We start from the raw sequence: 49056 nt of genomic DNA on the forward strand, positions 1-49056 counted from the left end.
GCTCGTGCAGGCACTCGAAGTACGCGATCTCCGGCTGGTAACCGGCCTCGGTCAGCGTCTCGAAGCCGGCCTTGACCAGCGCGGCCGTACCACCGCAGAGGACGGCCTGCTCACCGAACAGGTCGGTCTCGGTCTCCTCGGTGAAGGTCGTCTTGATGACACCCGCGCGGGTGCCGCCGATGCCCTTGGCGTACGACAGGGCCAGCTCGAAGCCGTTGCCCGTGGCGTCCTGCTCGACGGCGGCGATACACGGAACGCCGCGGCCCTCCTCGTACTGACGGCGCACCAGGTGGCCCGGGCCCTTGGGGGCGACCATGCAGACGTCCACGCCGACCGGGGGCTTGATGAAGCCGTAGCGGATGTTCAGCCCGTGGCCGAAGAACAGCGCGTCGCCGTCCTTCAGGTTGTCCTTGATGTCCTTCTCGTAGACCTCGGCCTGGATCGGGTCCGGGACCAGGATCATGATGACGTCGGCCTCGGCGGCGGCCTCCGACGGGCTCACCACGCGCAGACCCTGCTCCTCGGCCTTGGCCTTGGACTTGGAGCCCTCGTGCAGACCGACACGGACGTCGACACCCGAGTCACGCAGCGACAGCGCGTGGGCGTGGCCCTGGCTGCCGTAACCGATGACCGCGACCTTGCGGCCCTGGATGATGGACAGGTCGGCGTCGGCGTCGTAGAACAGCTCGGCCACTGGGTTCACTCCTTGTGTGCGGGTGTTGCGTCCCACCGTATGACGGTGAGGGAGGGGGAAGGTGGGGGGTCTCGCCATACGGGCGGCCGGTCGTCTCCCGGCCGCCCGTTTTCGGCCTTACGCCGACCGGTCCAGGGCGCGCAGCGACCGGTCGGTGATCGAACGGGCACCGCGTCCGATCGCGATCGTGCCGGACTGGACGAGCTCCTTGATGCCGAACGGCTCCAGCATCTTGAGCATGGCGGACAGCTTGTCGCTGCTGCCGGTGGCCTCGATGGTCACCGCCTCCGGGGAGACGTCCACCGTCTTGGCGCGGAACAGCTGGACGATCTCGACGATCTGGGAGCGCGTCTCGTTGTCGGCGCGCACCTTCACCAGAACGAGTTCGCGCTGGACGGCCTGCCCGGGTTCGAGCTCGACGATCTTCAGCACGTTGACGAGCTTGTTGAGCTGCTTGGTGACCTGCTCCAGCGGGAACTCCTCGACGCTCACCACGATGGTGATGCGGGAGATGTCGGGGTGCTCGGTGACCCCGACGGCGAGGGAGTCGATGTTGAAGCCGCGGCGGGAGAACAGGGCGGCGATCCGGGCGAGGATGCCGGGGGTGTTCTCCACCAGGACGGAGAGCGTGTGCTTGGACATGATCTGCTTCCTCTGCTTGAAAGTCCTGACGGCTCTCAGTCGTCGCTGTCGCCGAAGTCGGGGCGGACGTCCCGGGCGGCCATGATCTCGTCGTTGGAGGTGCCGGCGGCGACCATCGGCCACACCATCGCGTCCTCGTGGACGACGAAGTCCACCACGACCGGGCGGTCGTTGACGGAGTTCGCCTCCTCGATGACCTTGTCGAGGTCGGCCGGGTCCTCGCAGCGGATCGCGTAGCAGCCCATGGCCTCCGACAGCTTCACGAAGTCGGGGACGCGGGTGCCCCTCGCCTCCGGGTTGACGTCGTCGGGGCCGGAGTGCAGCACCGTGTTGGAGTACCGCTGGTTGTAGAAGAGGGTCTGCCACTGGCGGACCATCCCGAGGGCGCCGTTGTTGATGATGGCGACCTTGATCGGGATGTTGTTCAGGGCGCAGGTGGTGAGTTCCTGGTTGGTCATCTGGAAGCAGCCGTCGCCGTCGATCGCCCAGACGGTGCGATCGGGGACGCCGGCCTTGGCGCCCATGGCGGCCGGGACGGCGTAGCCCATGGTTCCGGCACCGCCGGAGTTCAGCCAGGTGGCGGGCTTGTCGTACTCGATGAAGTGCGCGGCCCACATCTGGTGCTGGCCGACGCCGGCCGCGAAGACCGTGCCCTCGGGCGCCAGCTGTCCGATGCGCTCGATGACCTGCTGCGGGGAGAGCGAGCCGTCGCCCGGCTGGTCGTAGCCGAGCGGGTAGGTCTCGCGCCAGCGGTTCAGATCGTTCCACCACGCGGTGTAGTCGCCGCGGTGGCCCTCCGCGTGCTCCTTCTGGACGGCCAGGACGAGGTCGGCGAGGACCTCGCGGGCGTCACCGACGATCGGCACGTCGGCGGCGCGGTTCTTGCCGATCTCGGCCGGGTCGATGTCGGCGTGGACGATCTTGGCGTACGGGGCGAAGCTGTCCAGCTTGCCGGTGACGCGGTCGTCGAAGCGGGCGCCGAGGGCGACGATCAGGTCGGCCTTCTGCAGCGCGGTGACGGCGGTGACCGAACCGTGCATGCCCGGCATTCCCACGTGCAGCTCGTGGCTGTCGGGGAACGCGCCGAGTCCCATCAGGGTGGTGGTGACGGGAGCCCCGGTGAGTTCCGCGAGGACCTTCAGCTCGGCGGTGGCCCGCGCCTTGAGGACGCCGCCGCCGACGTAGAGGACCGGCCGCTTCGCGGCGGTGATCAGCTTGGCGGCCTCGCGGATCTGCTTGGCGTGCGGCTTGGTGACGGGCCGGTAGCCGGGCAGATCCGTGGCGGGCGGCCAGGAGAAGGTCGTCCGCGCCTGCAGCACGTCCTTCGGGATGTCGACGAGGACCGGGCCGGGGCGGCCGGTCGAGGCGATGTGGAACGCCTGCGCGATCGTCTTCGGGATGTCCTCGGCCTTGGTGACGAGGAAGCTGTGCTTGGTGATCGGCATCGTGATGCCGACGATGTCCGCCTCCTGGAAGGCGTCCGTGCCGATCGCCTTGGTGACGACCTGGCCGGTGATCGCGACCAGCGGCACCGAGTCCATGTTGGCGTCGGCGATCGGGGTCACCAGGTTGGTGGCGCCGGGGCCCGAGGTGGCCATGCAGACGCCGACCTTCCCGGTCGCCTGGGCATAGCCGGTGGCCGCGTGGCCCGCGCCCTGCTCATGGCGGACGAGCACATGGCGCACCCGGCTCGAGTCCATCATCGGGTCGTACGCGGGAAGGATCGTGCCCCCGGGAATGCCGAATACGGTGTCGACCCCGACCTCCTCGAGCGAGCGGATGAGGGACTTCGCACCCGTGACGTGCTCGACGGGGGCGGACTGTCCTCCGGATCGGGGCCGGGGCTGCGGGTGATGGGCCCCGGTGGCCTGCTCGGTCATCGGCATTCTCTTCTCGATGCTGAGGGTTTTTGCGAGGTTCGTGCGGGTTACGCGTGCTGCTCGGCAGGTGCCTGTGCAACAAAAAACCCCTCGTGCCGTAAGGCAAGCGAGGGGAGCGCGCCGGGAGGTGGTCGCTGAGCGGTCGAGGCTCAGCGTCAGCCGACGCGCTTTCCAAGTACGAGAATTCGGGTGCGCATGGCACTGACCCTCCCCCCGGCGCACACCCACTGTCAAGTGGGTGGGACGGGAGTCTCATTATGTGAGCGCAGTACCGTACCGCCCTGGAGTACGGCGGTCACCCCGGCGGAGTACACCCCCGTGCTCCCGCCCCCGCCCCCGCCCGCGAACACGGGCTCGGCCGGTGCGTGCGGTACCGGATAGTGCCCGGTGGCCAGCGCCCTGCGCAGCCGGTACTCGTCCAGCGCCAGGGAGAACGCTCCGCCCTGCCCGTGCGTACAGCCCATCGCGCGCAGGGCGGCCACCTGCTCGGGCAGGTCCACGCCGTCGGCCACGGACTGCAATCCGAGGTCTGAGGCGATCCGCAGCAGCCCGCTGGTGATCTTGTGCAGCCGGGCGGACTCCAGCACACCGTCGACCAGGCCCCGGTCGAGCTTCAGCACGTCGACGGGGAGCCGTCTGAGGGCCGTGATCGCGGCGAAACCGCTGCCGAAGCCGTCGAGCGCGATCCGGACACCGAGCCGCTTGAGCACGGTCAGCCGGCGCTCCAGCTCGTCGAGCGACGCCCTGGGGTCGGTGTCGGCCAGTTCGACGACCAGGGAGCCGGACGGCAGTCCGTGCCGGGTCAGCAGAGCCTCGATCGAGCCCAGGGGCAGTGACCGGTCGAGCAGCCGGTGGGCGCTCAGCCGGACGGCCACGGGCACGGGCAGACCGGTCGCGTGCCGTTCGGCGGCCTGTTCCACGGCCTCCTCCAGCACCCAGCGGCCCAGCTCGGCGGTCTTCTCGCTGTCCTCCGCCACGCGCAGGAACTCCGCCGGGGTGAACAGCACACCCTGGGAGGAGCGCCAGCGCGCCTGGGCGCAGACCGATGTGATCCGGCCGTCCGCCAGGGACACCACCGGCTGGTGCAGCAGTGCGAACTCGCCGTGGTGCAGTGCCGCGCGCAGCCGGGTGGCCAGCTCCGCCCTGCGTACCACGTCCTGCTGCATCTGCGGCCGGTACAGCTCCACGCGGCCCTTGCCGGCGGCCTTCGCGCGGTACATCGCGAGGTCGGCGTTGCGCAGCAGTTCGCCCGCGCCGAGGCCGGGTTCGGCGAAGGCGACGCCGATGGAGGCGTTGACCCGGACATCGTTGCCGTCGATGGCGTAGGGCTGCGAGAGGGTCGCTCTGAGGCGGTCGGCGAGCTCCACGATGTGCCGCTCGCGCGCGTCCCGGTCGCGGACGCCGTCCCCGGCGATCAGGGCCGCGAACTCGTCGCCGCCCAGCCGGGAGGCGGTGTCGCCCTTGCGGACCGCGTCCTGGAGTCTGCGAGCGGCCTGGACGAGCAGCTCGTCACCGGCCTGGTGCCCGATGGTGTCGTTGACGCCTTTGAAGCCGTCGAGGTCGATGAAGAGCACGGCCGTGCCCCTGAGGGCGGCTCCGCGGTCCGAGGAGCGGCGGCCGGACAGGGCCTGCTGGACGCGCCGGGTGAACAGGGCGCGGTTGGGCAGGTCGGTGAGCGGGTCGTGCTCCGCGTTGTGCTGGAGCTGGGCCTGGAGCCGCACCCTCTCGGTGACGTCGCGGCTGTTGAAGATGAGGCCGCCGTGGTGCCGGTTGACGGTCGACTCGACGTTGAGCCAGCCTGCGCCGCCGCCGGAACGGAAGCGGCACTCGATACGGGTCGTGGGCTCCTCGACGGGGTCGGCGGCGAGGAAACGGCGCACCTCGTGCACGACACAGCCGAGGTCCTCCGGGTGGATGAGACCGGCCAGTTCGGTCCCCTCCAGCTCCTCCGCGGGACGGCCGTAGACACCGGCGGCGGCCGGGGAGACGTAGCGGAGGATGCCGCTGGGGGCGGCGATCATGATGACGTCGCTGGAGCCCTGCACCAGGGAGCGGAAGTGGTTCTCCTTCTGCGCCAGTTCCTGGGTGAGGGTGATGTTGTCGAGCAGCATGATGCCCTGCCGCACCACGAGCGCGAGGACGACGGTGCCCCCGGTGATCAGCACGACGCGGTCGACGCTGCGCCCGTTGAGGACGTTGTAGAGGATTCCGAGGGTGCATACGGCGGCGGCGAGGTACGGGGTGAGCGCGGCGAGGGAGCCGGTGATGGGCCGGGACAGCGGATGCCGGGCGGGCTCGCCGGGCGGCGGTCCGTGGTGGTGGTCCGGGGCCCCGTGCCGCCCGGGCAGGTGCTCGCGGACCACGCGGGTGTGTCCCTCCCGCTCGGGCCGTCCACCGCGCGGCGCGGCCCAGGGGGCGTACGCCAGGAGGAGCGAGCCGGCGAACCAGCCCGCGTCGAGCAGTTGTCCGGAGCTGTAGTCGGCGTGCAGCAGCGGGGAGGTGAACAGGGCGTCGCACATGACGGTCAGCGCGAGCGCGCCGATCGCGGTGTTGACCGCGGACCGGTTGACCGACGAGCGCCGGAAGTGCAGCGCGAGCACCATGCTGACCAGGGCGATGTCGAGCAGCGGGTACGCCAGTGACAGCGCGGTGTGCGCGACGCCGGGCCCCTCGGCCTGGGCGGCCTGGGCGAGTGCGAGGCTCCACGCGAGGGTGAGCAGGGAGCCGCCGATCAGCCAGGCGTCCAGGGCGAGGCAGACCCAGCCGGCCTTGCTCACGGGCCGTTTGGCGAGGACCAGGAGACCCACGATGGCGGGCGGCGCGAAGCACAGGAAGAACAGGTCCGCGTAGCTGGGGGTGGGTACGGGAAGCCCGAGGACGACCTCGTACCACCCCCAGACCAGGTTGCCCAGGGAGGCCATGGCGGAGGAGAGGCCGAACATCAGCCAGGCCGGTCGAAACCGGGTGCGGGGGCTGCGGCCGTAGAGGAAGCAGGACACCGCGGCCGTAGCGGCGGCGGCACTCAGTCCGAAGTCGCCCATGATCAGCGCGAGCCGCTCGGAGCCCCAGCCGGACGCGGCGCCGACGGCGTAGGCACCGCAGACGAGGGCGAGGACGAGCTGGGCGACCGGGCCGGGCCGGCGCACGACGGCCGGCGTGCCGGACAGCAACGCGGTCGGCGCGGGCTGCTGCCGCAGTGTTCCCTCGAGCGGGGAGGTCTGGGTGGGTGCGCTCACCGGTACCTCCCGGTGCGCTCCGCTCCCGGGTCCTTCGGCCGCCGGTGCACCGGGCGGGCGTGCCTTCGGCAGCCGCCGTACCCGCGGGGGCGGCGGCCGGGACCGGGGTCGGGGCCGCCACGCCTGGTGTGGTGGCCGCCGTGGTGACCGCGGCTGCGCGCGGTCGTGCGACATGGTCGTCGCCGACGGCTCCGCCGCGTCGGATCGCTCGTCCACAGGCCGTGCATCGTCCGTCGCCCCCCTCACTGTCCGCAGTGTTCCTGCCCCTGCGCCGTTGGTCGGCGGCGCAGCCCCTGTCGGGACGATACACCAGGATCGTCACTCAGGGACATAGGTTCTCTACGCTCCGTAACGATCACTGGATATATGAGTACCCACCGCGCCCGAAGAAACGCGGACGGTACCCGAAGCGGATTACCGGGCTTCCGCTCCCGTCACCAGGACCACGTTCCCCGGCTCCTCCTGGTTCAGGTAACGGCGCAACTGATTGACCAGCAACCGCTCGGCGCGCGGGCGGAAGGCGGAGGTCGGGCCGCCGACGTGCGGGGTGACGAGGACGCCCGGCGCCCGCCACAGCGGATGCTCCGAGGGCAGGGGTTCGGGATCGGTGACGTCGAGGGCCGCGGTGATGCGGCCGCTCTCCACCTCGGTGAGCAGCGCCTTGGTGTCGACGACCCCGCCGCGGGCCACGTTGACCAGCAGGGCGCCGTCCTTCATACGGGCGAGGAAACCGGCGTCCACGAGGTGCCGGGTGGTCTCGGTCAGCGGGGTGGACAGGACGACGACGTCCGCCTCCGGGAGCAGGGCGGGCAGTTCGGTGAGCGGGTGCACCGGCCCGCGCTCCGTGGTGCGTGCGGAGCGCGCGACGCGCGCCACCCGCGCGAGCTCGAACGGAACGAGCCGGTCCTCGATGGCGGCGCCGATCGAGCCGTACCCCACGATGAGCACGTTCCTGTCGGCGAGCGCGGGCCGGAACCCACCGTGCCACTCGCCCTTGTCCTGTGCCCGCACGAAGTCGGGGATGCCGCGCAGGGAGGCGAGGATCAGCGCGAGGGTGAGTTCGGCGGTGCTGGCCTCGTGCACTCCGCGCGCGTTGCACAGCCGGACGCCCGCGGGCAGGTCCTTCAGGCCGGGCTCCACATGGTCGGTGCCGGCCGACAGGGTCTGTACGACGCGGACGGAGCGCATCAGCGGCAGCGGGCGGATGCCGACGCCCGGGGGCTTCATGTAGGGCACGACGTAGAAGCCGCAGTCGGCCGGGTCGGCGGGGAACTCGTCGGCCCCGTCCCAGTGGCGGTAGCGCGGCCCCTCGGGAAGACCCTCGATCTCGTCCGGCGGGATGGGAAGCCATACGTCAGCAGTGGTCATGGTCTGGAGGCTAGTTCAGATGTGCGGAACGGCAGAGGTTAGGTTGGGGGGCCGGAGAGGGAGGGTCACGAGCAGGTGGAGCGCAGGACGATCGGCGCGGGGGCGCTCGCGGTCGGGGCCGTCGGACTCGGGTGCATGCCGATGAGCTGGGCGTACAGCACGTCACGGCAGCGTGGCGAGGAGTCGCTCAGGGCCGTGCACCGGGCGCTGGACCTGGGCGCGACACTTCTCGACACCGCCGACATGTACGGCCCGTTCACCAACGAGCTGCTGCTCGGACGGGTGTTGAAGGAGCGGCGCTCCGACGCGTTCGTGTCCACGAAGGTCGGTCTGCTGGTGGGTGACCAGCACATCGTGGCCAACGGCCGCCCCGGGTACGTGAGAAGGGCCTGCGACGCGTCGCTGCGCCGGCTGGGGACCGATGTCATCGACCTGTACCAGCTGCACCGCGCCGACCCCGAGGTTCCGGTGGAGGAGACCTGGGGCGCGATGGCGGAGCTCGTACGGGCGGGGAAGGTACGGGCGTTGGGGCTGTGCGCGGTGGGGGCGCGCGCGTCCCGGCGGCCGGGGGCGCGGCTGCACGACGCGACGGTGCGGCAGCTGGAGCGGGTGCAGCAGGTCTTCCCGGTGAGCGCGGTGGAGGCGGAGCTGTCGGTGTGGTCGCCGGAGGCGCTGGAGACGCTGCTGCCGTGGTGCGAGTCGCGGGGGGTCGGGTTCCTCGCGGCGATGCCGCTGGGCAACGGCTTCCTGACCGGGACGCTGACGCCGGGTGTGGGGTTCGAGGCGGACGATCCACGCGCCCGGCACCCGCGCTTCACGGCGGAGATGATGGCCGCGAACCAGCCCCTCGTGGTCGGCCTGCGCCGCGTCGCCCGCCGCCACGGCGACCACGTCACCCCGGCCCAGGTGGCGTTGGCCTGGGTCCTGGGCCGGGGCCGCCAGGTGATCCCGGTCCCCGGCGCCAAGCAGGAGCGATGGGTCACGGAGAACGCGGCGGCGGCGGGTCTGCGGCTGACCGGACGCGACGTCGCGGAGATCGCGGAACTGCCCGCGGCACAGGGGTCGTGGGACTGAGCGCGGCACAGGTGTCGTGGGACTGAGCGCGGACTCGCGGACGGTGGCCCCGTGGTTCGAGGTTGTGGGATCGGGAACCTGGGAGGCGCGAGCGGTGTATGACAGGTAGAACCGCCGCGTCGAAGGGACGAGATCGTGCAACGACGAGCCGTGTCGGCCGTACTGGCCGCCGCCGCGCTCCTGCTGACCGCCGGCTGCTCCTCCGGCGACGGGGGACCGCCGGGCGAGGACGGCAGCGCCACTGCCACACCCACCGAGACGGCGGCCGGCTCGTCGTCCCCGGAGGGTTCCCAGGAGGAGACACCACCCGCGAAGGGCTCGGTGAAGGTGGCGCGTACGGTCGCCACGGGCCTGAGCACCCCCTGGGGCCTGGCCCCGCTGGCCGACGGCGACCTGCTGGTGTCCTCGCGGGACGAGGCGACGATCACCCGGGTCGACGGGAAGACCGGCGAGAAGACCGAGCTGGGCGAGGTGCCCGGGGTCTCGCCGTCGGGCGAGGGCGGCCTGCTCGGTATCGCCCTCTCTCCCGAGTACGCGTCGGACCACATGGTCTACGCCTACTTCACCTCGGCCTCCGACAACCGCATCGTCCGCATGATCTACGACGAGGAGAAGCCGGCCGGCGAGCAGCTGGGAGCGCCGGACACGGTGTTCCGCGGCATCCCCAAGGGGGTGATCCACAACGGCGGCCGGATCGCGTTCGGCCCGGACAGGATGCTGTACGCGGGCACGGGCGAGAGCGGTGACACGGGCCTGTCCCAGGACAAGGAGTCCCTGGGCGGCAAGATCCTGCGGCTGACCCCGGAGGGCGAGCCGGCCCCGGGCAACCCGTTCCCGGACTCCCCGGTGTACTCGTACGGCCACCGCAATGTGCAGGGGCTGGCCTGGGACGGCAAACAGCGGCTGTTCGCCTCGGAGTTCGGCCAGGACACCTGGGACGAGCTGAACGCGATCAAGCCGGGCGACAACTACGGCTGGCCGGAGGCGGAGGGCGAGTCGGACGACGGCAACTTCCACAACCCGGTCGACCAGTGGACCACGGACGAGGCGTCCCCCAGCGGTATCGCCTACGCCGAGGGCTCCATCTGGATGGCGGGCCTGGGCGGCGAGCGGCTGTGGCGCATACCTCTCAAGGGCACCGAGGCGTCGGCGGACCCGCAGGCCTTCCTGGAGGAGGAGTACGGCCGGCTGCGCACGGTGGCCCCGGCGGGCAAGAACAAGCTCTGGCTGGTCACCAGCAACACGGACGGGCGCGGCGACCCGAAGGAGGACGACGACCGCATCCTCGAGCTGGAGGTGAGCTAGTCGGCGCTCAGGTCTCTTCGCCGGGTTCCTCCTCGGGGGTGGCCGGCGGGCGCACGGTGACCTTTCCGGACGCGAGGTCTATCGGCCCGCGTCCGGGGTCGGTGTCGCCGACGTCCTCCCGGGTCAGCTCCAAACGTTTCTGCTCGTCCCGGGTGTGTTTACGGCCGGGTGCGAACAGTTCCTCGAAGGCGTTGAACATCGCTTCCCTTCCCCGGGACGAATGGGTCGTACGGCTAGTGTCCCGCGCCGTGCCGTTCACGCGTCCGCGTCGTCGGGAACAGGCCGAGCCGGTGCGCGACGGCCGCCGCCTCCCCCCGGCCGGAGACGCCCAGTTTGGCGAGGATGTTGGAGACGTGGACGCTGGCCGTCTTCGGGGAGATGAACAGTTCCTCGGCGATACGGCGGTTGGTGTGGCCGGCGGCCACCAGGCGCAGGACGTCGCGCTCCCGGCTGGTGAGGCCGAGCGACTCGGCCGGGTCGGCGGAGGCCGGATCGCGGCGGGCGGGCGCCAGTGCGAGGCGGGCGCGCTGCGCCAGCAGCGTGGCGGAGCGGGCCAGCGGTGCGGCGCCGAGATGGCCGGCGACGGCGGTCACCAGCCGCAGCAGTTCGGTGGCGCGGGCACGTTCGTCGTCGCCGGTGCCGGAGGCGAGCAGTGCCCCGGCGAGCCGGAACCGGACACGTGCGAGGTCGAAGGGCCGCTCCAGTGGCTCGAAGGCCGCGACGGCGGCGGACCAGGCGTCCGGGTCGGTCCTGCCCTCGGCCCGCAGCAGTTCGGCGCGCAGCCATGCGTCGTACGCCTGCCATACGGGCACGCCGGTCGCCAGCGTCTTGGCGGCCTTGCGGATGCGTTCCAGGATCTCCGGACGGCCGGGTTCGGTCGCGGGGGCGCCGTGCGCGTCGGCCTCGGCGGTCGTGGCGGCGAGCAGGAGGGGCCAGCCGTAGCGCTGGGTTCCGGGCGGGAGTCCGTTGTCGAGGGTGGTGAGCAGTTCGGCACGGGCGTCGGGAAGCCGGTCCTCGGCCGCGGCTATGCCGAGGGCGACCCATGTCATGGGGAGGGCGTACTGCGGCATCGGGTCGTGGGTGCCGAAGAAGGTGCGGGCGTCGGCGAGCCGGCGGGCCGCCTCGTCCATGTCCCCCCGGTCGTACGCGAGGTGCGCCAGCCGCACGGAACCGCCGGCGCGCGGTTTGGCGCTCTGTCCCAGCCGGTGCGCGCTGGCCGCGGCCCGCGCCGCCTCGTCCCAGCGGCCGAGGGAGTGGAGGGACTCGGCGAGGTTGCCCCACACCCAGCCCTCGGAGTCCAGCAGACCGAGCCTGCGGGTGACGTGGACGCCTTCCTGGAGGAGCCCCGCGGCCTCCTCGGAGCGGCCGACGCCTTCGAGGACGGACGGGAGGTTCACATAGGCGCGGGCCAGCACCATGTCCACGCCCAGTTCGGTCGCCCCGTCCTTGACCTCGTACATCCCGGTGAGCCCGGTGTCGATGTCGCCGGCGTCGACGACGAGGCTGCCGAGGGTGAGCCGGGCGTTGAGTTCGATGTCGTGGGCGCCGACCATGCGGGCGTACTCGACGGCGCGTTCGGCGGCGGCCATGGCGTCCGGGCCGGGTTCGTGCAGCATGGACCAGCTGGCGGCGGAGGCGAGGACCTCGGCGTGCACCTCGGACGGGGGCAGTCCGCGGACCAGGTCCTGTGCGGTGCCGAGTTCGGCCCAGCCGTCACCGCGGGCGAGGGACTGGGTGATCCGGGAGCGCTGTACCCAGAACCAGGCGGCGCGCAGGGGGTCCGGGTCCTCCTCGAGGAGGCGCAGCGCCCGTTTGGTGATCTTCAGGGAGCGTTCGCGTTCCCCGCAGAGGCGGCCGGCGACGGCGGCTTCGGCCATCAGGTCGAGATAGCGCAGCGGGGTCGTCTCGGGGTCGCAGCCGCAGGGAGGGTAGGCCTCGGCGTAGTCGAGGGGGCGCAGGGTGGCCCGTACGGCGTCGGGGACGGCGTCCCAGAGTTCCATGGCCCGTTCCAGCAGGCCGAGTTGCTCGGAGTAGGCGTGGCGCCGGCGGGCCTCGACGGAGGCGTCGAGGACGGTGGGGAGGGCCTTGGCCGCGTCGTGGGCGTGGTACCAGTAGCTGGCCAGGCGGGTGACGTGCTCGTCGGCGGGGACGAGGGCGGGGTCGGCCTCCAGGGCCTCGGCGTAGCGGCGGTTGAGGCGGGAGCGTTCGCCGGGCAGCAGGTCGTCGCTGACGGCTTCGCGGACCAGGGAGTGGCGGAAGCGGTAGCCGTCCCGGTCGGGGGCGGGGGCGAGGATGCTGGCGTTGACGGCGGCGCGCAGGGCCTCGATGAGGTCGTCCTCGCCGAGCCCGGAGACGGCGGCGAGCAGCCGGTCCTCGACGGTGGAGCCGCCCTCGGCGACGATCCTGGCGACCCGCTGGGCGCTCTCCGGCAGGCCTTCGACCCTGACGAGGAGGAGGTCGCGCAGGGAGTCGGTGAGTCCGGTGCGGCAGCCCTCGTCGGCGGCGACGGCGAGTTCCTCGACGAAGAAGGCGTTGCCGTCGGAGCGTTCGAAGATGTCGTCGACGCGGCCGGGTTCGGGTTCGCGGGCGATGATGCCGGCGACCTGCCGGGCGACCTCCTCGCGGTTGAGGCGGCCGAGTTCGATGCGCTGGACCGTGCGGAGGCGGTCGAGTTCGGCGAGGAGGGGGCGCAGGGGGTGGCGGCGGTGGATGTCGTCGGAGCGGTAGGTGGCGAGGACGACGAGGCGGCCGGTGCGCAGGGTGCGGAAGAGATAGGAGAGGAGGTGGCGGGTGGAGGCGTCGGCCCAGTGGAGGTCCTCCAGGGCGAGGACGACGGTGTGTTCGGCGGTGACGCGTTCGAGGAGGCGGGCGGTGAGTTCGAAGAGGCGGGCCATGCCCTGTTCGTCCCGGCGGGCCTCTCGGGCGGCGGCGGTGGTGCCGAGTTCGGGGAGGAGGCGGGCGAGTTCCTCCTCCTGTCCGTCGGCGGCGGCGGCGAGTTGCCCGGGCAGTTCGCGGCGGAGTTGGCGCAGGGCGGTGGAGAAGGGGGCGAAGGGGAGTCCGTCGGCGCCGATCTCCACGCAGCCGCCGAGGGCGACGATCGCGCCTCGGCGGCGGGCGGTGGTGGCGAACTCCTCGACGAGGCGGGTTTTGCCGATGCCGGCCTCGCCGCCGATGAGGAGGGCCTGGGGGTCGGTGGTGGCCCGGGTGAGGGCGGTGTCGAGGGTGTCGAGTTCGGGGCGGCGGCCTACGAAGACGGGGCTGAGGGACTTGGACTCCACGTGGTTGAGCATGGCATGCCGCTCCGATATCGGGTCACCGGTTTTCTTTCGGGGAGTGGTCCTGCGGACCGGTGCGTGCGGGGTGCCCGGTGGGGGCTGGGCCCGGGGTGTTGCGCGGCCCGGTGCTTATGGGTGGCCGGTGTGGGGGCGGGGTACGCAGCCCGGCGTCTGCGGGGTGCCGTCGCGCCCACCCGTGCCGCCCTGCGGCACGATTGCCCGCGGGGACGCGGGACCCGGGACCCGGAACCCGGGAGGGGTTATGCGGCTCGGGTGAACCAGTGGTGGCGGGGATGGCTTTCCGGCTCGGGGGTTCGGACGGCGGCTCGGCGGCGGTGGCGCAGGGCCTCCCGGGCCTGGCGTTCGTCGGCCGCCCGGCGGAGGAGGTCTTCGTGGTGGAGGCGGTGGAGGGCGTACTCGAACATCGTGGGGTTCCTTGGAGGAGGCGGTGGTCGGTGTCTTCACCTTCGTCTCCAAGGTGGGGTCGGCACATCGGGAGGGTGCCGTATCTTGTGGGCGCGGCGGGGCCTTAGACGGTGCTTAGTTGCTGGGCGACCAGGCCCGCCGCGCCGGCGACCGCGAGTGCCATGGCCGCCGTACGCGTGTGGCGGGCGTCGAGCCGGCGGGTCAGCGGGCCGGCGAGGAGCACGCCCGCGACGGCCGCCGGTGCGAGCAGCGCCGTGCGGTGCAGGGTGTGCGCCCCGACCGCGCCGGCCGCCGACAGCGCGACCAGGCTCATCAGTGAGCCCGCCAGGAAGAACGCGCTCATCGTGGCCCGCAGCCGGGGACCGCTGAGCCGCTGCCACACCATCGCCATCGGCGGGCCCCCGATGGAGGTGGCGGTGCCCATCACCCCGGACGCCATCCCGGCGAGGAACACCGAGGAGCGCCGCACGCGGGGCACGTATCCGGCCGCGCTCACCGCGACGCCGGTGAGCACCACGGCGGCGATGAGCAGTGCGAGGTACTTCGCCGGCAGCGTCACCACGAGCAGGGCTCCCGCGGCCGCGCCCGGGACCCGTCCGACGAGGGCCCAGCCGCAGCCGCGCAGATCCGCCGAGCCGCGTTCACGCACCAGGACCGCCGCCGTGACGCCGGCGGCGAGCAGCAGGACGACGGGCGGGGCCAGGGTGGGGTCGACCAGGGAGAACACCGGCGCGGCGATCATGCCGAGGCCGAAGCCGACGGACACCTGGAGCACCGCGCCGACGCCCACCGTGAGGGAGAGCAGGGCGAACTCCGTGCCGGTCATGCCCACGCAGACCGGGCCTCCAGGGGGAAGTGGCACAGGGCGGTGTGGTCGTCGCCCGCTCCCTCGGACGGGCGGACGACGAGCGGGGGTGCCTCGGTGGCGCACTTGTCCTCCGCGCGCCAGCAGCGGGTGCGGAAACGGCAGCCGGAGGGGATGTCGAAGGGTGAGGGGATCTCGCCCTTGAGCTGGATCTCCTGGTCGTGGGCGGCGCGGGAGGCGTCAAGGACCGGCGCGGCCGACATCAGCGCGGCGGTGTAGGGGTGCTGCGGCCGGTCGAAGACGTCCTCGGTCTCGCCGTGTTCGATGACCTTGCCGAGGTACATCACGGTCACGCGGTCGGCGATGTACCGCACCACGGACAGGTCGTGGGAGATGAAGACGTAGGCGACGCCGAGCCGGGACTGGAGTTCGGAGAGCACGTTGAGGACCTGGGCCTGCACGGACAGGTCGAGGGCGGAGACGGGTTCGTCGCAGACGATGAGGTCGGGGTCGAGGGCGAGCGCGCGGGCGATGCCGATGCGCTGGCGCTGTCCGCCGGAGAACTCGTTGGGGTAGCGGTGGGCGTCGCCGTCCCGCAGTCCGACCAGGGACAGCAGTTCGCGGATCCGCTTCTCGCGGGCCTTGGCGTCGGGGACGACGTCCGGGTGGGTGCGCCAGGGCTCGCTGATCAGATCGGCGGCCGACATACGGGCGTTGAGGGAGGCGAAGGGGTCCTGGAAGACCATCTGGACGCGGCGCCGCCAGTTGAGCAGCTCCTTGCCGCGCAGGGCGAACGGGTCGACACCGTCGTAGCGGACCGTGCCCGCGTCGGGGCGTTCCAGGCCGAGCAGGACCCGGGCGAGGGTGGACTTGCCGCAGCCGGACTCGCCGACGAGTCCGAGGGTCTCGCCCCGGCCGAGTCGTACGTCGACGCCGTCCAGGGCGGTCAGCCGGCGGCGTCCGCCGCCGAAGGACTTGGTGACGCCGCTGACTTCCAGCAGCGGCGGGTTCTCCCCGGCCGGGGCCCCGGGGGTCGCGGTGGCGGTGCGGGACTCAGTCACGGGCGAGCTCCTCGGAGAAGTGACAGGCGGCAGACCGTGCGTCGCCGGTGGCGCGCAGCACCGGCCGCTCCGTCACACAGCGCTCGCGCACCAGCGGGCAGCGGGCCTGGAAGACACAGCCGGACGGCACGGCGCTCAGTTCGGGCGGGCTGCCGGGGACGGCGGGCAGCGGCTGTCCGCGTTCGGCGTCCTCGGGGACGGAGTCGAGCAGTCCGCGGGTGTAGGGGTGGCGGGGCGCGGAGAACACCTCGCGCACGGTGCCCTGCTCGACGACCGTTCCGGCGTACATGACGGCGACGTCGTCGGCGCGCTGGGCGACCACGGCGAGGTCGTGGGTGATCAGTACGACGGCCATGTCCCGTTCGTCCTGGAGGTCCCGCAGCAGCCGCATGATCTGGGCCTGCACGGTGACGTCGAGGGCGGTGGTGGGTTCGTCGGCGATGAGGACGTCGGGGTCGAGGGCGACGGCCATCGCGATCAGCAGCCGCTGGCGCATGCCGCCGGAGAACTGGTGCGGGTACGACTTGGCCCGCTGCCTCGGCTCGGGGATGCCGACGCGGGTCATCAGCTCGATGGCCTTCTCCCGCGCCTCGCGCCGGGAGAGTCCGCGGTGGATGCGGAAGGGTTCGCCGATCTGCCGGCCCACCGGCTGCACCGGGTTGAGGGCGGTCAGGGCGTCCTGGAAGACGATCGACAGCACGGGTCCGGCGAGTTTGCGGCGCTCGGCCGCGCTCAGCCGCAGGGTGTCCTCGCCCCTGACCCGTACGGCGCCCCCGGTCACCTCGGCGGCGGGGTCGAGCAGTCCCACAACCGACAGCGCGGTCATCGACTTGCCGCAGCCGGACTCGCCGAGGAGGGCCAGGGTGCGGCCGCGGCGGACGCTGAAGCTGACGCCGTCCACGGCGCGCACGGTCCCGGAGGCGGTGCTCAGGTCGACGCAGAGCCCTTCGACGTCGAGGGCGGGGTCGGTGGCGGATGTGGTCGTCACGGGATCATCTCCGGGGGTACGGCGGCGGAGGCACCGCGGCGCTTGCGGGGCAGCGTCAGCCGCCAGCGCTGGGCGGGGTCGGTGGCGATGCGGGCCCAGGCGGCGAGGACCGTGGCGGACACGGTGGTGAGGACGATGGCCAGCCCGGGGAGCACGGTGATCCACCAGGCGGTCTGGAGGTACTGCCGGCCCTGGGCGACCATCAGGCCCCAGCTGACGTCCGGCGGCTGGATGCCGATGCCGAGGAAGCTCAGCGAGGACTCGGTGAGCATCACGAAGCAGAAGTCGAGGGTGGCGACGGTCAGCAGGGTGGGCAGGGCGATCGGCAGGATGTGCCGCTGGATGATGTGCCGGCTCGGGGTGCCGAAGGTGCGGGCCGCGTCGACGAACAGACGGCTTCTCAGCTCGGCCGCCTCCGCGCGGGAGGTGCGCAGATACACCGGGATACGGGCCACGGCGAGGATCAGCACGATGTTGAGCGCTGAGGGCGAGAGGACGTACAGCACGACGACGGCGATGAGCAGGGAGGGGAAGCTGAGGATGATGTCGGCGACGCGCATGGCGACGCTTTCCCGGCGGCCCCCGTGGTAGCCGGCCCACAGGCCGATCGCCGAGCCGATCACCAGGGAGCAGAGGACCGCGGGGACGGCCACGGACAGGGTCGTCGCCGCCGCGTCGATGAGCCGGGCCAGCACGCTGCGTCCGAGGACGTCGGTACCGAGCAGTCCGTAGAAGCCGTCGTCCAGGGAGGGGGCGCGCAGGGAGGCGTCGAGGTCCTGACGCTGGGCGTGGTCGCCGATGAACAGCCGGCCGAAGAGGGCGACCAGGACGACCAGGCTCAGGACGACGGCCGCGACGGCGGCGGCGCGGTCCCGGCCGAGCAGCAGCCACCAGCGGGGCGGGCCCTTGCGGGCGGGGGCGGTCTGCGGGCTGTCCTCGCGCCCGTCCGCGGCGGGGAGCTCTTCCGTGGTCATGATGCTTCCTTCGCTCACGCCGGCACCGCCTGACGCACTCGGGGGTCGGTCAGCGCATGGCAGACGTCGACGAGGATGTTCAGCGCGAAGATCGTTACGGCGGTCATCAGGACGGCCGCCTGGAGGACCGCGAAGTCGCGCTGGAGGATGGAGTCGATCATGAGCTTGCCGATGCCGGGCCAGCCGAAGATCGTCTCCACGATGACGGCACCGTTGACCAGGCCCACGGTCAGGTCACCGGCGACGGTGAGGACGGGGGTCACGGCGTTGCGCAGGGCGTGGCCGAAGATGACCCGGCGGGGTGTGGCGCCCTTGGCTCGGGCGATCTTGACGTAGGGCGCGGAGAGCGCGGCGACCATGCTGCCGCGCACCACCTGGACGAGCACGCCGAAGGGGCGGATCAGCAGGGTCGCGACGGGCAGGACCCAGACCTCGGGTCCGCCGAGGGTGCCGGAGGTGGGCAGCAGGTCGAGGCTGACGCCGAAGACGAGGACGCCCATGACGGCGAACCAGAAGTCGGGGATGCTGGCGGCCGTCATCGACAGCAGGCTGGCGACGCGGTCCATCAGGGAGTTGGGCCGGTAGGCGGCGAGGCTGCCGATCAGTACGGCCCCGCTGATCGCCAGGAGCATGGTGACGCCGGCGAGCTGGAGGGTGACGGGGAAGGCGTCGAGCACCATCTCGGTGGCGGACTGCCCGGTCCGCAGCGAGGTGCCGAAGTTCAGGTGGGCGGCGTCGACGAGGTAGTTCCACAGCTGGGCCGGGAGGGAGAGGTCGAAGCCCTGGGCGGCGGAGAACTCGGCGCGCTGTTCGGCGGTGGCGCTGAGCGGGAGGTAGAGGTCGACCGGGTTGCCGGTCATCCGGGCCAGGAAGAACACGCCCAGGACCACGCACACCAGGGGGACGGCGCTGGAGAGGATGCGTTTGCGCAGAAAGATGATCATCAGTGCTGTCCCGCCTTCGCCGGGCTGACCTCTGCCAGCCGCATCTCGTCGCCGGTGGCGGAGTTCGGCTCGTACCGGATGGACGGTGACAGGCCGAGCAGTCCGCTCATATGGGCCAGGTGGGCGTACTGCACGACCGACCTGTTCTGGTCCGCGAGCAGGTCGGCGAAGGCCTTCTGCCGCTGGTCGCCGGAGAGCGCGCCGGCGTCGGCGATGCGCCGGTCGAGCTCCTCGGTGCCGAAGGTGGACTGGGGGCCGTCGCTCAGCAGGTACTGGCTCGTGGTGAAGGCCGCGTCACCGGCCTGGTTGCCGTGCATGATCAGCAGGGCGATGGGCCCGACGTCCTCGGGCAGCGGCCGGAGCTGGTACTGGAGCTGGGTGGCGGTGTCCGCCATCCGGACCTTGACGTTCAGTCCGATCCGCTGCATCTGGTACTGGAGTGCCTCGGCCGTCTCGGACACCCCGGCGAACATGCCGTTGCGGGCGACGAGGGTGATCTGCCGGTCGACGGGTACGCCGTCGGCTTCGGCCTCGTCGATCAGGGCCTTGGCCTCCTTCACGTTCTGCGGGGTCGGTTCGATCTCCTCGTCGTGTCCGACCACTCCGGGCGGGACCAGTTGTCCGGCCGGTTCGGCGAGTCCGCCGAGCAGAGCGTCGATGATGCCGTCCCGGTCCACGGCCAGGTCGACGGCGCGGCGTACGCGGATGTCGTCGAGCGGGGCCTCGCGGCCGTCCAGCCGCAGCGCGGTGGTCTCGTTGTTGGGGAACGCGACCGTGGTGTCCTTCTCGGCCTCGACGGGGTCGAGCGCCACGGCGATCTCCGCCTCCCCCTTGTCGATCATGGCGGCGCGGACGCTGGCGTCGCTGCGCCAGACGTAGCGGGCGCGGGGGAAGTCGGGGGCGTCGCCCCAGTAGCCGTCGTAGCGGCTGAGGTTGATGGCCGCTCCGGGCTGCCAGGAGGCGACGGCGTAGGGGCCGGTGCCGACCGGGACACGGACCTTGGCGTCGGCGTTCGTGGTGCGCGGCACGATCTCCACGAAGCTCAGGCGCAGCGGCAGGATCGGGTCGGGCTGCTCGGTGGTTACGGTCAGCCGGGTGTCGCCCTCCGCCGTCACCTTCAGGTCCTCGTCGCCGAAGACATAGCCCTCGACGTTGCAGGCGAGGTCGGAGTTGACCGCCCGGTCGATGGAGAAGGCGGCGTCCTCGGCGGTGAAGGGCTCGCCGTTCTGGAAGGTGACCCCCTCGCGTATGTCGAAGGTCCAGGTGCGGTCGTCGCGCTGTTTCCAGCCGGTGGCGAGCAGGGGGTCCAGTTCGCCGGAGTCGGGGTCGCGTTCGACGAGGGGCTCGGTGATGTTGGACCGGACGACGACGCCGGTGCCGGTCAGCGAGGCCTCGCAGGGTTCCAGGGTCGGTGGTTCCTGGGTGAGCACCACGCGCAGGGTGCGGCCGTCGGCGCGGCCGGCGTCACCGGCGGCGCTGCCCGCCACGGCGCAGCCACTGGCCAGCAGCACCGTGCCCGCCAGGAGCGTCGCCGTGGTCGCGCGGTACCGCCGTCGCCCGGTGGGCGGGGTGGAGGAAACGGAGAACTTCATCGTCGGCCTGTCTCCGGTAGGTGCTGGTGTGTCGCGTTCCACGTACGTCGACTGCGAGAGGCTGTCTACACTTGCGTACTCGGTCCGCATCTGTGAACGCCGAAGCTAAACCGGCACCGTGGCAGCGTCAAGACATGCGCAGGAACGGATCCGTACGGCCCTGCCCGACCGGACACCTCGCCGACGCCCCCCCGAGCTCCCGGCAGCGGGCGGAGCGCCACATTCCGGTATGCGCCGAAGAACAGGAGAACACCATGGCCAGTCCCCGCACCACCCCCACCGTGCTGCAGGTGTCCCCGCTCCTCCCCGACCTGGAGCGGGCCCTCGCCGAACGCCATCGCACGGTGCGGCTGCACGAACTGTCCGACCCGGGACGCTTCCTGCGCGAGCAGGGCGGGGACGTGGTCGCCGCCGTGACCAGCGCGCGCTTCGGGGTCGGCGACGAACTGATGGACGCGCTGCCGCGACTGGGCGCGATCGTGCACTTCGGCGTCGGTTACGAGACCACGGACGTGGCCCGCGCCCGGGCACGCGGCATCGATGTGAGCAACACCCCGGACGTGCTCACCGACTGCGTGGCGGACCTTGCGGTCGGCGCGCTGATCGACGTCATGCGCCGGCTGTCGGCGGCCGACCGTTTCGTACGGGCCGGCGAGTGGAGCACCACGGCGTTTCCGCTGGCCACGCGGGTGAGCGGGAAGCGGGTCGGCATCCTCGGACTGGGCCGGATCGGCCGGGCGGTGGCGCGCCGGCTCGAGGGGTTCGGTGTGGAGGTGTCGTACTGCTCGCGCACGCCGGTGCCCGGTGTCGCGTACCGCCGTCTGCCGACCGTGCGGGAGCTGGCCGGGGCGTGCGACGCACTGGTCGTCACCGTCGCGGGAGGCGCGGGCACGGAGGGTCTGGTGGACGCGGCGGTGCTGGACGCCCTCGGCCCCGAGGGCCATCTGGTGAACGTCGCGCGCGGCAGTGTGGTGGACGAATTCGCGCTGGTCACAGCCGTCAGGGAGGGGCGGATCGCCGGAGCGGCGCTCGACGTCTTCGCCGACGAGCCGAACGTGCCGTCGGCGCTCCTGGAATCGGACCGGGTGGTCCTGCTCCCGCACATCGCCAGTGCCACCCGGGAGACCCGCGCGGCCATGGGCGATCTGGCGCTGCGCAATGTGGAACGGTTCCTCACCGAGGGGGTGCTGCTCACCCCCGTCCCGGGGTCCGCCCATTGACATCCCCCACCCGGCTGTCTACAAATGAGAACGCCGACTACATATGAGGATGGCATTCATGGTTCGGACCTCAGAGCGGATCGCCGCCGTCACCGTGACCCCCGTGGCCTTCCGGGACTACCCGCTGCTGAACACGGTCGGGGTGCACGAGCCCTACGCGCTGCGCACCATCGTGGAGATCACCACCGAGTCGGGTGTCAGCGGCCTCGGCGAGACGTACGGCGGCACGGTGCATCTGGAACGGCTGCGGCGGGCCGCCGACGCCCTGACCGGCATGGATGTCTGGAGCCTCAACGACCTGATCGCCCGCACCTCCCGCGCCCTCGGCGGCGACACCGGCGGCGGCGACGGCATGTCCGGCATGGTCACGGGCAGCAGCACCGTGGACCGGGTGATGTCCCCGTTCGACGTGGCCTGCCTGGACATCCAGGGCAAGCTGGTCGGCCGCCCGGTCAGTGATCTGCTGGGCGGGGCGGTGCGCGACTCGGTGCCGTACAGCGCGTACCTCTTCTACAAGTGGGCCGGCCATCCCGGCCAGGAGGACGACGACTGGGGCCCCGCCCTGGACCCGGCGGGGCTGGTCGAACAGGCCCGCCGCATGATCGGCACCTATGGCTTCACCTCCATCAAGCTCAAGGGCGGTGTCTTCCCTCCCGACGAGGAGATCGCCGCGATCAGGGCGCTGCGCAAGGCGTTCCCCGAACTCCCCCTGCGCCTCGACCCGAACGCGGCATGGAGTACGGAGACGTCACTGCGCGTCGCCCGGGAGCTGGACGGCGTCCTGCAGTATCTGGAGGACCCGACCGAGGGCATCGGGGGCATGGCCGCCGTGGCCCGCTCCACCTCGACCCCGCTGGCGACCAATATGTGCGTCGTCTCCTTCGACGACCTCGCCCCGGCGGTGTCCGAGGGCGCGGTGGGCATCGTCCTGTCCGACCATCACTTCTGGGGCGGACTGCGGCGCTGCGGACAGCTCGCCGCGATCTGCGAGACCTTCGGCCTGGGTCTGTCGATGCACTCCAACTCGCATCTCGGCGTCAGCCTCGCGGCCATGACCCATCTGGCCGCCGCGACCCCGCGGCTCACCTACGCCTGTGACACGCACTGGCCCTGGAAGAGGCCCGACGAGGACGTCGTCGATCCCGCGCCGCTGCGGTTCGGCGAGGGCCGGCTCGCCGTACCGACGGCTCCGGGTCTCGGTGTGGAACTGGACCGGGACGCCCTGGCGCGACTGCACCGGCAGTACCTCGACTGCGGACTGCGCGACCGCGACGACACCGGCTACATGCGCCGTTTCGAACCGTCCTTCCCGACCGAGACCCCCAGGTGGTGAGCGCCCGATGCGCGTCATGCTGAACCACCGCATCCTCGGCCGTTTCCACGACCGGCTCAAGGCGTCCACCCGGGGCGACCACGCATGGCTGGAGGCCTTCGACCTGGACGCCGCACAACTCTCCGAGGCCGTCGGTGACATCGACGTCTATGTCGGCTCGAAGCTGACCCCCGAGGACGCCCGGCGCGCGAAGCGCCTGCGGCTGGTCCACGTCGTGGGCGCCGGCTACGACGGCATCCCGCTGGACGCGCTCCACCCCGGGGTGACGGTCGCCACCACCCACCACCACGGCCGTTCCATCGCCGAGCATGTGCTGATGTCGGTCCTGATGCTCTCCCGCGACGTCCTGGGCGCCGACCGTGCCCTGCGCGCCGGGCGGTGGCGCAACGTGGCGGTCGACCCCGCGCTGCCGTTCGGGGCCACCCTGGAGGGCCGCCGGGTCGGCATCGTCGGCTTCGGCGAGACCGGCACCGAGGTCGCCCGGCTGTGCCAGGCCGTGGGCCTGCGCGTCCGTGCCGTACGACGCGACCCCACCGCCCCTTGCCCCACTGATCTGCGGCCCGACTGGATCGGCGGCGACGAACAGCTCCCGGACCTCCTCGCGAACTCCGACATCGTCGTGGTCACCGTCCCGCTCACCCCCGCCACCCGCGGACTGATCGGCCCCGCCGAACTGAAGGCCATGGGGCCGAAGGCGCTGCTGGTCAACGTCGCCCGCGGACCGGTCGTCCAGGAGGAGGCCCTGTACGAGGCGCTGAGTTCCGGCACGATCGCGGGCGCCGCGCTGGACGTGTGGTGGGCGGGACCGCCCGACGCGCCGAGCCGGCTGCCCTTCCGGGACCTGCCCAACGTACTGATGACCCCGCACCACTCGGGCCACACGGCCGACACCTTCGCCGCTCGCGCGAGAGAGATCGCCGCGAACATCGACCGGCTGGAGCGGGGGGACGCCCTCACCCACGTGGTGCGCGCTCCCTTCCCCGACCACTGACGACACTCCTCCCGTCCCTCACCCAGAGTAGGAAAGCACCCATGCTCGAAGGCGTTCTCTTCTTCCCCGTCACCCCGTTCACCGAGTCCGGTGACGTCGACCTCGACGCCCTGCGCCGGCACATCGCGGGCCGGGTCGACGCCGGCCCGGGCGGAGTGTTCGTCGCCTGCGGCACCGGCGAGTTCCACGCCCTGGACCACGAGGAGTACGGCGCGGTCGTCCGTACCGCCGTGGAGGCGGTGGGCGGGCGCGTCCCGGTGTTCGCGGGGGCCGGCGGCGCGCTCGGCCAGGCCCGCCGGCTGGCGCGGGCGGCCGCGGAGGCGGGTGCGGACGGTCTGCTGCTGATGCCGCCCTACCTGGTCGAGTCCACCGCCGAGGGCCTCGTCGCCTACACGCGTGAGGTGGCCGGCGAGACCGGGCTGCCGCTGATCGTCTACAACCGGGCGAACGCGCGCTTCGACGAGCGCTCCGCGGCGGCGATCGCCCAGCTGCCCACGGTCGTCGGCTTCAAGGACGGCACCGGCGACCTCGACCTCCTCGCGCGGATCATCCCCGCCGTGAACGAGGCGCTCGACGGGACCGGCAAGGAGTTCCAGTTCTTCAACGGCATGCCCACCGCCGAGGCGAGCCAGCCCGCCTACCGGGCGCTCGGGGTGGAGCTGTACTCGTCGGCCGCCTTCGCGTTCGCGCCCGACGTCTCCCTCGCCTTCCACCGCGCGGTGCAGGCGGGCGACCAGAAGCGGATCGACGCGCTGCAGCGCACCTTCTTCCACCCCCTGGTCCGGCTGCGCAAGCGGGTTCCCGGGTACGCGGTGTCGCTGGTGAAGGCCGGGGTCACCCTGGAGGGCCTGGACGCCGGACCGGTCCGCCCGCCGCTGACGCCGCTCACCGCGCCGGAGACCGAGGAGCTGGCGGCCATCCTCGCGGAGGCACGCGCGGTACTGGCCTCCTGACGCACGCGTGAGGGGGGTCCCGGGCGGGACCCCCCTCACGCGGGTGCGGATCAGCCGGTGGCCGGCAGTCCCAGCAGTACGTCGGTGTATTTGAGGACCGCCAGCAGCAGCCCGACGACGCCGAGCGACACCCCCGCCCAGGCGACCGACCTGATCCAGGGCGCCTGGACCGTCCGGCCGGGCGTCCCGAAGGCGGGCCGCGCCAGCACCACCACGCCGGCGATCAGCGCGGTCAGCGCGAACAGGCCGCCCCACAGGGCGCTGGTCTGCCAGGCGTCGCCGTACACCTCCTTGACCTGGGTGGCGACACCGGCGTCGGCGGCCGTCTCCAGCTGGCCGACGAGGGTCTCGCGGGCGGCGGCCACGGTGCCGACCCAGCTCCCGGTGAGCGAGACGAGGCCGAGGGCGACGGAGACCACGGCGGCGGCACCCTGCCCGACACCGGAAGGGGTCTCCTCCTCGGTCCCGGAGTCGTCGGGACCGTCCTGTGCGGCGTCCGGCGTCGTATCGGGCTCGGCCCCTGCCTCGGTCCCGGTGACGTCCACCGCTGTCTCGTCGTGCTCGGTTCCGGCTTCGTCCACTGTCTTGGTTCCCATGCCCGGCACCGTACGGACGTCGTCTGAGAGTCCGCTTAATGATCGTCGTGCGCGCGCCACTCCGGGGCCAGCACCGACCACACCTCCAGGTCATGGCGTACGCCGTGATGGAGCTGGGCCTCCCGGCGCACCCCGTCCCGGGTCATGCCGAGCCGGCGGGCGACGGCGATGCTCTTCACGTTCCCGGCCGCCGCGACCCATTCGACCCGGTGGATGCCGCGCTGCTCGATCGCCCAGTCGATGAGGATCCGCATCGCGCGGGTGATGAGCCCGCGCCCGGTGGCGGCGGGCTCCAGCCAGCAGCCGACCTCGCAGTTTCCGCCCGCGGCGTCGAAGTTCAGGGTGAGCACCCCGCCGAGGAGCGTGCCGTCCAGCCAGATCCCGTGCAGCGAGGCCGTGTCCGCGGCGCGCCAGTCGGCGTACCGCTGGAGCACCTCCCGGGCACCGGCCACGTCCGTGGCCCGGGATCCGAAGGGGACGTACTGGTTGATGAACTCCCGGCCCCGGTCCAGATGGGCCAGGTACTCCTCCGCGTGCCAGGGCTCCAGCGGGCGCAGTTCCGCTCCGTCGTCACCCAGTCGTATCGCGTACATCCCGCTGCTGCTCCTCTTCGGCCAGCACGTCCGCCACGCCGGCGTCCGTGGCGGCGGCCAGCCTCTCATGGGCGGCACGGGCCTCGGGCGGCTCGATGCTGATCCGGGGCAGGATCCGGTCCAGCCAGCCCGGCAGCCACCAGTTGGCTCTGCCGAGGAGGTGCATCAACGCGGGCACGAGCAGGGTGCGCAGGACGAAGGCGTCGAGGGCGACGGCAGCGGCGAGCGCGATGCCGAACATGGCGATCACACGGTCGCCGCTGAGGACGAAGGCGAGGAAGACCGAGATCATGATCACGGCGGCCGAGTTGATCACCCGGCCGGTCTCCGCGAGGCCGACCCGGACGGACCGCCGGTTGTCGCCGGTCTCGAGCCATTCCTCGTACATCCGGCTGACCAGGAAGACCTGGTAGTCCATGGAGAGCCCGAAGAGGACCGACACCATGATCACGGGCAGGAAGGGTTCGATGGGGCCCGCGCTGCCGAGGCCGAGCAGTTCGCTGCCCCAGCCCCACTGGAAGATCGCGACGACGACACCGAAGGCGGCGGCGACGGCGGCCACGTTCATCGCGGCGGCCTTGAGCGGTATGCCGATGGAGCGGAAGGCCAGCAGGAGCAGCAGACAGCCCAGCCCGATCACCACACCGACGAACAGCGGCAGCTTCTGCACGATGACGTCGGCGAAGTCGTCGTATCCCGCCGTGACGCCGCCGACGTGCACATCGAGCGAGGTGCCCGACTCCGCCCGCGGCAGTACGTCGTCACGCAGCCGGTCGACGAGGTCACTGGTCTGCTTCGACTGCGGCGACGACTCCGGTACGACGGTGAGGTACGCGGTGTCGCCCCCGGCGCCGTAGGTCGCGGGCGACACCGACGCGACGCCCTCGGTGCCGCGCAGGGTGGCGTCGAGGTTGTCCAGGGCGAGCCGGTCCCCGGCTCCGTCGACGTGGGTGACCAGGGTGAGGGGGCCGTTCACCCCGGGGCCGAAGCCGTCGGCGAGGAGGTCGTAGGCCTGGCGTGTGGTGGACCCCTTGGGGTCGTTGCCCTGGTCGGAGGTGCCGAGGTGGAGGGAGAGGGTGGGCAGCGCGAGGACGGCCATGACGACGACCGCGACGGCGCCGAGCAGCTTGGGGTGGCGTTCGACGAACGCCGACCAGCGGGCGGCGAGCCCGGTCGGCAGCTCCGGCTCCGGTCCGTGCTCGACCAGTCGGCGCCGCTCCCGGCGGCTGAGCGCGCGCATGCCGATGAACGACAGCAGGGCGGGCAGCAGCGTGACGGAGGCGGCGACGGTCAGGACGACGGTGAGCGAGGCGGCGACGGCGACGCCGTTGAGGAAGTTCAGCCGCAGGATGAGCATGCCCAGCAGGGCGATGCAGACGGTGGCGCCCGCGAAGACGACCGCCCGTCCGGTGGTGGCGACGGCGTTGACGGCGGCCTCGGTGACGCTCAGGCCGCGTTTCAGTCCGCGCCGGTGCCGGGTCACGATGAACAGGGCGTAGTCGATGCCGACGCCGAGCCCGATCAGCATGCCGAGCATGGGCGCGAAGTCGGCGACGGTCATGACGTGTCCGAGCAGCACAATACCGGCGTAGGCCGTGCCGACGCCGACCAGGGCGGTGGCGATGGGCAACAGGGACGCGGCGAACGAGCCGAAGGCGAGGAACAGGACGACGGCGGCGACCAGCACACCGACGATCTCGGCCGTGTGTCCGCCGGCGGACTCGCTGAGCTCGACGGCGCTGCCGCTCAGCTCGACCTCGAGTCCGTCGGTCTCGGCGGCCTTGGCCGTCTTCACCACCTCGGCGGCCTGGTCCGCGTCGATGTCCTTGGACTGGGCGTCGAAGGTGACCGTGGCGTAGGCGGTGAGGCCGTCCGCGCTGACCCGGCCGGCGCCGTGATCGTCGTACGGGCCGCTGACCACGGCGACGCCGGGCAGCTCCTCGATTCGGTCCAGGGTGCGGGTCATGCTCTGCTCGACGCCGCTGTCCCGGACGCTGCCGGACGTGGTGTGCCAGACCACGTTGTCGCTGTCGCCGCCGAGATCCGGGAAGCCCTCCTTCAGCAGCTCGGTGGCCCGCCCCGACTCGGTGCCGGGCACCTTGTAGTCGTTCGAGTAGGCGGAGCCGGCGAGGAACGCGCCGGCGGATATCCCGATGAGCGCCAGAAGCCAGAGCAGAACGGTGAAGGGACGGCGTTGGACACACCAGCGAGCGAGGGCTGCCACGAATGTGCTCCCGTAGTGACTCGGTGTGGATCTTTGACCGGGAACAGTCGAGGGTGACCGAACAGCCCGCAAAGAACGCATGAGCAAGGCACTGACACTGTTGCAGGCATGTCTGATCGTTTGTCGCTTTCGTGGCGTTCTTCACACCGCCTCGACCAGCGGTTCCGCTCAGTCGAACTGGTCCCCCAGCGCCATGGTCATGAGCCCCGCGATCAGCAGCCACAGGGCTCTGCGGGTACGGCCCCGGGAGCCCAGCACCGCGGCGAGGGCACAGACGGCGGCGCCACAGGCGTACGCGACGGGGACGAGGACCGGCGCGGAGCCGGCGAGACGCAGTACGGCGGCGGCCGCACCGGCGAGGGCGAGCACGCTGCCGGCCCCGAGAGCGGTCCACCGGGCCCGCCGCACATCGTGCTCGACGTCGTCGGCGTCTTCGCCCTCGTCGGCGTCGGCGGCTGCTGCGGCGGCGTCGGCATCCACCCGCTCGTCCAGGGGCGGATCGTCGGAATCGGCGCGTCCACTCATGTGGCGCGAGCGTAGCGCCCCACCACCGGAAACCCGGATGCGGGGGTGCGGGGCCGGCTGCTAGCGTCCGTCGGTCCGACCTCCCACGGCAGTCCGCCGCCGGCCGAAGCAGGTGCTTTGATGCTTGTCCGCCCGATCTCCGACGAGACCCTCATCCTCATCACGGCCCCAAGGAGCCCGTTCACCGATGTCGGACATCACATCGAACACCCCGCACGACGACCTCACTAGCCGCCTCACCCTGCCCCGGTACCCCCGCAGCAGCGCCTACGACGCCCGCTGGACCATCGAGAACGGGATGGGCCCGCACGCGCTGTGGCTGCTGGAGTGGCTCGCCCCGGCCCTCGGCCTCGACACCCTGCGCCCCGGCGCGCGCGTGCTCGACCTGGGCTGCGGCCGCGCCATGACCTCGGTCTTCCTGGCCCGGGAGTACGACGTCCAGGTCACCGCGGCCGACCTGTGGATCGAGCCGGACGACAACGCGCGCCGTATCGCCGAGGCGGGCGTCGGCGACCGGGTGTTCCCGGTCCACGCCGAGGCCCACGACCTGCCCTTCGGACAGGAGAGCTTCGACGCGATCGTCTCGATCGACGCGTACCAGTACTTCGGCACCGACGACCTCTACCTGCCGACACTGACCCGGCTGCTGAAGCCCGGCGGGCGGATCGGAGTCGTCGTCCCTTCGATGCCCGAGGAGATCGAGGGCAGCGAGCCGCCGGAGCACATGAAGCCGTACTGGGACCCGGCGTTCTGGTGCTTCCACAGCCCCGCCTGGTGGCGCCGCCACTGGACCCGCAGCGGCGCCGTGGAGGTGGAGACGGCGGACTGGCTGGAGGACGGCTGGCGGGAGTGGCTGCTCTGGTGCGACGTGGTCGCCGAGGAGAGCGTGGAGGAGTTCCACGTACGGATGAGCCGGGAGAGCGCGCGGATGCTGCGCACGGACCGGGGCCGCACGCTGGGCTTCACACGAGTGGTGGCCCGCCGCGCCTGACCGCATGAAGGAGGGGGCGCACCGAGCCGGTGCGCCCCCTCCCCCGCTTTCTGCGATCAGCCCTCGGCGACGCCGAGCTTCTCCAGGATCAGCTCCTTCACGCGGGCGGCGTCCGCCTGTCCGCGCGTGGCCTTCATGACGGCGCCGACCAGCGCGCCCGCGGCGGCGACCTTGCCACCGCGGATCTTGTCCGCGATGCCCGGGTTGCCGGCGATGGCCTCGTCGACGGCGGTGCCCAGGGCACCCTCGTCGGAGACGACCTTCAGACCGCGCTTGTCGACGACCTCGTCCGGTGTGCCCTCACCGGCGAGGACGCCCTCGATGACCTGGCGGGCCAGCTTGTCGTTCAGATCGCCCTTGACGACCAGCTCGGCGATCCGCGCGACCTGCTCCGGGGTGATCGCCAGGTCGTCCAGCGCCGTGCCGGACTCGTTGGCGGCGCGGGCCAGCTCGCCCATCCACCACTTGCGGGCGGAGGCCGCGTCGGCACCGGCGTCGATCGTGGCGACGATCGGGTCCAGCGCCCCGGCGTTGAGGATGGACTGCATGTCGGTGCCGGAGATCCCCCACTCCTCGCGGAGCCGGTTGCGGCGCACCAGCGGCAGCTCGGGCAGGGCGGAACGGATCTCCTCGACCCACTCGCGCGAGGGCGCCACGGGCACCAGGTCGGGCTCCGGGAAGTACCGGTAGTCCTCGGCCTCCTCCTTCACGCGGCCCGAGGTCGTGGACCCCGTGTCCTCGTGGAAGTGCCGGGTCTCCTGGATGATCGTGCCGCCGGCGTCCAGCACGGCCGCGTGCCGCTGGATCTCGAAGCGGGCGGCGCGCTCGACGGACCGCAGCGAGTTGACGTTCTTGGTCTCGCTGCGGGTGCCGAACTCCTCCCGGCCGTGCGGGCGCAGCGACAGGTTCACGTCGCAGCGCATCTGGCCCATCTCCATGCGGGCCTCGGACACGCCGAGCGCCCTGATGAGCTCGCGCAGCTCACGGACGTAGGCCCGCGCGACCTCGGGGGCTCGTTCGCCCGCTCCCTCGATCGGCTTGGTGACGATCTCGATGAGCGGGATGCCGGCCCGGTTGTAGTCCAGCAGCGAGTGGGACGCGCCGTGGATACGGCCGGTGGCACCGCCGACGTGCGTCGACTTGCCGGTGTCCTCCTCCATGTGGGCGCGCTCGATCTCCACGCGGAAGGTCTCGCCGTCCTCCAGCTGTACGTCGAGGTAGCCGTTGAAGGCGATCGGCTCGTCGTACTGGGAGGTCTGGAAGTTCTTCGGCATGTCCGGATAGAAGTAGTTCTTCCGGGCGAAGCGGCACCACTCGGCGATCTCGCAGTTCAGCGCGAGACCGATCCTGATCGCCGACTCGACGCCGATCGCGTTGACGACCGGGAGCGCGCCGGGCATGCCGAGGCAGACGGGGCAGGTCTGGGTGTTCGGGTCGGCACCGAGCGCGGTGGAACAGCCGCAGAACATCTTGGTGCGGGTGCCGAGTTCGACATGGACCTCGAGGCCCATGACGGGGTCGTACGACGCGAGTGCGTCCTCGTACGACACCAGGTCAGTCGTGGTGGTCACGGTGAAACTTCCCTCTCAGCCCAGCAGGACGTCGTCGTCGCCGAGGCGCTTCACCTCGCGGTAGAGGATGGCGAGGTTGGTGATCACGGCGGCGCCGGTGACGACGGCGTCGAGCAGCCGCAGTGTGTCGTTCTCGCCGCGCGCCTTCTTGATCTGCTTGTACACACCGACGGCGCCGAACGCCGAGGTGGCCATGGAGACGTACAGACCGGACTTGGACTTCTTGAAGCCCTTGGCCTTGGACAGTGCGCTCACAGTGACGGTGCCTCCTCGATCAGCGGGTGCCCCCACTTTTCCACGAAGGCGGCCTCGACCGCGGCGCCGACCGTGTAGAGCCGGTCGTCCTTCATGGCGGGAGCGATGATCTGCAGACCCACCGGCAGGTTGTCCTCGGGCGCGAGGCCGCAGGGCAGCGACATGGCCGCGTTGCCGGCCAGGTTGGTGGGGATGGTGCACAGGTCGGCGAGGTACATCGCCATCGGGTCGTCGGCGCGCTCGCCGATCGCGAAGGCGGTGGTCGGGGTGGTCGGCGAGACGATCACGTCGACCTGCTCGAAGGCCCGCTCGAAGTCCTGCGTGATGAGGGTGCGGACCTTCTGGGCGCTGCCGTAGTACGCGTCGTAGTAGCCGCTCGACAGGGCGTACGTGCCGAGCATGATGCGGCGCTTGACCTCGTCGCCGAAGCCGGCCTCACGGGTGAGCGAGGTGACCTCCTCGGCGGAGTGCGTGCCGTCGTCGCCGGTCCGCAGGCCGTAGCGCAGGCCGTCGAAGCGGGCGAGGTTGGAGGAGCACTCGGAGGGTGCGATGAGGTAGTACGCCGACAGCGCGAGGTCGAAGGACGGGCAGTCCAGTTCGACGATCTCGGCGCCGAGACCCTTCATCATCTCGACGGCCTCGTCGAACCGCTGGACGACACCGGCCTGGTAGCCCTCGCCGCGGAACTGCTTGACGACGCCGACGCGCAGGCCGGCGACCGAGCCGTTCCGCGCGGCCTCGACGACCGGCGGGACCGGGGCGTCGATGGAGGTGGAGTCGAGCGGGTCGTGCCCGGCGATCACCTCGTGCAGCAGGGCGGCGTCCAGGACCGTACGGGCACACGGACCGCCCTGGTCGAGGGAGCTGGAGAAGGCGACCATGCCGTACCGGGAGACGGCACCGTACGTCGGCTTGACGCCGACGGTGCCGGTGACGGCGGCGGGCTGGCGGATGGAGCCGCCGGTGTCGGTGCCGATGGCGAGGGGCGCCATGTAGGCGGCGAGCGCGGCGGAGGAACCGCCACCGGACCCGCCCGGGATCCTGGTGAGGTCCCACGGGTTGCCGGTCGGCCCGTAGGCGCTGTTCTCGGTGCTGGACCCCATGGCGAACTCGTCCATGTTGGTCTTGCCGAGGATGACGACGTCGGCGTCCTTGAGCCGCTTGGTGAGCGTCGCGTCGTACGGCGGGATCCAGCCCTCGAGCATCCTGGAGCCGACGGTGGTCGGGATGCCCTCGGTGGTGAAGATGTCCTTGAGCGCGAGGGGCACGCCAGCCAGCGGACCGAGCTTCTCCCCCCTGGCGCGCTTGTCGTCGACGGCGCGGGCCTGGGCGAGGGCGCCCTCACGGTCGACGTGCAGGAAGGCGTGCACCTTCTCGTCGACGGCCTCGATCCGGGCGAGATGGGCCTCGGTGACCTCTACGGCCGTGAGCTCGCCGGAGGCGATCTTCCCGGCGGTCTCGGCGGCGGTGAGCCTGATGATGTGATCGCTCATGGCGGGTTACTCCTCCCCCAGGATCTGCGGCACCTTGAAACGCTGCTGCTCCTGGGCCGGGGCGCCGGAGAGCGCCTGCTCGGGGGTGAGCGAGGGACGGACCTCGTCCGCGCGCATGACGTTCGTCAGCGGGAGCGGGTGCGAGGTCGGCGGTACGTCTTGGTCGGCGACCTCGCTGACGCGGGCGACCGCGCCGATGATGTCGTCCAGCTGGCCCGCGAAGTGGTCGAGCTCTTCGGGCTTCAGCTCCAGACGCGCCAGCCGGGCGAGGTGGGCGACCTCCTCGCGCGTAATGCCAGGCATGCAGCGATCCTCTGGGTGAGTGTGTGTGTTTTGGGGCCAATCCTATGGGGCGGGGGGCAGTGTCCGTGAAACCGCACCGCCCCACCGGACCGGCCGCCCGCACCGCGGGCATCCCACCCACCCGAGCCGCGCGCTACTCCTCCGCCGTGGTCACCGCCGGGAGGGCGGCCGCGGGGCGTTGCCAGCCCCGGGAGCCCCGGGCGAGGAGCCACGCCGTCGTCTCGTCCGGCGGCATCGCCGCCGCGACCAGCCAGCCCTGCACCGCGTCGCACCGGAGGTCCCGCAGCCGTTCCCACGTCTCGTCGTCCTCCACCCCCTCCGCGACGACGAGCAGCCCCAGCGAGTGCGCCAGATCGACGGTGCACCGCACGATCTCCGCGTCCTCGGTGTCCACCGCCAGCCGGGCCACGAACGACCGGTCGATCTTCAGCTCGCTCACCGGCAGCCGCCGCAGATGCACCAGCGACGAGTACCCGGTTCCGAAGTCGTCCAGCGACATCTTCACCCCGTGCCCGGTCAGCGCGTTCAGCGTGTCGGCCGCCTTCTGCGGGTCCTCCAGCAGCACATGCTCGGTGATCTCCAACTGCAGCGCCCCCGCCGGCACCCCGTGCCGGGCCAGCCGCGCCGCCACGGAGCCGGCGAACCCTGGCGTGTGGACGTCGCGGGGCGAGACGTTGACGGCGACCGGCACGAACAACCCCTGCGCGCGCCACTTCGCGACCTGCGCCAGCGCGGTCTCCAGCACGTACTCGGTGAGGTGCGGCATCAGCCCGGACGACTCGGCGATCGCTATGAACTCGTCCGGCGGCACCCTCCCCCGCTCCGGGTGCACCCACCGCACCAGCGCCTCCAGCCCCGCCACCTGCCCGTCGAAACGCACCTTCGGCTGGTAGTGGAGCTCGACCTCGTGGGCGTCCAGCGCCCGCCGCAGATCGCCCAGCAGCCCCAGCCGGTCGGGGGTGTTGGAGTCCCGCTTGGACTCGTACGCCTCGACCCCCGTACGGTCCCGCTTGGCCTGATACATCGCCACGTCGGCCCGTCGCAGCAGCCCTTCCGCGTCGTCCGCGTGGTCCGGGAACACGGCGACCCCCGCGCTCGCCTCCAGGACGAGGGTGAGCCCGTCGAGGTCGAGCGGGGAGCTGAGGGCGGAGACGAGGCCGCGGGCGACCCGGGTCGCGGACGTCGTGGAGTCGGCGACGGGCAGTAACACGGCGAACTCGTCGCCGCCGAGCCGCGCGGCCTCCGCCCCGCGCGGCAGCGCGACTCTGAGCCGGTCGGCTATCTGCAGCAGCAGCCGGTCACCGGCGAGATGCCCGAGCGTGTCGTTGACGGACCGGAACCGGTCCAGGTCGATCAGCATCAGAGCCGCGCGCGCACCGATCCGCTCCGCGTCGTCCAGCGCGGTCCAGATGCGTTCGAGCAGCCACTGCCGGTTGGGCAGTCCGGTCAGCGGGTCACGCAGCTGCTCCTCGGCACGCGCGCGGGCTATCCACAGGGTGGAGTCGAGGGCGATCAGCGGAATGGAGAAGAGCGGCAGCAGCACGGGCTTGGCGACGGCGACGACACAAACCAGGGGCGCTATTCCCAACAGCGCGACGGCGACGAGCCCCTGCCGCACCAGCGCGGTACGCGCCACGGTCGGCAGCCCCGCGCGAGGGGTGTGGAGGTACCAGAGCAACGCGCGCGTGACCAGGAGATAGGTGGCGGCGACGAGCACGACGCCCGGCGCGGTGTAGAGCGTCCAGGTCTCGGGGGCGGAGGGCGACTCGACGGACGGCACGAAGCCGAACGCGGCCAGCACCAGCGCCCCGGCGCCGATGCCGAGCAGGTCCACCGCGCCGTGCAGCACGCCCTGCCGCCAGCGGCCCCGCCGGGCGATGCCGACGAGCACGACGACGGTGAGGCTGACCATCCCGGCGGAGACCCAGCCGTACAGCAGCAGCACCGCGAGGGTGAGGGCGGCGCCGGAGCCCGTACCGCCCCACCACCGGGAGCGGCCCAGCATCACGAGATGGCCGACGATGACGCCGGTCAGGACGGCCAGCGACCAGCCGACGGTGCCGGACGGGAAGAGCGCGTGTCCCCCGGTGAACGCCCGCAGGACGCCGGCGCCCAGGACGAAGCCGGCCGCCGCGACGACGGCGGTGGGCAACGCGGGCCAGGACGGATGCCGTTCGGCGTCCACGTCGGACAACCCGGCGCCCCGCACACCGCCGGCGCGCAGATCCACGCCGAGCGCGTCCGCGCCCCGTACACCCCCGCCGCGTACAGTCGCACCACGCGCATCGACCCCGCGCACATCCGCGACGCGCGCCCCGGTGCGCCCCACTGCGCCCGGTCGCCCCGCGGGCCGCCCGCTCTCACGTCCGCGCCGCCATGCGACCGCCATGCGGCGCAGACGCGGCCGTGAGCCCGGGGCGGCGCTCTCGGTCGGTTCCATTCCCGTCCCTCTCCCAGCCGGCGGTGCCCACGCCACGCGGCCCGATGCCCGACGACCCTCAGCGGCTCCGCGGTGGAAAGCCCTTACCCCGAACCCCTCACGGGTCCGGGCTGCCCCGACCGCGGCTGGGCACGGCAGGCGCACATCCCAACAGTAGGCCGCAGAGGGCGCCCAGGGGCACCGGTCGCCGACGGTTGCCCGAATGCGCCCCAGCCACCCGTATGCATCTGGTATGCGCCGATCCGACGGTCTTCAACCGCTACTCCTCGGCCGAAAGAGCGGCCTCCGCGGCGGCTTCTGGCCCCTGCTCCAGCAGGACGCCGAAACCGTCCTCGTCCAGAACGGGAACCTTGAGCTGCATCGCCTTGTCATATTTCGTACCGGGATTGTCGCCGACGACGACGAAGGACGTCTTCTTGGAGACGGATCCGGTCACCTTCGCGCCCCGGTGCTGCAGCGCCTCCTTCGCGCCGTCCCGGGTGAACCTCTCCAGCGTCCCGGTCACCACGACGGTGAGCCCTTCCAGCGGACGCGGCCCCTCGTCCTCGCCGGACCGTTCCTCCTCCATGCGGACGCCGGCCGCCCGCCACTTGCGGATGATCTCGCGGTGCCAGTCCTCGGCGAACCACTGCTTGAGCGAGGCGGCGATGATCCCGCCGACCCCCTCGGTGCCCGCCAGTTCCTCCTCGGTGGCCTGCTCGATGCGGTCGATGGAGCGGAACTCCCGGGCCAGCGCCTCCGCCGCGACCGGGCCGACATGACGGATCGACAGACCGGTCAGCACCCGCGCCAGCGGACGCTCCTTGGCGGCGGCGATGTTCGCGAGCATCGCGACCGCGTTCTTCCTGGGCTCGCCCTCCTGGTTGGCGAAGACGGTGGCGATCTTCTCCTCGCCGGTCTTCGGGTCCCGCTTGGGCAGCCCGCTGTCCTGGTCGAGGACGTACGCCTTGATGGGCAGCAGCTGTTCCAAGGTGAGGTCGAACAGATCGCCCTCGTCCCTCAGCGGCGGCTCCGCGGGCTCCAGCGGCCTGGTCAGCGCCGCGGCGGCGACATAGCCGAAGTGCTCGATGTCCAGCGCCTTGCGCCCGGCGAGATAGAACAGCCGCTCACGCAACTGGGCCGGGCACGCACGGGCGTTGGGGCAGCGCAGGTCGACGTCGCCCTCCTTCATGGGCCGCAGCGCCGTACCGCACTCGGGGCACTCGGCCGGCATCACGAACGCGCGCTCGCTGCCGTCCCGCAGGTCGGCGACCGGCCCGAGGATCTCCGGGATCACCTCACCGGCCTTGCGCAGCACCACGGTGTCCCCGATGAGCACGCCCTTGGCCTTGACCACGTCCTGGTTGTGCAGGGTGGCGAACTCGACCTCGGATCCGGCCACCGTGACCGGTTCCACCTGTGCGTACGGCGTGACCCTGCCCGTACGGCCCACTCCCACGCGGATGTTGAGGAGCTTGGTGTTGACCTCCTCGGGCGCGTACTTGTACGCGATGGCCCAGCGCGGGGCGCGCGAGGTGGAGCCGAGACGGCCCTGGAGGGAGATCTCGTCGAGCTTGACGACGACGCCGTCGATCTCGTGCGCCACGGAGTGCCGGTTCTCGCCGTAGTACGCGATGAACTCCCGTACGCCCGCGAGGTCCTCGACCACCCTGTTGTGCGGGGAGGTCGGCAGGCCCCACGTCTTGAGCAGGTCGTACGCCCCGGACAGGCGGGTGAGACCGCTGAAGCCCTCCAGGGTCCCGATGCCGTGCACGACCATGTGGAGCGGCAGCGTCGCCGTGACCTTGGGGTCCTTCTGGCGCAGTGAACCCGCGGCGGAGTTGCGCGGGTTGGCGTAGGGCTTCTCCCCCGCCGCGACCCGGCGGGCGTTGAGCCCCTGGAACTCCTCCATCGGGAAGTAGACCTCGCCGCGGATCTCCACCAGGTCGGGCACCTTGTCGCCGCGCAGCCGGTCCGGGATCTCGGCGATGGTGCGGACGTTGGGCGTGATGTCCTCGCCGGTGCGGCCGTCGCCCCGGGTGGCCGCGCGGACGAGCCGGCCGCGCTCGTAGGTGAGGTTGACGGCGAGGCCGTCGACCTTCAGCTCGCACAGGAAGTGGTACTTCTGCGTGCCCAGTTCGCGGTGGATGCGCTCCACCCAGGCGGCGAGGTCGTCGTCGTTGAACGTGTTGTCGAGGGAGAGCATGCGCGAGGGGTGCTCGACGGAGGTGAACTCCGTCTCGTACGCCCCGGCGACCTTCTGGGTCGGCGAGTCCGGGGTGCGCAGCTCCGGATGCTCCTCCTCCAGCGCCTCCAGCTCGCGCAGCAGGCGGTCGAAGTCGGCGTCGCTGATGACGGGCGCGTCGTTCACGTAGTAGCGGAAGCGGTGCTCCTCGATCTGCTCCGCGAGCCTGGCGTGCTGCTCCCGTGCCTCGGCGGGCACGCTCGTCGTCTCCGCTTGCTTGTCGCCGGCCACCGTGGGTCCTTCCGTCACTCCGGGTTGTCCGCGAGGGATCTCGCCGCCCGGACGCAGTGGGCGTAGGCGGTGCGCGCGTACTGCGGGGAGGCCCCCGCGAGTCCGCACGCCGGGGTGATCGTGACCGCCTCCGGGAGTAGTCCCGGCCGCAGCCCCAGCCTGCGCCAGAGCGTCCTGACCCCCATGACGCTACCGGCAGGGTCCGACAATGTGGTGTCGGTGCCGGGGACGACACCGGCGAACAGCCGGGTGCCGTTCTCCACCGCTTCCCCGATCGCCTCGTCGTCACGCTCGGTGAGGAGGGAGAAGTCGAAGGAGACCGCCGCCGCGCCCGCCCGGCGCAGCAGGGCGAACGGGACGTCCGGTGCGCATGAGTGGACCACGACGGGCCCGCCGTCGTGCACCCCGACGACGTCCCGCAGGGTGGCCTCGACGAGCTGACGGTCCACCGCGCGGTGGGTGCGGTAGCCGCTGGCAGTCTTCACGTGTCCGCGCAGTACGGCGGTGAGGGAGGGTTCGTCGAGTTGCAGGACGGGGCGCGCGCCGGGGATGCGGCGTCGCACCTCGGCGAGGTGGAGGCGCAGGCCCTCGGTGAGGGAGGCGGCGAGGTCGCGGCAGGCGCCGGGGTCGGAGAGGGCGGACTCGCCGTTCCTCAGCTCCAGGGCGGCGGCGAGGGTCCAGGGGCCGACCGCCTGGACCTTCAGGGGGCCCTGGTAGTCCTGGGTGAACTCCTCCAGCGCGTCGAGGTCCTCACGGAGCCAGGAGCGGGCGCGTTTCGTGTCCCGGCCGGGGTGGTCGCCGATGCGCCAGCCGCTGGGTTCGACGCGGGCGTACAGCTCCACGAGGAGGGCGGTGGTGCGGCCGATCATGTCCGCGCCGGGGCCGCGGGCGGGGAGTTCGGGGAGGTGGGGGAAGGTCTCGAAGCTGCCGGTGACCGTTCTGGCGGCTTCTCTGGCGTCGCCGCCCGGCAGGGACCCGACGCCGGTCGCGGGGGCGAAGGGGGACTGGCTGTTTTCGCTCACCCGTAGAGCGTACGCAGGGGTGGGGAGTGCTTTCCGCCCCCGCCGTCCCGTCCCGTCACCGGGGGCGCTGCCCCCGGACCCCCGCTCCTCAAACGCCGGAGGGGCCGGGCCGAGCGGAGGGGCCGGGTTGAGCGGAGGGGAGTTTCAGCGTCCCGGTCGCACCGTCATGTCGTTGATCTCCGCGTCCCTCGGGAGGTCCAGGGCCGTCACGATCGTGGTCGCGACCGATTCCGGGTCGATCCACCGCGACGGGTCGTAGTCCTTGCCCTCCTGGCGGTGGACCTTGACCTGCATGGGGCTCGCGGTGCGGCCGGGGTAGACCGAGGTGACGCGGACGCCTGCCGCGTGCTCCTCCTCGCGCAGGGAGTCGGCGAGGGCCTTGAGGCCGTGCTTGGAGGCGGCGTAGGCGGACCAGTCGGCGTGGGCGCGGAGGCCTGCGCCGGAGTTGACGAAGATCACGTGGCCCCGGCTCGCGCGGAGCTGGGGCAGGAGGTGGCGGGTCAGCTCGGCGGGGGCGATCAGGTTGACGTCGAGCTGGTGGCGCCAGGTCTTCGGGGTGAGGTCGCCGACCGGTCCGAGGTCGACCACGCCCGCGATGTGCAGGAGGGAGTCCACCCGGTCCGGCAGGGACTGGTGGGAGAAGGCCCAGGAGAGCCTGTCGGGGTCCGCCAGGTCACCGACGAGGGTGCGGGCGCCGGGGAACTCGGCCACCAGCTCCTTCGCCCGCCCCGCGTCACGCGCGTGCAGTACGAGTTCGTCCCCGCGCGCGTGCAGCCGACGGGCGACGGCCGCGCCGATGCCGGAGCCCGCTCCGGTGATCACATGTGTAGCCATGCCCGCCATGCTCGCATCACCGGGCGCTCACTCCACGCCCAGGCCCTCCTCCAGGTAGGCCAGCGCGCCCACCGGCTCCTCGGCGAAGAACACCAGCTCGGCGAGGGGGCGAGGCAGGAAACCCTCGTCCTCCATACGGCGGAACTGCTCCTTGAGTCCGTCGTAGAAGCCCGCGGTGTTGAGCAGGACCACCGGCATCTCGGTGTGCCCGTGCTTCTTCAGCTCCAGGATCTCGGTGGCCTCGTCGAGGGTGCCCGTGCCGCCGACCATGATGACGACGGCGTCGGCCTTCTCCAGCAGCAGCCGCTTGCGCTCGGCGAGGTCACGCGCGATGACCATCTCGTCGACGCCGTCGCGCGCCTTCGCCGCGAGGAACTCGACGGAGACGCCGCAGAGGCGGCCGCCCGCCTCCTCCACACCGTCGGCGACCACCTTCATCAGGCCGGTGTCCGAGCCGCCCCACACCAGCGTGTGCCCGCCCTTGCCGAGCAGCCGCGCGAACTCCCGCGCGGGGCGTGTGTAGCGTTCGTCGAGCTCGGCGGCGGAGAGGAAGACGCAGATTCTCATGCCCCCACGGTACGGGCCCGGGCCCGGTCCGACATCGCTGTCAGCCGCATCTTGGACTGCCGGTGCGGCAGCTCCTCCCAGTCGTCCATGAACCGGGCGCTGAGGCCGTGCCCGGCGGCCAGTTCCACGAGTGTCTCGGTCCGGTAGTAGAAGTCCTCGTGCAGCACCTGGTGCTCCTCGCCCTCCGTGCGGTCGAAGGTGAAGTCGAAGAACCCGCCGGGCGCGAGCACCCGCCCCACGTGTGCGAAGCACTCCTCGATGACATGCCGGGGCGAGTGGGAGAAGACGCTGTGCGCGTGGACGACGTCGAAGTGCGCGTCGGGCAGGAAGGCGAAGGTGAGGTCGTCGGCGAGGGACAGGTACGGCATCCTGGCCTGCAGCCCGTCGCGTACGAGGGTGTCCTGGGCGGCGAGCAGGATGTGCGGGGAGATGTCGATGCCGTAGTAGTGGCCGGGTTCCAGGTGGCCGATGAAGAGGCGTCCCGCGCGGAGGTTGCCGCAGCCGATCTCCAGCATGCGGTGGTGCGGCCGGAGCCCGTGCCGCAGCAGGTAGTTGAACTGCATCCGGCCGATGCGCGCCCACTGCTCGCGCGAGGGGTTGTGGCCGACGGCCGCCTCGGCGCCGCGCGCCGCGTCGGAGGCCATCACCGCGCGGTAGTAGGCGATGTGATCGCGGTGGAGCAGCCGCAGCCAGGTGTCGCGCAGTGCGCGCCGCGCGTGGGCGGGGACGCGCCGGGGATGGCGCAGGGCGTAGCCGGCCCGGTGGGCGAGGGTGCCGCGGTTCCGGCCGGTGTCGTCGGCTCCCATGGTTCCGCCTCCTGGTCCGCCTCGGGAAGAAGTCCGCTTCAGAGTGCGCTGTAACCGTCGAGTCGGCTACCCGAGGAGGACGATCGTGACCGCAGGCCACCGCATCACCATCGAGGCGAGCGACCGGCATGTGCGCGTGGAGCACGGCGGGCAGGTGCTGGCGGAGAGCGACCGGGCGCTGGTGCTGCGCGAGACGGGCTGTCCCGCGCGGTACTACATTCCGCCGCAGGACGTACGCCTCGACCTGCTGACGCCGTCCGGGACACAGACGTACTGCCCGTTCAAGGGCACGGCGTCCTACTGGTCGCTGCCGGACGCGGCGGATCTGGTGTGGGCGTATCCGGAGCCGAAGCCGGACGTGGCGCGGATCAAGGACCACCTGTGCTTCTACGAGACGCAGGCCGGCGCGATCGCGTAGAAGGGTCGTGATCGGCGGACGCGCGGCCCGCCTCACCGATGAATCACGCGCGGTGCGGCAGTCTGGTGTGACATGGACAAGAACATCTCTTCGCGTGACGGCACCTCCCTGGCGTACGAGAGCGCCGGGCGGGGTGCCACGATCGTTCTCGTCAGTGGCGCGATGTCGACGGGCGCCACGGTGGCACCGCTGGCGGCCCGCCTCGCGGAGCGGTTCCGGGTGGTCGTGTACGACCGCAGGGGCCGGGGCGGGAGCGGCGACACGGCGCCGTACGCGGTCGAGCGCGAGGTCGAGGACCTGGCGGCGCTGATCGAGGCGATGGGCGGCGAGGCGGCGCTGTACGGCGTCTCCTCGGGCGGCGCGCTGGCACTCAGGGCGGCGGCGAGCGGGCTGCCGGTGCGCCAGGTCGCCGTGTACGAGACGCCGTACGCGATGTCCGAGGAGGATCTCGGGGAGCGGGCGCGCTACACGGAGCGGCTGACGGCGGCGCTCGGCGAGGGGCGGCGCGGGGACGCGGTGGAGCTCTTCCTGCGGCTGACGGGACTGGGCGAGGACGTCATCCAGGGTGCGCGGCAGTCGCCGATGTGGGCCGGGATGGAGTCGATCGCGCCGAGCCTCGCCTACGACGACGCCGTGATGGGCGACGGAAGCGCGCCGCGCGAGCTGCTGTCGTCGATCCCGGTGCCGGTGCTGTCGATCGCGGGTGACGCGAGCCCGGCGTGGATGCGTGCGGCCGCGCGGGCGATCGCGGAGTCCGTCCCCCGGGGCACGTACCGCACCCTGGGGGGCCAGACCCACATGGTGGAACCGGATGTCCTCGCCCCGGTCCTCGCGGAGCACTTCGCTCGCTGAGCGGCGCCGGTGAGGCCCCGCGCGCTCAGGGCCTCATGCGGTCAGCGGCGGGCGCGGAACCTCGACTCGAAGCGCTGGAACGCGCTTTCCTGCTCCCACTGGGCGGCGGCCTTCGGGCTGGACTCCAGCAGGTCCCGGCAGTCCGCGCCGGGGCGGGCGGCGCCGAGGCCGTCGTCCTGGCACGCGGCGACCGGGCGGTAGCCGTCACGCGTGGGGTTGCCCCGCCACAGGCTCGCGCCCGGGAGGAAGGCGTACTCCAGGGAGGCGCGGGCGAGGTCCTTCAGCTCGGGGTAGGTCAGGCCGTACGTGTCGGCGGCGTACCGGTACTCGTGGCTGATGTCGATGCGGCTGACCCCGGGGTCGTCGGTGGCCAGCACGACGGGCACGCCGTAGGAGCGGTAGGTCTCGAAGGGGTGGTCGGCGCCGCGCACCCCGAGGATCTGGGCGTTGCTGGTGAAGGGCACCTCGACGGCGGTCTCGCGGGCGGCCATGGTGCGCGCGGTGCGCTGCCAGTGGTCCTCGTGGACGAGGTCGACCCCGTGGCCGACGCGGTCGGCGCGGGCGACGTCCACGGCCTCCCCGATGTGGAAGGCGAGGTCGGCGGGCTTGACCAGGCCGGGCCACAACTCACCGGCGTGCAGGGTGACATGGGCCCCCGGGTAGACATCGCGGAGGTACTGGACCATGCGCATCTGCAGGCTGTAGTCGCGCAGGGCGACCTCCGCGTCCTCCGGCTGGACGAGGTTGACGGCAACGAACCGGTGGTCGCGTTCGGCCAGGCGCATGCCGAGGGCCAGCTGGGTGAAGACCCGCTCCGGTGAACTGCCGCGCGAGACCTGGGAGATCCAGCGCACCGGCAGACGGCAGGCGGGCTGGGCCTCGCCGGTGTCACAGCGGGCGGCGGTACGGAACTCGGCGTCGGCGTCGTCGGATTCCTTCCGGGCCTCGTCGACCACCCGGTCCAGCTTGCCGCCGGCCGTCAGCTTCTCGTGCAGCCGGGCCAAATCCGGGTCCCAGCCGACCTCCGCCGCGAGGTTCCTCGCCCCGTCGGAGGCCGGGGTGACCATGGTCTCCAGATAGAACTGGTGCTGCGCGGCGACGTCGTTGGCGACCTCGGCGAGCAGCTTCCCGCGGTGTCGCCAGGTCACCTCGCCGAACTTGCCGAAGGTGTCGAAGAAGTGGTCGTGGCCGTTGCCGTCGGCCGGGAAGTCCTGCATGGACCAGGCGCGCACGATCGTGTCGTGGAAGGCGCGGTCGGTGCGGGCGTCCGCGGCGGGCCGGGTGCCGTCGCCGCACGGGGGCGCGACGGCGGTGGTCGTCGCGGTGTCGATACACAGCCCGTCCTCGGCAGCCAGTTCGACGAGATACTCGGTGCGGACCGCACCGGAGAGGTGATTGTGCAGGTCACCGCCCTTGGGGAGGCGGCGGAAGAAGTCCTCCGCCAGCCGCGGGTCGTCACGGATCGCGTCCAGCCGGGCGGCCGTGGCCGCCTCGGAGCCGGACAGCGGGCGCGAGGACTGCCGGGCCGCCGTCCGGTCGGGGGCGGGCGCGTCGGCGTGGGCGGCGGGCAGGACCGCCGGTGAGGACAGCAGTGCCAGGGCGCTGAGCCCGGTGGCGGCTGCGGTGCGGGTACGGCGCGAGAGGCGGGGAATCCGATGAGTCACACCCGGTGATCGTCACAGCGGGTGCCCGGGACACGGGTCCGGGACGATGTACGCCGGGCGATCACCCGCGTGGAGGAACCCACGCGGGCGGAGGGCGCGCGACGGGGTCCGGCCTCGTGTCCCCGGCCTCGTGTCCGGAGTCAGACGGCCGAGTGTGTCTTCGCCGCGCGGCTCGTGGTGGCGATGGTGGCGGACCCGACGACGCGTGTGCCGTCGTACAGGACGATCGCCTGGCCGGGGGCGACGCCGCGGACGGGCTCGGTGAACGACACGTCGAGGGAGCCGTCGACGAGTTCCGCCGTCACCTCGGTCTCGCCGCCGTGGGCGCGGAGCTGGGCCGTGTAGGTGCCCGGACCGACCGGGGCGGCGCCGCACCAGCGGGGCTTGATCGCGGACAGGGCGGTGACGTCGAGGGCGGCCGCGGGGCCGACGGTGACCGTGTTGTCCACCGGGGAGATGTCGAGGACGTAGCGGGGCTTGCCGTCGGCGGCCGGGGTGCCGATCCGCAGGCCCTTGCGCTGGCCGATGGTGAAGCCGTACGCGCCCTCGTGGGTGCCGACCTTGGTGCCGGTCTCGTCGACGATGTCGCCCTCGGCCTTGCCGAGGCGGTTCGCGAGGAAGCCCTGGGTGTCGCCGTCGGCGATGAAGCAGATGTCGTGCGAGTCGGGCTTCTTGGCCACCGCGAGGCCCCGCCGCTCGGCCTCCGCGCGGATCTCCTCCTTGGTGGTGACGGTGTCGCCGAGCGGGAACATCGCGTGGGCGAGCTGCCGGTCGTCGAGCACGCCGAGGACGTACGACTGGTCCTTGGCCATGTCGGAGGCGCGGTGCAGCTCGCGTGTGCCGTCCTCGCGGAGGATCACCTGGGCGTAGTGGCCGGTGCAGACGGCGTCGAAGCCGAGCGCGAGCGCCTTGTCGAGGAGGGCGGCGAACTTGATCTTCTCGTTGCAGCGCAGGCACGGGTTGGGGGTGCGGCCGGCCTCGTACTCGGCGACGAAGTCCTCGACCACGTCCTCGCGGAAGCGCTCGGCGAGGTCCCACACGTAGAACGGGATGCCGATGACGTCGGCGGCGCGGCGGGCGTCGCGCGAGTCCTCGATGGTGCAGCAGCCGCGCGCGCCGGTGCGGAACGACTGGGGGTTCGCGGAGAGCGCGAGGTGGACGCCGGTCACGTCGTGGCCCGCTTCGGCCGCGCGGGCGGCGGCGACGGCGGAATCGACTCCGCCGGACATGGCGGCCAGGACGCGGAGGGGGCGGGAGCGCTGCGAGGTGTCAGTCATAACCACTCCAGGGTACGGGGGCCCGGGAACCACGGCCGCCGAGTATCCGTTCTCGATCACATGGGGGCACAGAAGGCATCCGAGGACGGGGACCGGCGCATCGGGCGGCGGGCCCTCATCGTGGGCGGGGTCGCGGCAGCGGCGGGCACGGCGGTGCTGGCGCGGGACGAGCTGGCGCGGCTGTGGTGGCGCATGCCGGGGGTGGAGAAGCCGCGCGAGGAGGGCGCGGTCGACTACGCGGACGCCCGCTGGGTGGCGGCGTCGGACGCCAACTGGCGCCGTGCGGACAGGCCGGACGACTTCGGCATCGACATGGTGATCGTCCATGTCACCCAGGGCAGCTTCGACAGCGCGGTGCAGGCGTTCCAGGACCCGGGGCACAAGGCGGCGGCGCACTACATCGTCGGGCAGGACGGCCGTATCACGCAGATGATCCGCGAGCTGGACGTGGCGTACCACGCGGGCAACCGCGACTACAACGAGCGCAGCGTCGGCATCGAGCACGAGGGCTTCGTGGACCGCCCCGAGGATCTCACCGACGAGATGTACGAGGCGTCGGCCCGCCTCACGGCCCGAATATGCGCCCGCTACGACATCCCGGTCGACCGCGAACACATCCTCGGCCACGTGGAGGTCCCGGGCACGGACCACACCGACCCGGGCCCCCACTGGGACTGGGACCGCTACATGAAACTGGTCCGCGCGTCCCGCGCCGCGCAAACGAAACCGGACACCAAGGCGCTCCCCTAGGGACGTGCATCACCGCGGCTTCAGGGGCGCGGTGCTGTGCCGATCTGCGGGAGGGGGCGTGAACGCCCCCTACGTCAGTCCCGCCGCGCGGGCCCGTTCGACCGCCGGGCCGATGGCCTTGGCCACGGCCTCCACGTCGGCCTCCGTGGAGGTGTGGCCGAGGGAGAAGCGGAGGGTGCCGCGGGCGAGGTCGGGGTCCACCCCGGTGGCCAGGAGGACGTGGCTGGGCTGGGCCACGCCGGCGGTGCAGGCGGAGCCGGTGGAGCATTCGATGCCCTGGGCGTCGAGGAGGAGGAGCAGGGAGTCGCCCTCGCAGCCGGGGAAGATGAAGTGCGCGTTGGCCGGAAGGCGTCCCCCGGGGGCGGGGTCGCCGCCGAGGATGGCGTCCGGGACGGCGTCCAGGACCGCGGTGACCAGGTCGTCGCGCAGCGTGCCGATCTCGCGTGCGAACCACTCCCGCTGTTCGGCGGCGAGCCGTCCGGCGGTCGCGAAGGAGGCGACGGCGGGGACGTCGAGGGTGCCGGAGCGGACGTGGCGTTCCTGGCCGCCGCCGTGGAGTACGGGTACGGGGGTGTGCTCGCGGCCCAGGACCAGCGCTCCGATGCCGTACGGGCCGCCGATCTTGTGTCCGGACACGGCCATCGCGGCGAGCCCCGACGCGGCGAAGTCCACCGGGACCTGGCCGAAGGCCTGGACCGCGTCGGAGTGCAGGGGCACGCCGAACTCGGCGGCGGTCTCGGCGAGTTCCCGGACCGGCAGGATCGTCCCGATCTCGTTGTTGGCCCACATGACCGTGGCGAGGGCGACGTCGTCGGGGTCACGGGCGATGGCCTCGCGCAGCGCTTCCGGGTGCACCCTGCCGTATGCGTCGACGGGCAGGTACTCGACGGTGGCGCCCTCGTGCTCGCCGAGCCAGTGGACGGCGTCGAGGACGGCGTGGTGTTCGGCGGGGCCGGCGAGGATGCGGGTGCGGGCCGGGTCGGCGTCGCGGCGGGACCAGTAGAGGCCCTTCACGGCGAGGTTGTCGGCCTCCGTCCCACCGGAGGTGAGGACGATCTCGCTGGGGCGGGCGCCGAGGGACTCGGCGAGGGTCTCGCGGGCCTCCTCGACGGTGCGCCGGGCGCGGCGGCCGGCCGCGTGGAGGGAGGAGGCGTTGCCGGTGACGCCCAGGTGCGCGGTGAGCGCCTCGACCGCCTCGGGAAGCATCGGGGTGGTCGCGGCGTGGTCGAGGTAAGCCATGGTGGGGCCGATTCTACGGGGCCCGGTGCGGGGGTCGTGGGGGGCGGTCGGCCGGGTCTCGCGGTTGGCCGGGGAGTGCCGCCCGCTCAGAAGCTCCACGACATCGTGTTGTCCGCCTGGACGAACGCGGCGAGGACGAGGAGGTCGGCGATGCCGAGGCCCAGGCCCAGGAGTGCGCGGCCGCGCCGGGTCGTGCCCCGCCACAGTGCCACGGCCGCCAGCACGATCGCGGTCGGGCCGAGGAAGAGGTTGAGGACGAGCAGGCCCAGCAGGCCCAGGACGAAGGAGGCGACTGCCATGCCGTCGGCGTCGCGGGCAGGGGTGCGGCGGGTGGCCGTCGCGGTGAGGTGCATGGTGGATTCCTCGGTCCGTGTGGGGGTCAGCTTGTCGGGCGTTCGCCGCCGCGGCGCTCGCGGAGCGTGAAGATGCCCAGCCATACGGCGATGACCGCGCCCGCGGCCAGGGAGAAGGTGAGCGGGGCGTGGACGACCGTGCCGAGTGCTACGCCGAGGAGGAGGAGTGTCGCTACGAGGAACAGCATGTGGATCCCTCCGAGACTTTCCGTACAGTTGTTCACTGACTTATCAGTCTAACCCTTCCGCGGCTTCCCATGCCGGGAGAACAGTTGTTGACTGGATGGCATGAGTCACACCCTCGGTGCCCGGCAGGCCCAGAAGCAGAAGACACGGCGGGCGCTGCTCGACGCGGCGCTGGAGCTGCTGGAGGAGCAGAGTCTGAGCAGTCTGGGGCTGCGGGAGGTCACGCGGGCGGTGGGGGTGGCGCCGACCGCCTTCTACCGGCACTTCCGGTCCGTCGAGGATCTGGGGGTGGCGCTGGTGGACGAGGCGCTGGGGAGTCTGCATCCGATGATCCGGACGATCGTGTCCACGACGGGGGACGGGGAGGAACGCATCGCGCGGGCGGTCGGGTTGATCGCCGGGCATGTGGACGCGCATCCGGCGCATGTGCGGTTCATCGCGCGGGAGCGGCATGGGGGGGTGCGGGTGGTGCGGGGGGCGATACGGGAGCAGTTGGCGTTGTTCGCCGGGGAGGTGCGGGACGCGTTGGCTTCTGATCCGGTGTCGGTGGGGTGGGAGCCGGAGGATCTGCTGATGCTGGCGCGGTTGTATGTGGATCAGATGCTGGTGACCGCTTCCGCTTTGCTGGAGGCGGTGGGGGGTGGTGCGGGGGAGCGGGAGCGGGTGGTTCGGGACGCGGTGCGGCGGATGCGGTTGATCGGCATCGGGCGGGCGCATTGGGGGGACGGTGGTGGGGGTGGGTGAGGGGCTTTTCTCGCCCCCGCCGCCCCTTCCCGTTCCCGTCCCGGGGGGGGGGGGGGGGGGGGGGGGGGGGGGGGGGGGGGGGGGGGGGGGGGGGGGGGGGGGGGGGGGGGGGGGGGGGGGGGGGGGGGGGGGGGGGG

At 72.0% G+C, this 49056-nt stretch carries 44 protein-coding genes (1 of these 44 cut by a window edge); 11 read left to right on the forward strand and 33 right to left on the reverse strand.

Going from position 1 to position 49056, the window contains the following annotated elements; all coding sequences use genetic code 11:
- The 5 genes from ilvC to ACGFR9_RS25885 form a co-directional block, all read right to left on the reverse strand.
- A protein-coding gene (ilvC, locus tag ACGFR9_RS25865; protein WP_393212589.1) for a ketol-acid reductoisomerase crosses the window boundary here: on the reverse strand, positions 1-694 show its 5' portion. 305 nt of this gene lie to the left of the window's left edge; 694 of the gene's 999 nt are visible here — the first part of the coding sequence; the start codon lies at positions 692-694; the stop codon falls past the left edge of the window.
- A gap of 117 nt (positions 695-811) precedes the next feature.
- Positions 812-1336 (reverse strand): acetolactate synthase small subunit, encoded by a 525-nt coding sequence (gene ilvN / locus ACGFR9_RS25870; RefSeq protein WP_030216544.1) that lies wholly within the window; start codon positions 1334-1336, stop codon positions 812-814.
- Between the two features lie 35 nt (positions 1337-1371).
- Positions 1372-3216 (reverse strand): acetolactate synthase large subunit, encoded by a 1845-nt coding sequence (locus tag ACGFR9_RS25875; protein WP_393212591.1) that lies wholly within the window; start codon positions 3214-3216, stop codon positions 1372-1374.
- Between the two features lie 230 nt (positions 3217-3446).
- Complete coding sequence (locus tag ACGFR9_RS25880; RefSeq protein WP_393212593.1) at positions 3447-6452, reverse strand: putative bifunctional diguanylate cyclase/phosphodiesterase; 3006 nt, start codon at positions 6450-6452, stop codon at positions 3447-3449.
- A gap of 414 nt (positions 6453-6866) precedes the next feature.
- Positions 6867-7820, reverse strand: a complete 954-nt coding sequence (locus ACGFR9_RS25885) for a 2-hydroxyacid dehydrogenase (protein ID WP_393212595.1) — start codon at positions 7818-7820, stop codon at positions 6867-6869.
- Between the two features lie 75 nt (positions 7821-7895).
- On the opposite strand from ACGFR9_RS25885, the gene ACGFR9_RS25890 reads away from it, so the two are divergent.
- Complete coding sequence (locus ACGFR9_RS25890; protein WP_393212597.1) at positions 7896-8894, forward strand: aldo/keto reductase; 999 nt, start codon at positions 7896-7898, stop codon at positions 8892-8894.
- Positions 8895-9029: 135 nt separating this feature from the next.
- Positions 9030-10199: a PQQ-dependent sugar dehydrogenase gene (locus ACGFR9_RS25895; protein WP_393212599.1), complete on the forward strand. Its 1170-nt coding sequence runs from the start codon at positions 9030-9032 to the stop codon at positions 10197-10199.
- Positions 10200-10206: 7 nt separating this feature from the next.
- Here the strand turns inward: ACGFR9_RS25895 and ACGFR9_RS25900 are convergent, their stop codons facing one another.
- From ACGFR9_RS25900 to ACGFR9_RS25940, 9 genes are all read right to left on the reverse strand, one after another.
- Positions 10207-10398 carry a DUF6191 domain-containing protein gene (locus tag ACGFR9_RS25900; RefSeq protein ID WP_393212601.1) on the reverse strand — a complete coding sequence of 64 codons (192 nt, stop codon included), beginning with the start codon at positions 10396-10398 and terminating at the stop codon, positions 10207-10209.
- A 34-nt stretch (positions 10399-10432) separates the two neighbouring features.
- The gene (locus ACGFR9_RS25905; protein ID WP_393212603.1) at positions 10433-13489 is read right to left on the reverse strand and encodes an AAA family ATPase; all 3057 of its coding nucleotides are present in this window, start codon (positions 13487-13489) and stop codon (positions 10433-10435) included.
- Between the two features lie 245 nt (positions 13490-13734).
- Positions 13735-13899: a hypothetical protein gene (locus ACGFR9_RS25910; protein WP_393212605.1), complete on the reverse strand. Its 165-nt coding sequence runs from the start codon at positions 13897-13899 to the stop codon at positions 13735-13737.
- Positions 13900-14003: 104 nt separating this feature from the next.
- Positions 14004-14726, reverse strand: a complete 723-nt coding sequence (locus ACGFR9_RS25915; protein WP_393212607.1) for a TSUP family transporter — start codon at positions 14724-14726, stop codon at positions 14004-14006.
- Positions 14723-15766 carry an ABC transporter ATP-binding protein gene (locus ACGFR9_RS25920; RefSeq protein WP_393212609.1) on the reverse strand — a complete coding sequence of 348 codons (1044 nt, stop codon included), beginning with the start codon at positions 15764-15766 and terminating at the stop codon, positions 14723-14725. Before ACGFR9_RS25920 ends, ACGFR9_RS25915 begins: the two co-directional genes overlap by 4 nt.
- Positions 15759-16754: an ABC transporter ATP-binding protein gene (locus tag ACGFR9_RS25925; protein ID WP_393212611.1), complete on the reverse strand. Its 996-nt coding sequence runs from the start codon at positions 16752-16754 to the stop codon at positions 15759-15761. The genes ACGFR9_RS25920 and ACGFR9_RS25925 overlap by 8 nt, the downstream gene beginning before the upstream one ends.
- Entirely contained in the window at positions 16751-17728 is a 978-nt protein-coding gene (locus ACGFR9_RS25930; protein ID WP_393212613.1) for an ABC transporter permease, read from the reverse strand. The genes ACGFR9_RS25925 and ACGFR9_RS25930 overlap by 4 nt, the downstream gene beginning before the upstream one ends.
- Positions 17729-17742: 14 nt before the next feature.
- A complete protein-coding gene (locus ACGFR9_RS25935; RefSeq protein WP_393212615.1) occupies positions 17743-18672 on the reverse strand; it encodes an ABC transporter permease in 930 nt (309 codons plus the stop codon).
- Complete coding sequence (locus ACGFR9_RS25940) at positions 18672-20264, reverse strand: ABC transporter substrate-binding protein (RefSeq protein WP_393212617.1); 1593 nt, start codon at positions 20262-20264, stop codon at positions 18672-18674. The genes ACGFR9_RS25935 and ACGFR9_RS25940 overlap by 1 nt, the downstream gene beginning before the upstream one ends.
- A 254-nt stretch (positions 20265-20518) precedes the next feature.
- Here ACGFR9_RS25940 and ACGFR9_RS25945 point away from each other — a divergent pair, with 254 nt between their 5' ends.
- The 4 genes from ACGFR9_RS25945 to ACGFR9_RS25960 are packed head-to-tail and all read left to right on the forward strand — an operon-like array spanning position 20519 to position 24761.
- Complete coding sequence (locus ACGFR9_RS25945) at positions 20519-21484, forward strand: 2-hydroxyacid dehydrogenase (RefSeq protein WP_393212619.1); 966 nt, start codon at positions 20519-20521, stop codon at positions 21482-21484.
- Between the two features lie 58 nt (positions 21485-21542).
- Positions 21543-22817, forward strand: coding sequence for a glucarate dehydratase family protein (locus ACGFR9_RS25950; RefSeq protein WP_393212621.1), 1275 nt, complete (start codon positions 21543-21545; stop codon positions 22815-22817).
- A 7-nt stretch (positions 22818-22824) separates the two neighbouring features.
- On the forward strand, positions 22825-23808 hold the full coding sequence (locus ACGFR9_RS25955; RefSeq protein ID WP_393212623.1) for a 2-hydroxyacid dehydrogenase: 984 nt from the start codon (positions 22825-22827) through the stop codon (positions 23806-23808).
- A complete protein-coding gene (locus ACGFR9_RS25960; protein WP_393212685.1) occupies positions 23805-24761 on the forward strand; it encodes a 5-dehydro-4-deoxyglucarate dehydratase in 957 nt (318 codons plus the stop codon). Before ACGFR9_RS25955 ends, ACGFR9_RS25960 begins: the two co-directional genes overlap by 4 nt.
- A 50-nt stretch (positions 24762-24811) precedes the next feature.
- On the opposite strand, the gene ACGFR9_RS25965 is transcribed toward ACGFR9_RS25960, so the two are convergent.
- From ACGFR9_RS25965 to ACGFR9_RS25980, 4 genes are all read right to left on the reverse strand, one after another.
- A complete protein-coding gene (locus ACGFR9_RS25965; RefSeq protein ID WP_393212625.1) occupies positions 24812-25357 on the reverse strand; it encodes a hypothetical protein in 546 nt (181 codons plus the stop codon).
- A 35-nt stretch (positions 25358-25392) separates the two neighbouring features.
- Positions 25393-25950: a GNAT family N-acetyltransferase gene (locus ACGFR9_RS25970; RefSeq protein ID WP_393212627.1), complete on the reverse strand. Its 558-nt coding sequence runs from the start codon at positions 25948-25950 to the stop codon at positions 25393-25395.
- A complete protein-coding gene (locus ACGFR9_RS25975) occupies positions 25928-28174 on the reverse strand; it encodes an MMPL family transporter (protein ID WP_393212629.1) in 2247 nt (748 codons plus the stop codon). The genes ACGFR9_RS25970 and ACGFR9_RS25975 overlap by 23 nt, the downstream gene beginning before the upstream one ends.
- Before the next feature lie 168 nt (positions 28175-28342).
- Complete coding sequence (locus tag ACGFR9_RS25980) at positions 28343-28699, reverse strand: hypothetical protein (RefSeq protein WP_393212631.1); 357 nt, start codon at positions 28697-28699, stop codon at positions 28343-28345.
- Between the two features lie 187 nt (positions 28700-28886).
- Between ACGFR9_RS25980 and ACGFR9_RS25985 the strand changes: the two genes are divergently transcribed.
- Positions 28887-29690, forward strand: a complete 804-nt coding sequence (locus tag ACGFR9_RS25985) for an SAM-dependent methyltransferase (RefSeq protein WP_393212633.1) — start codon at positions 28887-28889, stop codon at positions 29688-29690.
- A gap of 56 nt (positions 29691-29746) precedes the next feature.
- Here ACGFR9_RS25985 and gatB read toward each other — a convergent pair whose 3' ends face one another.
- From gatB to ACGFR9_RS26035, 10 genes are all read right to left on the reverse strand, one after another.
- Complete coding sequence (gene gatB / locus ACGFR9_RS25990) at positions 29747-31261, reverse strand: Asp-tRNA(Asn)/Glu-tRNA(Gln) amidotransferase subunit GatB (protein WP_393212635.1); 1515 nt, start codon at positions 31259-31261, stop codon at positions 29747-29749.
- A gap of 15 nt (positions 31262-31276) precedes the next feature.
- Positions 31277-31516, reverse strand: coding sequence for a hypothetical protein (locus tag ACGFR9_RS25995; RefSeq protein ID WP_030216519.1), 240 nt, complete (start codon positions 31514-31516; stop codon positions 31277-31279).
- Entirely contained in the window at positions 31513-33009 is a 1497-nt protein-coding gene (gene gatA / locus ACGFR9_RS26000; protein ID WP_393212637.1) for an Asp-tRNA(Asn)/Glu-tRNA(Gln) amidotransferase subunit GatA, read from the reverse strand. Before gatA ends, ACGFR9_RS25995 begins: the two co-directional genes overlap by 4 nt.
- A gap of 6 nt (positions 33010-33015) precedes the next feature.
- Positions 33016-33312: an Asp-tRNA(Asn)/Glu-tRNA(Gln) amidotransferase subunit GatC gene (gene gatC / locus ACGFR9_RS26005; RefSeq protein WP_006130840.1), complete on the reverse strand. Its 297-nt coding sequence runs from the start codon at positions 33310-33312 to the stop codon at positions 33016-33018.
- A 133-nt stretch (positions 33313-33445) separates the two neighbouring features.
- Positions 33446-35752: a putative bifunctional diguanylate cyclase/phosphodiesterase gene (locus ACGFR9_RS26010; RefSeq protein WP_393212640.1), complete on the reverse strand. Its 2307-nt coding sequence runs from the start codon at positions 35750-35752 to the stop codon at positions 33446-33448.
- A gap of 259 nt (positions 35753-36011) precedes the next feature.
- Positions 36012-38207: an NAD-dependent DNA ligase LigA gene (ligA, locus tag ACGFR9_RS26015; protein WP_393212642.1), complete on the reverse strand. Its 2196-nt coding sequence runs from the start codon at positions 38205-38207 to the stop codon at positions 36012-36014.
- A 14-nt stretch (positions 38208-38221) separates the two neighbouring features.
- Complete coding sequence (locus tag ACGFR9_RS26020) at positions 38222-39229, reverse strand: methionine synthase (RefSeq protein ID WP_393212644.1); 1008 nt, start codon at positions 39227-39229, stop codon at positions 38222-38224.
- Positions 39230-39373: 144 nt separating this feature from the next.
- Positions 39374-40072: an SDR family oxidoreductase gene (locus ACGFR9_RS26025; protein ID WP_393212646.1), complete on the reverse strand. Its 699-nt coding sequence runs from the start codon at positions 40070-40072 to the stop codon at positions 39374-39376.
- An 18-nt stretch (positions 40073-40090) separates the two neighbouring features.
- Entirely contained in the window at positions 40091-40630 is a 540-nt protein-coding gene (locus ACGFR9_RS26030; protein ID WP_393212648.1) for a TIGR00730 family Rossman fold protein, read from the reverse strand.
- On the reverse strand, positions 40627-41436 hold the full coding sequence (locus ACGFR9_RS26035; protein ID WP_393212650.1) for a class I SAM-dependent methyltransferase: 810 nt from the start codon (positions 41434-41436) through the stop codon (positions 40627-40629). The genes ACGFR9_RS26030 and ACGFR9_RS26035 overlap by 4 nt, the downstream gene beginning before the upstream one ends.
- An 85-nt stretch (positions 41437-41521) precedes the next feature.
- Here ACGFR9_RS26035 and ACGFR9_RS26040 point away from each other — a divergent pair, with 85 nt between their 5' ends.
- Positions 41522-41854, forward strand: a complete 333-nt coding sequence (locus tag ACGFR9_RS26040; protein WP_393212652.1) for a DUF427 domain-containing protein — start codon at positions 41522-41524, stop codon at positions 41852-41854.
- A gap of 72 nt (positions 41855-41926) precedes the next feature.
- Positions 41927-42706: an alpha/beta fold hydrolase gene (locus ACGFR9_RS26045; RefSeq protein WP_393212654.1), complete on the forward strand. Its 780-nt coding sequence runs from the start codon at positions 41927-41929 to the stop codon at positions 42704-42706.
- A 41-nt stretch (positions 42707-42747) separates the two neighbouring features.
- Here the strand turns inward: ACGFR9_RS26045 and ACGFR9_RS26050 are convergent, their stop codons facing one another.
- On the reverse strand, positions 42748-44370 hold the full coding sequence (locus ACGFR9_RS26050) for an adenosine deaminase (protein ID WP_393212655.1): 1623 nt from the start codon (positions 44368-44370) through the stop codon (positions 42748-42750).
- Between the two features lie 140 nt (positions 44371-44510).
- The gene (mnmA, locus tag ACGFR9_RS26055; protein WP_393212657.1) at positions 44511-45647 is read right to left on the reverse strand and encodes a tRNA 2-thiouridine(34) synthase MnmA; all 1137 of its coding nucleotides are present in this window, start codon (positions 45645-45647) and stop codon (positions 44511-44513) included.
- A 60-nt stretch (positions 45648-45707) separates the two neighbouring features.
- Here mnmA and ACGFR9_RS26060 point away from each other — a divergent pair, with 60 nt between their 5' ends.
- The gene (locus tag ACGFR9_RS26060; protein WP_393212659.1) at positions 45708-46397 is read left to right on the forward strand and encodes an N-acetylmuramoyl-L-alanine amidase; all 690 of its coding nucleotides are present in this window, start codon (positions 45708-45710) and stop codon (positions 46395-46397) included.
- 69 nt (positions 46398-46466) lie between these two features.
- Here ACGFR9_RS26060 and ACGFR9_RS26065 read toward each other — a convergent pair whose 3' ends face one another.
- The 3 genes from ACGFR9_RS26065 to ACGFR9_RS26075 form a co-directional block, all read right to left on the reverse strand.
- Positions 46467-47636 carry a cysteine desulfurase family protein gene (locus ACGFR9_RS26065; RefSeq protein WP_393212661.1) on the reverse strand — a complete coding sequence of 390 codons (1170 nt, stop codon included), beginning with the start codon at positions 47634-47636 and terminating at the stop codon, positions 46467-46469.
- Between the two features lie 86 nt (positions 47637-47722).
- Positions 47723-47989, reverse strand: coding sequence for a DUF4190 domain-containing protein (locus tag ACGFR9_RS26070; protein ID WP_393212663.1), 267 nt, complete (start codon positions 47987-47989; stop codon positions 47723-47725).
- Positions 47990-48015: 26 nt separating this feature from the next.
- A complete protein-coding gene (locus ACGFR9_RS26075) occupies positions 48016-48177 on the reverse strand; it encodes a hypothetical protein (RefSeq protein ID WP_030216501.1) in 162 nt (53 codons plus the stop codon).
- A 100-nt stretch (positions 48178-48277) separates the two neighbouring features.
- Between ACGFR9_RS26075 and ACGFR9_RS26080 the strand changes: the two genes are divergently transcribed.
- Positions 48278-48919 (forward strand): TetR family transcriptional regulator, encoded by a 642-nt coding sequence (locus tag ACGFR9_RS26080; RefSeq protein WP_393212665.1) that lies wholly within the window; start codon positions 48278-48280, stop codon positions 48917-48919.
- The last annotated feature ends 137 nt before the right edge of the window (positions 48920-49056 follow it).

Source organism: Streptomyces sp. NPDC048584 (assembly GCF_043199595.1).
Lineage (GTDB): Bacteria > Actinomycetota > Actinomycetes > Streptomycetales > Streptomycetaceae > Streptomyces > Streptomyces edwardsiae.

Bases quoted from the DNA above. Each gene is read 5' to 3' on its own strand.
- ACGFR9_RS26045 (WP_393212654.1), top strand. From the start codon at position 41,927: ATGGACAAGAACATCTCTTCGCGTGACGGCACCTCCCTGGCGTACGAG.
- ACGFR9_RS26025 (WP_393212646.1), bottom strand. From the start codon at position 40,072: ATGGCGGGCATGGCTACACATGTGATCACCGGAGCGGGCTCCGGCATC.
- mnmA (WP_393212657.1), bottom strand. From the start codon at position 45,647: ATGACTGACACCTCGCAGCGCTCCCGCCCCCTCCGCGTCCTGGCCGCC.
- ACGFR9_RS26080 (WP_393212665.1), top strand. From the start codon at position 48,278: ATGAGTCACACCCTCGGTGCCCGGCAGGCCCAGAAGCAGAAGACACGG.
- ACGFR9_RS25950 (WP_393212621.1), top strand. From the start codon at position 21,543: ATGGTTCGGACCTCAGAGCGGATCGCCGCCGTCACCGTGACCCCCGTG.
- ACGFR9_RS26010 (WP_393212640.1), bottom strand. From the start codon at position 35,752: ATGGAACCGACCGAGAGCGCCGCCCCGGGCTCACGGCCGCGTCTGCGC.
- ACGFR9_RS25940 (WP_393212617.1), bottom strand. From the start codon at position 20,264: ATGAAGTTCTCCGTTTCCTCCACCCCGCCCACCGGGCGACGGCGGTAC.
- ACGFR9_RS25955 (WP_393212623.1), top strand. From the start codon at position 22,825: ATGCGCGTCATGCTGAACCACCGCATCCTCGGCCGTTTCCACGACCGG.
- ACGFR9_RS25970 (WP_393212627.1), bottom strand. From the start codon at position 25,950: ATGTACGCGATACGACTGGGTGACGACGGAGCGGAACTGCGCCCGCTG.
- ACGFR9_RS25930 (WP_393212613.1), bottom strand. From the start codon at position 17,728: ATGACCACGGAAGAGCTCCCCGCCGCGGACGGGCGCGAGGACAGCCCG.
- ACGFR9_RS25915 (WP_393212607.1), bottom strand. From the start codon at position 14,726: ATGACCGGCACGGAGTTCGCCCTGCTCTCCCTCACGGTGGGCGTCGGC.
- gatA (WP_393212637.1), bottom strand. From the start codon at position 33,009: ATGAGCGATCACATCATCAGGCTCACCGCCGCCGAGACCGCCGGGAAG.
- ACGFR9_RS26070 (WP_393212663.1), bottom strand. From the start codon at position 47,989: ATGCACCTCACCGCGACGGCCACCCGCCGCACCCCTGCCCGCGACGCC.
- ACGFR9_RS25945 (WP_393212619.1), top strand. From the start codon at position 20,519: ATGGCCAGTCCCCGCACCACCCCCACCGTGCTGCAGGTGTCCCCGCTC.
- ACGFR9_RS25875 (WP_393212591.1), bottom strand. From the start codon at position 3,216: ATGACCGAGCAGGCCACCGGGGCCCATCACCCGCAGCCCCGGCCCCGA.
- ACGFR9_RS25910 (WP_393212605.1), bottom strand. From the start codon at position 13,899: ATGTTCGAGTACGCCCTCCACCGCCTCCACCACGAAGACCTCCTCCGC.
- gatC (WP_006130840.1), bottom strand. From the start codon at position 33,312: ATGCCTGGCATTACGCGCGAGGAGGTCGCCCACCTCGCCCGGCTGGCG.
- ACGFR9_RS25965 (WP_393212625.1), bottom strand. From the start codon at position 25,357: ATGGGAACCAAGACAGTGGACGAAGCCGGAACCGAGCACGACGAGACA.
- ACGFR9_RS26035 (WP_393212650.1), bottom strand. From the start codon at position 41,436: ATGGGAGCCGACGACACCGGCCGGAACCGCGGCACCCTCGCCCACCGG.
- ACGFR9_RS25980 (WP_393212631.1), bottom strand. From the start codon at position 28,699: ATGAGTGGACGCGCCGATTCCGACGATCCGCCCCTGGACGAGCGGGTG.
- ACGFR9_RS26065 (WP_393212661.1), bottom strand. From the start codon at position 47,636: ATGGCTTACCTCGACCACGCCGCGACCACCCCGATGCTTCCCGAGGCG.
- ACGFR9_RS25985 (WP_393212633.1), top strand. From the start codon at position 28,887: ATGTCGGACATCACATCGAACACCCCGCACGACGACCTCACTAGCCGC.
- ACGFR9_RS25905 (WP_393212603.1), bottom strand. From the start codon at position 13,489: ATGCTCAACCACGTGGAGTCCAAGTCCCTCAGCCCCGTCTTCGTAGGC.
- ilvN (WP_030216544.1), bottom strand. From the start codon at position 1,336: ATGTCCAAGCACACGCTCTCCGTCCTGGTGGAGAACACCCCCGGCATC.
- ACGFR9_RS25900 (WP_393212601.1), bottom strand. From the start codon at position 10,398: ATGTTCAACGCCTTCGAGGAACTGTTCGCACCCGGCCGTAAACACACC.
- ACGFR9_RS26030 (WP_393212648.1), bottom strand. From the start codon at position 40,630: ATGAGAATCTGCGTCTTCCTCTCCGCCGCCGAGCTCGACGAACGCTAC.
- ACGFR9_RS25935 (WP_393212615.1), bottom strand. From the start codon at position 18,672: ATGATCATCTTTCTGCGCAAACGCATCCTCTCCAGCGCCGTCCCCCTG.
- ACGFR9_RS25885 (WP_393212595.1), bottom strand. From the start codon at position 7,820: ATGACCACTGCTGACGTATGGCTTCCCATCCCGCCGGACGAGATCGAG.
- ACGFR9_RS26060 (WP_393212659.1), top strand. From the start codon at position 45,708: ATGGGGGCACAGAAGGCATCCGAGGACGGGGACCGGCGCATCGGGCGG.
- ACGFR9_RS26075 (WP_030216501.1), bottom strand. From the start codon at position 48,177: ATGCTGTTCCTCGTAGCGACACTCCTCCTCCTCGGCGTAGCACTCGGC.